Origin of the sequence: Acinetobacter portensis (assembly GCF_009372215.1) — a bacterium.
Lineage (GTDB): Bacteria > Pseudomonadota > Gammaproteobacteria > Pseudomonadales > Moraxellaceae > Acinetobacter > Acinetobacter portensis.
Genome location: NZ_LWRV01000042.1, coordinates 1 through 52,109, shown reverse-complemented (window position 1 = coordinate 52,109; position 52,109 = coordinate 1). Strand labels below are relative to the sequence as shown.

At 36.7% G+C, this 52,109-nt stretch carries 50 protein-coding genes and 1 pseudogene; 27 read left to right on the top strand and 24 right to left on the bottom strand.

Annotated features, from left to right (window positions below; all coding sequences use genetic code 11):
• Nucleotides 1-43 precede the first annotated feature (43 nt).
• On the bottom strand, nt 44-343 hold the full coding sequence (locus A6M14_RS04550) for a nuclear transport factor 2 family protein (protein ID WP_152873828.1): 300 nt from the start codon (nt 341-343) through the stop codon (nt 44-46).
• Between the two features lie 149 nt (nt 344-492).
• On the opposite strand from A6M14_RS04550, the gene A6M14_RS04545 reads away from it, so the two are divergent.
• A complete protein-coding gene (locus tag A6M14_RS04545) occupies nt 493-1,230 on the top strand; it encodes a hypothetical protein (RefSeq protein ID WP_152873827.1) in 738 nt (245 codons plus the stop codon).
• Nucleotides 1,231-1,515: 285 nt separating this feature from the next.
• On the opposite strand, the gene parE is transcribed toward A6M14_RS04545, so the two are convergent.
• Entirely contained in the window at nt 1,516-3,396 is a 1,881-nt protein-coding gene (gene parE / locus A6M14_RS04540) for a DNA topoisomerase IV subunit B (RefSeq protein WP_163121746.1), read from the bottom strand.
• Between the two features lie 15 nt (nt 3,397-3,411).
• Nucleotides 3,412-3,984, bottom strand: coding sequence for a YqiA/YcfP family alpha/beta fold hydrolase (locus tag A6M14_RS04535; protein ID WP_152873826.1), 573 nt, complete (start codon nt 3,982-3,984; stop codon nt 3,412-3,414).
• A 238-nt stretch (nt 3,985-4,222) separates the two neighbouring features.
• Here A6M14_RS04535 and A6M14_RS04530 point away from each other — a divergent pair, with 238 nt between their 5' ends.
• Nucleotides 4,223-5,554, top strand: a complete 1,332-nt coding sequence (locus A6M14_RS04530) for an alpha/beta fold hydrolase (RefSeq protein WP_152873825.1) — start codon at nt 4,223-4,225, stop codon at nt 5,552-5,554.
• An 85-nt stretch (nt 5,555-5,639) separates the two neighbouring features.
• On the opposite strand, the gene A6M14_RS04525 is transcribed toward A6M14_RS04530, so the two are convergent.
• Entirely contained in the window at nt 5,640-6,140 is a 501-nt protein-coding gene (locus tag A6M14_RS04525; RefSeq protein WP_152873824.1) for a disulfide bond formation protein B, read from the bottom strand.
• 19 nt (nt 6,141-6,159) lie between these two features.
• Nucleotides 6,160-7,737 (bottom strand): glutamate--cysteine ligase, encoded by a 1,578-nt coding sequence (gene gshA, locus A6M14_RS04520; RefSeq protein ID WP_152873823.1) that lies wholly within the window; start codon nt 7,735-7,737, stop codon nt 6,160-6,162.
• 210 nt (nt 7,738-7,947) lie between these two features.
• Here gshA and A6M14_RS04515 point away from each other — a divergent pair, with 210 nt between their 5' ends.
• From A6M14_RS04515 to A6M14_RS04490, 6 genes are all read left to right on the top strand, one after another.
• Nucleotides 7,948-8,487: a DUF924 family protein gene (locus A6M14_RS04515; protein ID WP_152873822.1), complete on the top strand. Its 540-nt coding sequence runs from the start codon at nt 7,948-7,950 to the stop codon at nt 8,485-8,487.
• Between the two features lie 43 nt (nt 8,488-8,530).
• A complete protein-coding gene (locus A6M14_RS04510; protein WP_152873821.1) occupies nt 8,531-9,094 on the top strand; it encodes a CC0125/CC1285 family lipoprotein in 564 nt (187 codons plus the stop codon).
• Between the two features lie 14 nt (nt 9,095-9,108).
• Nucleotides 9,109-10,416: a DUF445 domain-containing protein gene (locus tag A6M14_RS04505; RefSeq protein WP_152873820.1), complete on the top strand. Its 1,308-nt coding sequence runs from the start codon at nt 9,109-9,111 to the stop codon at nt 10,414-10,416.
• A 99-nt stretch (nt 10,417-10,515) separates the two neighbouring features.
• A complete protein-coding gene (locus A6M14_RS04500) occupies nt 10,516-11,670 on the top strand; it encodes a methionine aminotransferase (RefSeq protein WP_152873819.1) in 1,155 nt (384 codons plus the stop codon).
• 112 nt (nt 11,671-11,782) lie between these two features.
• Nucleotides 11,783-13,153, top strand: a complete 1,371-nt coding sequence (locus A6M14_RS04495) for an MATE family efflux transporter (protein ID WP_152873818.1) — start codon at nt 11,783-11,785, stop codon at nt 13,151-13,153.
• Nucleotides 13,154-13,284: 131 nt separating this feature from the next.
• Entirely contained in the window at nt 13,285-14,661 is a 1,377-nt protein-coding gene (locus A6M14_RS04490; protein WP_152873817.1) for an LLM class flavin-dependent oxidoreductase, read from the top strand.
• Nucleotides 14,662-14,716: 55 nt separating this feature from the next.
• Here A6M14_RS04490 and A6M14_RS04485 read toward each other — a convergent pair whose 3' ends face one another.
• Entirely contained in the window at nt 14,717-15,556 is an 840-nt protein-coding gene (locus A6M14_RS04485) for an SDR family NAD(P)-dependent oxidoreductase (RefSeq protein WP_152873816.1), read from the bottom strand.
• 193 nt (nt 15,557-15,749) lie between these two features.
• On the bottom strand, nt 15,750-18,161 hold the full coding sequence (locus tag A6M14_RS04480) for an autotransporter outer membrane beta-barrel domain-containing protein (protein ID WP_152873815.1): 2,412 nt from the start codon (nt 18,159-18,161) through the stop codon (nt 15,750-15,752).
• A 457-nt stretch (nt 18,162-18,618) separates the two neighbouring features.
• Here A6M14_RS04480 and A6M14_RS04475 point away from each other — a divergent pair, with 457 nt between their 5' ends.
• The 3 genes from A6M14_RS04475 to phoR all read left to right on the top strand — a co-directional run bounded on the left by A6M14_RS04475 (nt 18,619) and on the right by phoR (nt 21,616).
• The gene (locus A6M14_RS04475) at nt 18,619-19,302 is read left to right on the top strand and encodes a TetR/AcrR family transcriptional regulator (RefSeq protein ID WP_152873814.1); all 684 of its coding nucleotides are present in this window, start codon (nt 18,619-18,621) and stop codon (nt 19,300-19,302) included.
• Between the two features lie 235 nt (nt 19,303-19,537).
• Entirely contained in the window at nt 19,538-20,248 is a 711-nt protein-coding gene (gene phoB, locus A6M14_RS04470; protein ID WP_163121770.1) for a phosphate regulon transcriptional regulator PhoB, read from the top strand.
• Between the two features lie 9 nt (nt 20,249-20,257).
• Entirely contained in the window at nt 20,258-21,616 is a 1,359-nt protein-coding gene (phoR, locus tag A6M14_RS04465) for a phosphate regulon sensor histidine kinase PhoR (protein ID WP_152873813.1), read from the top strand.
• Between the two features lie 55 nt (nt 21,617-21,671).
• Here phoR and asd read toward each other — a convergent pair whose 3' ends face one another.
• The 5 genes and pseudogenes from asd to A6M14_RS04440 all read right to left on the bottom strand — a co-directional run bounded on the left by asd (nt 21,672) and on the right by A6M14_RS04440 (nt 27,128).
• Nucleotides 21,672-22,523, bottom strand: a complete 852-nt coding sequence (gene asd, locus A6M14_RS04460; RefSeq protein ID WP_152873812.1) for an archaetidylserine decarboxylase — start codon at nt 22,521-22,523, stop codon at nt 21,672-21,674.
• A complete protein-coding gene (locus A6M14_RS04455; RefSeq protein WP_152873829.1) occupies nt 22,520-23,362 on the bottom strand; it encodes a sulfurtransferase in 843 nt (280 codons plus the stop codon). The genes asd and A6M14_RS04455 overlap by 4 nt, the downstream gene beginning before the upstream one ends.
• Before the next feature lie 169 nt (nt 23,363-23,531).
• Nucleotides 23,532-24,734, bottom strand: coding sequence for a nicotinate phosphoribosyltransferase (gene pncB / locus A6M14_RS04450; RefSeq protein ID WP_152873811.1), 1,203 nt, complete (start codon nt 24,732-24,734; stop codon nt 23,532-23,534).
• 192 nt (nt 24,735-24,926) lie between these two features.
• A pseudogene (locus A6M14_RS04445) lies at nt 24,927-25,424 on the bottom strand (ankyrin repeat domain-containing protein).
• Nucleotides 25,425-25,610: 186 nt separating this feature from the next.
• The gene (locus tag A6M14_RS04440) at nt 25,611-27,128 is read right to left on the bottom strand and encodes a catalase (protein WP_152873810.1); all 1,518 of its coding nucleotides are present in this window, start codon (nt 27,126-27,128) and stop codon (nt 25,611-25,613) included.
• Between the two features lie 235 nt (nt 27,129-27,363).
• On the opposite strand from A6M14_RS04440, the gene dtd reads away from it, so the two are divergent.
• Nucleotides 27,364-27,804 carry a D-aminoacyl-tRNA deacylase gene (gene dtd, locus A6M14_RS04435; protein ID WP_152873809.1) on the top strand — a complete coding sequence of 147 codons (441 nt, stop codon included), beginning with the start codon at nt 27,364-27,366 and terminating at the stop codon, nt 27,802-27,804.
• 129 nt (nt 27,805-27,933) lie between these two features.
• Here the strand turns inward: dtd and A6M14_RS04430 are convergent, their stop codons facing one another.
• The 3 genes from A6M14_RS04430 to serB all read right to left on the bottom strand — a co-directional run bounded on the left by A6M14_RS04430 (nt 27,934) and on the right by serB (nt 30,534).
• On the bottom strand, nt 27,934-28,413 hold the full coding sequence (locus A6M14_RS04430) for an SCP-2 sterol transfer family protein (RefSeq protein WP_152873808.1): 480 nt from the start codon (nt 28,411-28,413) through the stop codon (nt 27,934-27,936).
• A 152-nt stretch (nt 28,414-28,565) separates the two neighbouring features.
• On the bottom strand, nt 28,566-28,904 hold the full coding sequence (gene aciT / locus A6M14_RS04425; protein ID WP_152873807.1) for a ciprofloxacin tolerance protein AciT: 339 nt from the start codon (nt 28,902-28,904) through the stop codon (nt 28,566-28,568).
• Between the two features lie 409 nt (nt 28,905-29,313).
• Nucleotides 29,314-30,534: a phosphoserine phosphatase SerB gene (serB, locus tag A6M14_RS04420; RefSeq protein WP_152873806.1), complete on the bottom strand. Its 1,221-nt coding sequence runs from the start codon at nt 30,532-30,534 to the stop codon at nt 29,314-29,316.
• Between the two features lie 77 nt (nt 30,535-30,611).
• On the opposite strand from serB, the gene A6M14_RS04415 reads away from it, so the two are divergent.
• A complete protein-coding gene (locus A6M14_RS04415) occupies nt 30,612-31,865 on the top strand; it encodes a hypothetical protein (RefSeq protein ID WP_152873805.1) in 1,254 nt (417 codons plus the stop codon).
• 59 nt (nt 31,866-31,924) lie between these two features.
• Here the strand turns inward: A6M14_RS04415 and A6M14_RS04410 are convergent, their stop codons facing one another.
• Together A6M14_RS04410 and pncA are read right to left on the bottom strand one after the other, a co-directional pair.
• On the bottom strand, nt 31,925-32,869 hold the full coding sequence (locus A6M14_RS04410) for a bile acid:sodium symporter family protein (protein ID WP_152873804.1): 945 nt from the start codon (nt 32,867-32,869) through the stop codon (nt 31,925-31,927).
• 83 nt (nt 32,870-32,952) lie between these two features.
• Entirely contained in the window at nt 32,953-33,585 is a 633-nt protein-coding gene (pncA, locus tag A6M14_RS04405) for a bifunctional nicotinamidase/pyrazinamidase (protein ID WP_152873803.1), read from the bottom strand.
• A 531-nt stretch (nt 33,586-34,116) separates the two neighbouring features.
• Here pncA and dapA point away from each other — a divergent pair.
• From dapA to purC, 3 genes are read left to right on the top strand one after another with little or no spacing between them, the layout of a single operon-like run.
• Complete coding sequence (dapA, locus tag A6M14_RS04400) at nt 34,117-35,016, top strand: 4-hydroxy-tetrahydrodipicolinate synthase (protein WP_152873802.1); 900 nt, start codon at nt 34,117-34,119, stop codon at nt 35,014-35,016.
• A 14-nt stretch (nt 35,017-35,030) separates the two neighbouring features.
• Entirely contained in the window at nt 35,031-35,633 is a 603-nt protein-coding gene (locus tag A6M14_RS04395) for a lipoprotein-34 precursor (NlpB) (RefSeq protein WP_152873801.1), read from the top strand.
• Nucleotides 35,634-35,670: 37 nt separating this feature from the next.
• Nucleotides 35,671-36,390: a phosphoribosylaminoimidazolesuccinocarboxamide synthase gene (gene purC / locus A6M14_RS04390; RefSeq protein WP_152873800.1), complete on the top strand. Its 720-nt coding sequence runs from the start codon at nt 35,671-35,673 to the stop codon at nt 36,388-36,390.
• A 73-nt stretch (nt 36,391-36,463) separates the two neighbouring features.
• Here purC and A6M14_RS04385 read toward each other — a convergent pair whose 3' ends face one another.
• Nucleotides 36,464-38,788 (bottom strand): TonB-dependent receptor, encoded by a 2,325-nt coding sequence (locus A6M14_RS04385; RefSeq protein WP_152873799.1) that lies wholly within the window; start codon nt 38,786-38,788, stop codon nt 36,464-36,466.
• A 396-nt stretch (nt 38,789-39,184) separates the two neighbouring features.
• Nucleotides 39,185-40,459: a replication-associated recombination protein A gene (locus A6M14_RS04380; protein ID WP_152873798.1), complete on the bottom strand. Its 1,275-nt coding sequence runs from the start codon at nt 40,457-40,459 to the stop codon at nt 39,185-39,187.
• Nucleotides 40,460-40,559: 100 nt separating this feature from the next.
• On the opposite strand from A6M14_RS04380, the gene A6M14_RS04375 reads away from it, so the two are divergent.
• A complete protein-coding gene (locus tag A6M14_RS04375; RefSeq protein WP_152873797.1) occupies nt 40,560-41,021 on the top strand; it encodes a 2-thiouracil desulfurase family protein in 462 nt (153 codons plus the stop codon).
• A gap of 25 nt (nt 41,022-41,046) precedes the next feature.
• Here A6M14_RS04375 and A6M14_RS04370 read toward each other — a convergent pair whose 3' ends face one another.
• On the bottom strand, nt 41,047-41,499 hold the full coding sequence (locus tag A6M14_RS04370) for a YcgN family cysteine cluster protein (protein WP_152873796.1): 453 nt from the start codon (nt 41,497-41,499) through the stop codon (nt 41,047-41,049).
• A 184-nt stretch (nt 41,500-41,683) separates the two neighbouring features.
• Between A6M14_RS04370 and A6M14_RS04365 the strand changes: the two genes are divergently transcribed.
• The 9 genes from A6M14_RS04365 to A6M14_RS04325 all read left to right on the top strand — a co-directional run bounded on the left by A6M14_RS04365 (nt 41,684) and on the right by A6M14_RS04325 (nt 47,551).
• Nucleotides 41,684-41,842, top strand: coding sequence for a DUF1328 domain-containing protein (locus A6M14_RS04365; protein ID WP_004656956.1), 159 nt, complete (start codon nt 41,684-41,686; stop codon nt 41,840-41,842).
• Between the two features lie 175 nt (nt 41,843-42,017).
• The gene (locus tag A6M14_RS04360) at nt 42,018-42,758 is read left to right on the top strand and encodes a dienelactone hydrolase family protein (RefSeq protein ID WP_152873795.1); all 741 of its coding nucleotides are present in this window, start codon (nt 42,018-42,020) and stop codon (nt 42,756-42,758) included.
• Nucleotides 42,759-42,822: 64 nt separating this feature from the next.
• Nucleotides 42,823-43,188, top strand: a complete 366-nt coding sequence (locus tag A6M14_RS04355; protein WP_152873794.1) for an HIT family protein — start codon at nt 42,823-42,825, stop codon at nt 43,186-43,188.
• Between the two features lie 174 nt (nt 43,189-43,362).
• Nucleotides 43,363-44,397, top strand: a complete 1,035-nt coding sequence (gene mutY, locus A6M14_RS04350) for an A/G-specific adenine glycosylase (RefSeq protein WP_152873793.1) — start codon at nt 43,363-43,365, stop codon at nt 44,395-44,397.
• A 53-nt stretch (nt 44,398-44,450) separates the two neighbouring features.
• Nucleotides 44,451-44,990, top strand: a complete 540-nt coding sequence (locus A6M14_RS04345; RefSeq protein ID WP_188110856.1) for a peptidoglycan DD-metalloendopeptidase family protein — start codon at nt 44,451-44,453, stop codon at nt 44,988-44,990.
• Nucleotides 44,991-45,009: 19 nt separating this feature from the next.
• Entirely contained in the window at nt 45,010-45,255 is a 246-nt protein-coding gene (locus tag A6M14_RS04340; protein WP_152873792.1) for a hypothetical protein, read from the top strand.
• Between the two features lie 40 nt (nt 45,256-45,295).
• Nucleotides 45,296-45,871 (top strand): DNA-3-methyladenine glycosylase I, encoded by a 576-nt coding sequence (locus tag A6M14_RS04335; protein ID WP_152873791.1) that lies wholly within the window; start codon nt 45,296-45,298, stop codon nt 45,869-45,871.
• A gap of 234 nt (nt 45,872-46,105) precedes the next feature.
• A complete protein-coding gene (locus A6M14_RS04330; protein WP_152873790.1) occupies nt 46,106-46,810 on the top strand; it encodes a BamJ family beta-barrel-assembly machinery protein in 705 nt (234 codons plus the stop codon).
• A 48-nt stretch (nt 46,811-46,858) separates the two neighbouring features.
• Nucleotides 46,859-47,551 carry a BamJ family beta-barrel-assembly machinery protein gene (locus A6M14_RS04325; protein WP_152873789.1) on the top strand — a complete coding sequence of 231 codons (693 nt, stop codon included), beginning with the start codon at nt 46,859-46,861 and terminating at the stop codon, nt 47,549-47,551.
• Nucleotides 47,552-47,600: 49 nt separating this feature from the next.
• On the opposite strand, the gene murJ is transcribed toward A6M14_RS04325, so the two are convergent.
• Nucleotides 47,601-49,142 (bottom strand): murein biosynthesis integral membrane protein MurJ, encoded by a 1,542-nt coding sequence (gene murJ / locus A6M14_RS04320; protein ID WP_152873788.1) that lies wholly within the window; start codon nt 49,140-49,142, stop codon nt 47,601-47,603.
• 87 nt (nt 49,143-49,229) lie between these two features.
• Nucleotides 49,230-49,802: a 1,6-anhydro-N-acetylmuramyl-L-alanine amidase AmpD gene (gene ampD / locus A6M14_RS04315; protein WP_152873787.1), complete on the bottom strand. Its 573-nt coding sequence runs from the start codon at nt 49,800-49,802 to the stop codon at nt 49,230-49,232.
• Between the two features lie 170 nt (nt 49,803-49,972).
• Here ampD and nadC point away from each other — a divergent pair, with 170 nt between their 5' ends.
• Nucleotides 49,973-50,818 carry a carboxylating nicotinate-nucleotide diphosphorylase gene (gene nadC, locus A6M14_RS04310; RefSeq protein ID WP_152873786.1) on the top strand — a complete coding sequence of 282 codons (846 nt, stop codon included), beginning with the start codon at nt 49,973-49,975 and terminating at the stop codon, nt 50,816-50,818.
• 2 nt (nt 50,819-50,820) lie between these two features.
• Here nadC and A6M14_RS14075 read toward each other — a convergent pair whose 3' ends face one another.
• Together A6M14_RS14075 and rph are read right to left on the bottom strand one after the other, a co-directional pair.
• Nucleotides 50,821-50,997, bottom strand: coding sequence for a hypothetical protein (locus A6M14_RS14075; protein ID WP_171500237.1), 177 nt, complete (start codon nt 50,995-50,997; stop codon nt 50,821-50,823).
• Nucleotides 50,998-51,191: 194 nt separating this feature from the next.
• A complete protein-coding gene (gene rph / locus A6M14_RS04305) occupies nt 51,192-51,908 on the bottom strand; it encodes a ribonuclease PH (RefSeq protein WP_152873785.1) in 717 nt (238 codons plus the stop codon).
• Nucleotides 51,909-52,109: the final 201 nt, after the last annotated feature.

Below are 52,109 nucleotides of genomic sequence, written 5' to 3'. Positions count from 1 at the left end.
CGATTAAATTTTACTTTCTCGCTATTTTTTTGAACAGAAAATGTCAACAGACCCTATTATCTTCTACCTTAATAAATTTTTCTTTACCCGTCACAATAATGGTATTTCCCTGTTGAAAGGTACTTAAAATATCAAAATATTCAACTTTTAAAGTGGTAAAGTTTGCTTGGAAAAACTGTTTTACACCTTCTTTTTCTTCAAAGCGTAATGAAGGTAATTTTTGCGTTCCATGATGAATCCAAACCGAATCATCGGATACGGTTGCTACCGCTTCTTCTACATTTTGTGAACCAAATGCTGCATACATTTTATCGAGTGTTACTTGTTCTGCTGTTTTAGTCATTTTATTTACCTAAATTTTGTTTTTTGATGTTGAAATGAGCATAGACCTTTTCCACATTAACAATCACTATCATGTGTGATAGTTTTAATTTTTGATGATATTTAACTTTGTATTTTCACCATTATTTTTTCTAAAAATTGGATGCCTAAATGAATAATAAAATGATTTGTGCTGCTGTTTTACTTGGCTTAAATTCTTATGCTTATGCAGATCTAACGACTAATGAAGAAATTCAGGATGGTTGTTCTAAGGTGAAGCAATATGCACAATTAGGTAAAAAACATTACGATCAAAAACAATATTCAAAAGCCTTAAATCAGTTTAAAGACCAAGCTGCATGGACTTCATTTTGTTTATTGAATGATGAAGTGAGTGGAATTAAGCTTTCTGAACGAGATATTGAAATTGCAAATAATAATGTGGGTTTAAGCTATGCAAAATTAAATAAACCACAATGGGCAAAGGCATGGTTTTTACGTGATGAAGATACTAAATCGAGCCAATTTAATTTAAGTAAGTTACCCGTACCTAAAGCATCGAATGATTTATCTGGTACTTATGTAAGCCGAAGTGGTTTTGGTCAATGGGATACGATTCACGTTAAGAAAAATAAAAACAAATATGAAATTGATTATGAAGGCTATTATTTTGGTGTTTATGGCTTAATTTATGGCCCTAATATGGGTGAGTTTGGAACTTCAATGTCTTCATCTGCTAAAAAAGCAACTTATGTTTATGAGGATTGTAAAATTAACCTAAATTTTGCATTTAATACGAAGCTTGGACAACACATTCAAGTTTCTGAAAACACTGGTGAAGGTGGCTGTGGTTTTGGACGCAATGTTTCTGCAGGTGGAACGTATATAAAAGTTGAAACACTCAAATAGACTTTATAAAACTACTTTCCCGCTATCGATACTTAAATAATAAACTCTTTCATAAATTATTTTTTAGTTCTATCAAAGTCATAATAGAAGTTCCCTCTCCTTATAGGAGAGGGCTAGGGAGAGGTTTTTATAACAAAAGCCCTCATCCTCTTACGGAATATATTCCTCATCCAAAGGGATGAAAAAATAGCCCTTAATCAAAGAACAAATATTGAAAAATGACTATGAGTGAAAACCACAAAATAAAAAAGCCCATGATTTACATGGGCTTTTCTTTCATCGATTTTATACAACCAAATCGGCTAAATTACCTTTTTGCTCAAGCCAATCTTTACGGTCACCTGAACGTTTTTTCGCAAGTAATTTATCCAACAACCCTGCTGTAAATTGCATATCGTCTAAATCAAGCTGAACTAAACGACGTGTATCTGGATCTAAAGTTGTTTCACGAAGCTGACTTGCGTTCATCTCACCCAAACCTTTAAATCGAGTGATTTGAGGATTCTTGGTTTTACACTTCTTCAAAATACCTTCAAGTTCAGCATCATCTAAAGCGTAATGAACTTCTTTTGCATCATCAATTCGGTATAACGGTGGCATTGCAACAAATAAATGCCCTTCTTCCACCAACGTTGTAAAATGCTTCACAAACAAAGCACATAACAATGTCGCAATGTGTAGACCATCCGAATCGGCATCGGCAAGAATACAAATTTTACCGTAACGAAGTTCTGAAAGATCATCACTGCCTGGGTCTACACCAATGGCAATCGCAATATTATGAACCTCTTGAGATGCCAAAACTTCATCTGATGAAACTTCCCAAGTATTTAGAATTTTGCCTCGAATTGGCATAATTGCTTGGAAGTTTTTATCACGTGCTTGTTTAGCCGAACCACCCGCAGAATCACCTTCCACAATAAAAAGTTCAGATTCTTCCAAAGTATGTCCCACACAATCTGACAATTTACCCGGAAGTGTTGGACCAGAAACAATCTTCTTACGTTCTACTTTTTTCGCTGCTTTTAAACGACGACCTGCTTTGCTAATCATCATTTCAGCCAATTGCATCGCAACGTCTGAATTTTGATTAAGCCACAATGCAAAAGCATCTTTCGCAATATTTTGAACAATGCCTGAAGCTTCACGACTTGAAAGACGTTCTTTGGTTTGCCCTGAAAATTGTGGTTCTTGAAATTTTAACGACAAAATGTAGTTCACACTGTCCCAAACATCTTCTGCAGAGAGTTTGAGGTTTCGTGGCAATAAATTACGTAACTCACAAAATTCACGCATTGCATCGGTTACACCTGAACGAAGTCCGTTCACGTGTGTACCGCCTTGCGCTGTTGGAATTAAGTTCACATAACTTTCTTGAATGCTTTCTCCACCTTCAACATTCCAACAAATAGCAAATTCAGCACTTGCACGATCTGCTTCGCCCATAGTCACAAATGCAGGATGTGGAACAATCTCACGATCTTCCAATTCATCCATCAAATAATCGACTAAACCATTTTCAAACTGCCAAACAATTTTTTCATCGTTAATTTGGTCTACATAGGTAATTTGCAAACCTGCAGCCAATACCGCTTTTGCTTTTAAATTATGTTTAAGCGCTTTTAATGCAAATTTTGGTGAATCGAAATATTTAACTTCAGGCCAAAAATGAACGGTTGTTCCGCTTGCACGTTTTGGTGCTTTGCCTTCTAAAACTTCAAGTGGCGCAACAGGTTCACCCTGTTCAAACGCCATTTTATAAAGGTTACCTTGGCGTTTTACTTCAACTTCTACACGTGTAGATAAGGCGTTTACCACCGAAATACCGACACCATGTAAACCACCTGAAAATTGGTAGTTATCTGTACTGAATTTACCGCCTGCATGAAGCTTAGTCAGAATAATTTCAATACCGCTTTGTCCATATTCAGGATGAATATCGACAGGCATACCACGACCATTATCATCTACAGACAATGAACCATCTTTATAGACAGTTACCGTAATTTGATTGGCATGACCTGCAAGTGCCTCATCGACAGCATTATCAATAACCTCTTGCGCCAAATGGTTTGGACGAGTGGTATCTGTATACATGCCGGGACGACGGCGTACTGGATCTAAACCAGATAGAACTTCAAGTGATTGAGCCGTATATTGAGACACGTTGTACTATTTCCTTTATTTTATGCTGTCCGATAAAAACCGCAGTGCCATTGGGATTTTAGTTTTAAAATCATCCATTGCATGATTTCCATTGGATTCGCTAATGAGCAAAGACCGCTTATAATAGCGTTCTGCTTCACGATAATCCAAAACTTCATCGCCTTGTTGTAATAACACCATTATTTTGTCTGCATCTTGCACAAACGGTACAGCAAGTTGTTCTAAATCGTTCAATTGAGCATGATCTAAAGTCCATGTATCACAAACTTTGTACGGAATCTGCTCATCCCCAAATAAGTCTTTAAACAATTGCCATGGTCGCATAGCTGGGTTAATCAAAACAGCAGGCACTGCAAACTTTGCGACCAACTGCGTCGCGTAGAATCCACCTAAGCTACTTCCAACCAATGCAACATGATCTAATTTTTTGATTAAATTTTCCATATCTCTCATGACATCCAACGGTGGCATGTTTAAATCTGGAAGATGCATCTTAATATTCTGTTGTTGTTCTACATAATCTTTTAACCACTGTCCTTTCATTGACATTGGCGCACTTTGAAAACCATGTAAGTAAATAAGATTCATCAATTTTTTGCTTGTTTCATAAAATCAATTTAAACTATTTTAGGTGATATTGATCACCAATGTTTAAATTTGTATTTTAAATATAATTGTCAGACAAAATAGCTAAAAAATAGCGATCTCGCCCTGTATTTTTAAAGTTGTTCTTCATCAGCAACTTCACGAATTGTACAAATTTATACCGCGATCACGATTAAAAATAAAGAGTTAATAAAATGATCACCTCAAGAGGTGCAAAAGTATGACAAGTTTAACACCGCTACATGAAACATATTGTAAATGGGATCGTACGCCTCCAAGTCAAGCAGATGTACTAGAAGGTCTTGCTCAAGTAGTAAGTACGCCCTTTAACAATGTTGCTCGTGAACTGATTCAAACTATTCAACACGAAGTTATTTCCAGTGTTTTTGGAATAAGTCGTAAAAAATCGACAAAACTGAAAAACAATTCAAATATTCAAAAATTTTATCAATATTCTTTCGACACTATTCAAAATTACGGCAGTCAATTTGTTGCGCCTGGTTTACGTCAAATTATTACCAAATTTCCAAATTTGCATGCATCTCCTCTCACACCTAAACAACATTATTTTGTGGGTGCTTTAAATGGCGTGTGTGGAGATTATTTGTTAAAGCAACACAACCCAATTGGCTTGCCCATGGTCATTTATGATCATTATGGAAGCGTGCAAAAAGGTGAATTGAATGGACATGTCGTTTTGTTTATTCATGGCTTATGCATGAACCATTTAGATTGGTCGAATCATCAATTTGGTGGAATTGGTGAAAAGCTTCTAGCCCAACGTGATCACAACACCATGTTGTATTTAAATTACAACACAGGTCGTCGTATTTCATCGAACGGACGTAGCTTAGCAAATACCCTTGAGGACTTAATTAAGCGCAACCCTAAAATTACCAGCCTAAGTTTAATTGGACATAGTATGGGTGGATTAGTCGCACGTAGCGCTCTTTTTTACGCAAAGCAAAATTTATATCAATGGTTACATTTGACTGAAAATTTAGTGTGTATTGCTTCACCGCACCACGGCGCTGCATTGGAGCGTTTTAGCTTTAACATACAAAATAAACTCGGCAGATTTCCTGTCGCAAAGCTTTTCGGTCATTTATTTAATATTCGTAGCAATGGCATTTTAGATTTGCGTCATGGCAGCATTCGAGATGATGACTGGGAATATAACGATGCTCGAGTTGGCTTTGTAGATGATCATCGAAAACCTGCACCACTACCTTCTCATATTCACGCCTATTTAATTGCAGGTTCAATTGAACGTGAGAAAAAAAACAAAAACTCGCGTCATCTTTTTGGTGATTATTTGGTGAGTATACAAAGTGCTTTAGGTGAGCATCCTAACTCTCGTTCACAATTGAATGTGCCAGATTCTCATAAAGCCATTTTCTATGGTTTAAGCCATTTTAGAATTCATCATAATTCGAGTGTTGCTGAACAAATTGCGCTTTGGTTTTATCCATTTAACCAAGATGTTTCAGATGAACAGGTACATGAATATTTTATTCATCTAGATCATTATGATGGCATTGCACTTACTTAAATTTGCTTATCTAAAATAACGAAACAAAAAAAAGCCAGTTCAAACTGGCTTTTTTTATTTTAAATGAGCATCTTAAATTTTAAGTTTACGCAGGATATTTTCTAAATAACTGCCACAAACTAATTAGCGCTAAAACAGCAAAGAAAGTCAGCGACCATACAGGTAAAGACTGCCCTAATAATGTCCAATCGATAGCTGCACACTCACCAGAACCACTTAAAACTTGTTCTAAAACAGATTTTAATGGCAAAACATCTACTAGGTAGTCTAAACCTGGTCCGCAACTTGGTACTTGATCGGGGGGTAAATTTTGTAGCCACACATGACGTGTAGCAACACCTGCCGACCACAAAATACCAATCGTTCCAAGTAATGCATAAACACGCTTCATGATATTTGAAGCAGGATTATGAATAAACGCAATAAGTGAAACCAAACCTAAAGCTATTAAGCCTACGCGCTGAAATACGCATAATGGGCAAGGTTCAAGCCCTTGCACATGTTCTAAATACAAAGCGAATGCCATACCAATGACACTTGCTAAAAATAAAAAACCACTCACGAAGCGATAACGACTCCAATTCATGGTAAACCCTCTTTAATTTTTATCGGAATTGAGCAAGATATTCTGCAAAAGTTTGCGTAGTCTCTTGTTCAAGTTGCTCTTGCTTTTCCAAAGATGCTTTTGCAACGTCTTCAAAATAAGCTGTTCTTTCTTTACTTAGCTGATGCTTTTCATAAGCTTCTGCATGTTGTAATGCTAGGTAGCTACCAAAACTCCAAGTTCCACCTTGTGCTACAGTATCTGCAATCATTTTAGAAGATAATGTTTCATCTACTTCATCTATTCGAGTTTTCATTAGATTTAAAGCTTCTGAATAGATTTCGGTTTGATAACTATCATCTAATAATTCAGCTAAAGGTTGCATACCGTTTAAATATTTACGGCTCCAATCTTCAATGAAATACGCCTGTCCATTTTCCCAAATTGTAGCATTTGGTGCACGACCACGATTCACCACTTCCGCTTGGTTTTTTTCAATCACATCTTGTTCTTGTTCAAGTAATTCTGGGCTGTCTGTTAACAAACAATGCAACGCCAATACTTCTAAGAAACCTGCTGTGTTTTCATCAACACCAATTGGACTGTATGGGTTCACATCTACTGCACGCAATTCAACATAAGCAATACCACGGTTTGCCAATGCCTCAGATGGTGTTTCGCCATCTTTAGGAACTTGTTTAGGGCGAACCAAACTGTAGTATTCATTTTCAATTTGAAGCACATGATCATTAATTTGTAGCGGTTCACCATCGGCATCATTTAAACCTAAACGGCTAAATGGTTCATATGATGTTTTCACAGCTTTTTGTAAACCATTTAAATAATCTGGCAAATTGTTGTAGTGAATACCCAACTGTTTTTGCGCAGAATTTTGATAGCCAAAACGTCCCATGCGTAATGCAGTTGCAAATGGCAAATACAGCGTACCTTTCAATAAGGGTAACAATTGATGTTCACGCCCAGTCATAAAACACTTACAAACCGATGGACTCGCCCCAACCAAGAACATAACTAAAGGTGTTAAACGAATAAAATTACGAATTAAACCCAAATAACGATGACTACGATAATCTTGCGCACTTAATGCTTTTAGTTTTTCATCTGTTTCATGATTTTGCAGTGCTTCAAACAACTGATCTGGAAATGAAAGATTATAGTGAACACCCGAGATGGTCTGCATACGACGACCATAACGTACACCTAAACCACGACGATATAAGGTTTTAAACAAACCAATATTTGATGTTCCGTATTGCGCCAAACGAATGTTTTCATCGGCATCATCTAACATACATGGCATTGAAAGTGGCCAAAGCTTTTCATCATTTTCTAAATGACGATGTGCAACCGCGTGAATATCTCTTAAATAATCTAATGTTTCTTGAATGCTTTCTTTTGGAGGCGTAATAAACTCCATTAAAGCTTCAGAGTAATCTGTCGTAATATGCGGATGCGTCAATGCAGAACCCAACGCTTTAGGATGTGATCCTTGGGAGAGGAATCCGTTACTTTGCATACGTAAAGTTTCACGTTCTATGCCACGTAACATTCCTTTGAACAGCGAAGAATCCACCCAAGTCGGTAATTGTTCTTGAGAGGTCGATTCAGGTTGACTCATTTCTATCTCGCTTTTGGAAGAAACTACATAAATAAAATCATAAGTTTATATCAATATACTAGGTTTGAGTTACTGCTCCACACAAGCTGTCTAGTTTTTACTCGAAACGGATTATATATTTTGGGCAAATTTTTATCACAAACTTAGCCTTTTAGACATAGAAAAATTGTGTTTCTATAAACAAATAAACGATAAAGAGATATAAAAGTAATGAATTATCAAGAGATTCTAAATTTTTGGTTTAGTGAAAAAACACAACCGCTATGGTTTGCAAAAAGTGATGAATTTGATCAGTTGATACTCAAAAACTTTAAAAGCATTCATCAACAAGCGGCTCAAGCAGAATTATGGCAATGGCGTGAAACGGCAGAAGGTCGTTTAGCTGAAATTATTGTACTTGACCAATTTTCACGAAATTTATTTAGAGATTTACCACAAGCCTTTGCGCAAGATTCATTAGCCTTAGCATTGGCTCAAGAAGCAATTCATTTAGGTTTAGACCAAAAATTACCTGAAGATTATCGTAAATTTTTATACATGCCATTCATGCACAGCGAATCAAAAATCATACATGAACAAGCATTAAAACTCTTTCAAGATTTAGGAAATCCGATTAATTTAGACTTTGAAACTAAACATAAAGTGATTATCGATCAATTTAGACGTTATCCGCATCGCAACGCCATTTTAGGTCGTGAATCTACTGCAGAAGAAATTGAGTTTTTAACACAACCCAATAGCAGTTTTTAATACTCTCCCCTTGCTATCTAGCTACACTCTTAGGAGGTTTAGCATGAAGAAAATACTCACGGGCTTAGCAATGGCTGCTACGCTTACCATGACGGGTTGTGCAACATTACCAAGCAAACCACGTACGTTTGATCAATTAGGTCAATTTAGCCAAACGCCACTTAATGCAAAAACCTATCGCATTAGTTTCGTTGCCGACACAAATATGAGCTATGGCACAGCCGAAGAAATTACTTTAGTCAAAGCAGCACAAACCACGCTTAAAAATGGTTTCCGCTTCTTTAAAGTGATGGATGATCCAAGTAACCGTTCGCAAAAACCACCTCGTCAAGCCGTGGTTTATCCAACACCGCCAATGTACGGTCCATATGGTTATTACCGTCGTCATCCTGCTTTTTGGCCTGACCCATTCTATGACACGCCACAAGTGGTGAATGTAGAACCAGCTCAAGTTTCTTATACAATTGAATGCTTTAAAGATCAAAAATCTGCCCCTCAAGATGCTTTTGATGCTACTTTGATTCTAAAATCTTTAGGCAATAAATACGGCTTGAGTGCAACAGGTGAAGTATTACAACCGCAAGCTGCAACCACGCCTAGCAAATAAATAACGGAAACTTTATGGCAGAACCAAACAGCGAAATATCGCCAAACTTACAACGTAGTAAACGTTTTGCAGCTCTGGCACTTGTTATTGCTGTGCTAATTTGGCTTGCATTAATGGTTGCCGCAAAACTTCTGCCTGAATATGTTTGGCTCATTCATATTCTGATGCTTTCGGCAGAAGCAGGCGTTGTGGGTGGATTAGCCGATTGGTATGCCATTACCGTTTTGTTTCGTAATCCTTTTGGGAAAATGCCCATTCCTAAATTTTTACGTGACCACACAGAAATTATTCCTCGAAATAAAGCCCGTATTGCAGAATCTATGGGACGCTTTGTTCAGGAAAACTTTTTATCGCCTCAAGTGGTAGAAAAAAGTTTAGCGAATACAGACCTTTCTTTAGCATTTGGGCAATGGCTTGCAACCCCTCAAAACAACTTACAAATCACGCAACTTATTCAACAATCTGCACCCAAAATTTTTGAGTTTATTGGGCAAGATCAAATTGGGAAGTTCATTCAAACCAACAGCGTTCAATGGGTGAAAAATACCGAAATTAATCATCTTGCAAGTGAAATGCTTCGTGCAGTTTTGGAAAATGATTTCCATCAAGATGTTTTACAACGCGGTTTAGATGTTGCTCACGAATGGATGCTGAAAAATCCTGAAAAAATACAGGAAATAAGCAAACGATTATTTAAGGAAATGGGGGTTTGGAAACTCGCTAAAGGTGCAAGTTGGATTGGCATCGATGTTCAACAGCGTTCAATCGATTCACTTATAGAACGAATTGAGGCAATGCTATCGGACCCTGAACACCCTTGGCGCAACCATATAGAAGAGTTTGGTCAACAGCTGATGCTTGAGCTTGCAGATAAAAATAGTCATGCGAGCACCAAACTAAACGACACTAAAAATGCATTATTAGAAAGCCCTCAAGTTCTTAATTTTATAAGTGGTGCCGTGGTTATTTTATGTAATGCAATTAAAGATGACTTAGAAAAACCAAATTCGGGCATTGCACAAAATATTCGTATTGCTATTCAGCAAGTGGGTGAAAGTATCATTTCAAACCAAGCTGTTCGTGAACTTTTAAATGACAAAATGAGTTCCGTTGCCATTAATTTATCTGATCAATATAGTGAAAAAGTCATTCGTTTTATTAGTGAAAAAATTCACGAATGGGACTCTAGTGAAATGATCGATAAAATTGAAAATGAAGTCGGTGGCGATTTACACATGATTCGTGTGAATGGCGTGGTCGTTGGTGCTTTTATTGGTTTGGGTTTAGGTTTAATTCGAGCTTTTGTTGATTATGCATTTTAATGTCAAATGAATGCTGATCTGATCAGCATTTTAGAATAAGAAATTCAATTGATCATGCTATGTTAAGAACTCTAGTTAATTTAAACATTTAGTGCGGTCATGATCGAAATCCAATCCAAACTTCCCTCTCAAGGCGTCACTATTTTTAGCGTGATGTCGGCTTTGGCACAACGCTTAAATGCTTTAAACCTATCTCAAGGATTTCCTGATTTTCCCGCACCATCTGCGTTATTAGAAGAATTAAGCAAAGCCACGTTAGATGGTTTTAATCAATATTCACCAGGCGATGGTCTACTCAATTTACGTGAACAATTGGTTCAACAATTTTTAAAACGAGATGATGTCCATCTTGATCCGATCACTGAAATGACGATTACACCTGGAGCAACCATTGGCATTTTCAGTGCTATTCAAGCGCTTGTTCATGCAGGTGATGAAGTCATTATTTTTGACCCAAGTTATGACAGTTATGCACCAAGTATTCAGCTTGTAGGTGCGACGCCTATTCATATTTCACTCACAGCACCCCACTTTTCAGTCGATTGGAATAAAGTGAAAGATGCTATTTCAGCTAAAACTAAAATGGTGATTGTAAATACGCCACATAACCCAACAGGCGCAATTTGGAGTAAACAAGATTGGCTCAATTTAATCGCGCTTATTCAAGATAAAAATATTATTGTGCTGTCAGATGAAGTGTATGAACACCTTATTTACGATGGTCAAAAACACTATTCAGCACTTTCATTTCCTGAATTGCGTCATCGTAGTTTTGTAGTCGGTTCATTTGGTAAAACCTTTCATGTTACAGGTTGGAAAACAGGTTATTGCGTTGCTGCACCTGAACTGATGACCGTTTTCCGTCAGGTTTACCAATTTGCCAATTTTTGTGGGGTAACACCTGTTCAAGTTGCACTTACCAACTTTATGCAAAAATATCCTGAGCATATTGAACAACTTGCAAGTTTCTACCAAGCAAAACGCGATTTATTCAATTCAGGTTTAAAGCATTCACGTTTTAAATTTACAGCGTCTTCTGGAACATACTTTCAAAACTTAGATTACAGCGATATTCGTCCAGATTTAACCGATGTTGAAATGTGCCAATATCTTGCTGAAAAACACGGTATTGTTGCCATACCTGTGTCTGTATTTTATAAAAATGCACCCAAAGATTTAAAGATGATTCGTTTCTGTTTTGCCAAAAAAGACGAAACGCTTATTCAAGCAGCACAAATATTATCTCAGGTATAAAAATAAGTACTTTAAATGCCTTTGTTACTGAATAACTAAGGCATTTTTTAATGCATTCATGTAGTCTAAAATATATTGAAAATCATAAAAATACAGTGAAACGGACGCATACATGTCGCAACATCAGCAATCATTAGTCACGCAACAAAATTTATGGAAAACCTTTTTGGTTTTCCTTTTGCCCTTAATTGCGACTAATATTTTGCAAAACCTTTCAGGCACCATTAACACCATTTTTGTGGGTCAAATGCTTGGGGTTCATGCCATTGCGGCTGTGTCGGTTTTCTTTCCTATCCTATTTTGTTTAATGGCTTTTGTTATTGGGCTTTCCGCAGGTGCAACGGTTTTAGTTGGACAAGCTTGGGGTGCGCAAAATTTAGAGAAAGTACGCTGTGTCGTGGGTTCAACGCTATTTATGACCCTTATTGGTGGCTCGCTGATTGCTATTTTTGGCGTGTTATATGCAAAACACATCTTAATGGCTTTGGGTATAGATGATGAAGTCATGCATCTATCTCTGCCTTATGTGCAATGGATGCTTGCAGGTAGCCCACTGTTATTTATCTATATTATTTACACTTCAATTTTACGTGGTGTAGGCGATAGTCGAACGCCACTTCTAGCATCGACCATGTCTATTGGTGTTGGAGTGATTACAACACCTGTATTAATTGCAGGATATTTTGGCTTTCCAAAACTTGGCATTATTGCCCCTGCCATTGCGACAAGCTTGGGGATGTTAACGGTATTAATCTTTTTAACCGTCTATTTAAATAAAAAAGATCACCCTTTAAAGCCCGATTGGCAACTGATTAAAAGCATTCGTCATCAACCGAAACTGAGCAAAATTATTTTACGTTTAGGCATTCCAACAGGTGTACAGATGGTTACAACCTCTGTAGCAGGTTTGGTGATTGTAGGTTTAGTCAATCGACATGGTGCAGATGCAACCGCTGCCTATGGTGCAGTCAATCAGGTATTGAATTACATTCAATTCCCTGCACTTTCTATTGCCATTGCTGCTTCTATTTTTGCAGCTCAAGCCATTGGTGCAGGTAAGTCAGACTTACTCGCGAAAGTGACACGTACAGCCCTTGGAATGAATATCATATTCACGGGAACATTGGTCATTTCAGCCTACCTATTTTCTAAATATTTAATGGCTTTATTTATTACAGATCCAAATGTTGTTGCCTTAGGTCAACAGCTTTTATTTATTGTTTTATGGTCAATTTTATTCTTTGGTGCGAGTGCTATTTTTGCTTCAATTATGCGAGCAAGTGGAACTGTGACTATTCCAATGATTATTAATGTTCTCGCAATTGTTTGTATTGAAGTTCCTGCTGCTTATACCTTTAGTAATTGGTGGGGATTAGAAGGCATTTGGTATGGCTATGCACTCGCATTCGTTTGCTTATGCATTATGCAAGGTTTGTATTACCAATTTGTTTGGAAGAAAAAAACGGTCAAAGTTTTAATTTAATAACCGTTAAAACATAGATAAAGATCACAATTCCATATTTTGTATAAGGTATTATTTTTATCTTATTTTTCATCCATTTCTTGAGTTGTTATAACGCTATACATAAATTAAAAAATGTATAGGCTGTTCTCATGGCACAACGACAAATAAAACTTGGCGCATTCATTCCAACAACATCGCAACATGCAGCAGGATGGCGCCATCCTGAATCGCGCCCACAAGATCATCTAAGTATCGACTACGCTATTGAACTCGCTAAAACCGCAGAAAAAGGCTTATTTGATGCCTATTTTCTTGCCGATGGACTTTCAGTAAGTTGGAGTCATGGTGCAAGCAAAGATTCTCATACGCTTGGTTATACAGATAAAGCCGTTGGTTTTGAACCTGTGACTTTATTTGCTGCAATTTCAGCAGTCACAAAAAATATTGGTTTCATTGCGACAGCATCAACCACTTATGAAGATCCATACTTACTTGCTCGAAAATTTGCATCTTTAGATCATATTAGCAAAGGTCGTGCAGCATGGAATGTTGTGACAACAAGTGCAGCATCAACAGCACGAAATTTCAGTTTACAACAACATCCAGACCCTGCTTTACGCTATGAACGTGCCGATGAATTTATTGAAGTTGTTCAAAAACTTTGGGATTCTTGGGAAGATGATGCATTTAAATATGACAAAGAAACAGGTCAATTCTTTGAGGTTTCAAAAAGCCATGAACCACTTCATAGCGGTAAATATTTTAACGTACAAGGTGCTTTAAACGTTCCTCGTCCACCACAAGGCTATCCTGTTATTGTGCAAGCGGGACAATCTGAAGATGGTCGTGAACTTGCAGCAAAACATGCTGAGGTTATTTTTACGTCGCAACAAAGTTTAGCTGATGCTCAAGGCTTTTATCGTGATGTAAAAAGTCGCTTAGTAAAATATGGTCGCCATGCAGATGACTTAAGAATTATGCCAGGTGTTTCAATTTTTGTTGCTCAAACTGAAGAAGAAGCCAAAGCCAAATATGACTTACTCAATAGCTTGATTCTTCCTGACGTAGGACGCGGTTTACTTGCAGGTTTAGCAGGTGGAATTGACTTATCTAAATATGATTTAGATAAGTCAATTCCAAAAATTAGCGATGCAGATTTGACCTTCTCAAGTCGTCAACAACTTATGATTGATATTGCCAAAGAGCATAATTTTACCATTCGTCAGCTTTACGAATATATTGCTTCAGCGCGTGGACATTGGACGCTTATTGGCACACCTGAACAAGTTGTCGATCAACTACAAGAATGGTTTGAAAATGAAGCGGCTGATGGTTTCAATGTGCTTCCTCCATCCACACCTACAGGTTTAAACGATTTTATCGAGTTTATTGTGCCTGAATTACAACGTCGAGGCTTGTTCCGAACAGAATACGAAGGAACAACTTTACGTGAAAACTTAGGTCTTAAACGACCTGAAAATCAATACGTTCTTACGGAACGAAACAAAGCGGCTGAAGCATCTTAATCATCTTTAAAAAATAAAAAGCCTGCATTGCAGGCTTTTTATACTTCAATTTTAGCTATTTTTTAGGCTTACCCGATTTGCTCGCAAAGGCAATGACTTTTTGATAGCCAGCAGGGAGTAAACGCTGTAAAAGATCTAAAGCTTTGGCATCATTACCAATTAATAAACGTCGCTTATCTTTTTTCACTGCTTCTAAAATTTGACGAGCAGCTTCTTCAGGTGGACAACGTAAAAATTTATTAAACGATTTTGCCGATTTTTCAGGATTTATCCCTAAGCTTTTTAAGCTTTCATTGGTTCTTGCAGCATTTGCGATATTAGTACGAATACCACCGGGGTGTACACATAACGCACTCACGCCACAATTTTCCATATCCAATTCTTGACGAAGTGATTCTGTAAAACCACGTACCGCAAATTTAGTGGCGTTATATGCAGATTGCGTTGGCTGTGCGGTTAATCCAAACAAACTAGAAATATTTACGATGTGGCCATCGCCTGTTTGCTTAATGAGTGGTAAGAATTCTTTGGTGCCGTAAACAACGCCCCAAAAGTTAATATTGACAATCCATTCAAGTTCTTCATAAGAAGCACCTTCAACAGTAGATGCCAAAGCTACGCCTGCATTATTAAAAATCATGTTTACAGAACCATGATCTTTTACAGTTTCTTCTGCCCATTCTTGAACAGCAAAACGGTCTGACACATCTAGTTTTTTGATGGTAACGCGCACATCGGTTTCTTTCAGTTTTTCAACAGTTTCAATTAATCCTTGCTCATTCACATCACTTAAAGATAAATGACATCCCTCTTTGGCAAGTAAAACTGCAAGTTGTTGACCTATACCTGAGCCTGCACCTGTAATTGCTGCAACTTTATTTTGAAAATTATTCATCGTTTTCCCTTTTCCAACACTGTCGCAATACAGACTTCATTTTGAATCTTGATTAAACTTTAAAATAGCACGTATTGAATCATAGTTAATATTCAATCTATTACTCTAATGTTTAAATAGAAACACTCTTAAATAAAAAAGAGGAAACTCACTTGGAATTTCCTCTTCATTTATTCACTAAAAATTTCAGTCATTAAAAGTTATAACGAACACCAAGATTTGCATGAATAGGTGTTTCAACTTTAGAACCTTTTACATAATTCATTTCTGAAAAGGCGCTAAAGGTTTTATTGATCTGAGCATTTAAACCTAGACCAAGTTTTGCTACGTCACCAGAAAAATTCGTTTCAAACTTATTGGTATCGTTCACCCATACATTATTGTTATCCATAAATTCATGGCTCCAAGCCGCTTTAATATATGGCGATAATGTACTGTTATTCGCTACAGTAAAATCTTTACCTAAATGAATACCAACTTCAGATGCTAAAGATTTTTGTGCGCCAATATCAGCTTTCATATCATTGTTTAAGTTCAGTGTTTTCGCTTGAGTTTGAACATATGAAAGACGAACAAACGGTTCTACCCATGTATTATGTTTAAGGCGAGTATTAAAACCACCTTCTACCGCACCACCCCAAGCATTTTGGTTGTAGTCACCTGTAATAGATTGACCATTTGTTGAATGCGCACTTAAATCATTCGCGAAGCGGTTATATTTCAAAGTACCATCTAAATATAAGCCTGAATCATGGAAATACGTTCCATATACACCAAAACTATAGCTATCGATGTTACTAGTACCACCGCGGTCATGTTTTACATCTGCTTTACCATAGCTTGCAAAACCACCCACAAATGCAACACCGTCTTTGTTTACAGCAATTTGCTTATCGATACCAACTTCTGTACCTATTTGTTCTAAATCAAAATGCGTATTACCTGTTGCTACATTTGTTTTTGAACCTGTTGCGCGTGTCCAAACACCTGCAGCGCCTTCATTGTTTTTTAACGTACCTTTACGAAAGCGTAAATTATTAAGTTCATTGTTAAATGCAAAAATAGCCGCACTACCTAAACTTAAAACAGCATCTACACCTGGTGTTGTAATTTCATTGCCATTTTCATCTTGCTTTGTGGTTAAGTACCAAGTTTGACCATTGGCATCTTCACGGTTTTTTAGTTCGTACATGTAAGTACCACCATCTACCGCATTAATATTTAGACCACTAATATTGGCAAGTTCAAATTCAGAACCTTTGCTTACATCTGTAATTAAGTCTAAATTTTTATCAAAAGGAGATGTAATTTCCGCGCCTGAATCTGCTACAGAAACTTGATGCTGACCACTACCTTTTTGAATTGTTAAGTAATCACCACGACCATCTTGAATAGATGTGTTGAAATGGAAATGTTGATTTCCTGAAAGCTCATCAATGTTCAGATGAGCATATGTAGCTTCACCCGTTGTTTCGTTTGTACCTGTTTTAAATACAATACGACCATTACCATCTAGCTGACCAATGTGAGACCCCAAATCATCTTGTTTACCCGCTAAAATAAATACACTCGATGAAGCATCATTTAAAGTAACCGATTCGACAACAGCTTCTTTACCCGATGCTGCGGCAACAATTTGTAGCTGACCTTGATCATAAATTTGAGTTGAACCTAATAACTTACCTTCTGCTGCAATCCATGAAATTGCATGATCATGAATTTCAACATCTTTCGCAGTTGCATTTGCTCGAATGTTTTGAACACCGTTATTATATAATTTAACGCCCGTTGCTGTACCCGTCGCTAAAACATCTTGAACACCACCATTTACAATAGTGTTATTTGCCTGACCATTATCCCAAATAGATTGATTACCACTATTGATAATTGTTCCATTTGCGATAGACCCTTCAAGAACATATTGCTCACCACTATTAATTACAGTGTCATTAGCCGTTGATGCAGACATCACATTTTGTCGACCACCATTAATCACTGAGCCGAAAGATTGACCTCTCGATTGTAGGTATTCAGCACCACCTTTATTGATGATAGTCCCATAAGATTGAGCATCAAGATAAACGAATAATTTGCCGTCAGCATTTACAGTGTTATTTAAAGATTGACTTGGATCTTCTGGGTGTTTATCTGAGTTAACATAAACTGTTCCCCCATTAATATGAGAATTTTCTAATGTTCCGCCAGCATGTACACGGATTAATGCACCCTCATTAACCGTTATATTTGAACCTATAGCAGGGATTGATTCATTATATGAACCTGTTGCAATTTGAGGAAGCTTACCGATTGTCACCTCAGAACCACTATTCATTGTTGAATCTTGGAAGTACCCTAAAATACTTAATTGAGAACCACTGTCTAAAACTAAATTTGTAGCTGTTCCAGCATAAGGGTTTGTTCCACCACTAGCACCAATCTCAATACAATCCTGTTCATCTAATGTACGATCTTCTAGCGTTCCCCCTCCCCAATAAGACGCGGTCACACCAGCCTGACAAAATGCAGCTGCTGAAGTTGACATTGAAGTTGTAATTGCTAAAGAAGATAGGATCGACAAAGTCAGAATGTTAATTTTTGCTTTCACAATATTTTCCAAATGGTAAAAAATTAAGCAAACACTAAACTTGACAATTCTTTACTTCAACTTAATAAATGATTCAAAATCAATCCGACAAACAACATTGACTTAATAAAAAAAAGGATAAAAGCACTCAATCATAGTGTTACAACACCTTAATCACATACAAAATATATGTATTTAATACTTTATTAAAAACAATTACTAAACAATCATTAACAATCTAGTTACACCGAGGTTGCATTATGTGTGCATTATGAATTCACACTTTTATTTTTAAATTGCTAAATATTTAACAAATGGTAAAACTTTACATTACAATCTTTTAATATTATTTTATTTATATTGACTATTTTTAAGACAAAATCGCATGTAATTTCAGCTCAATATTTAAGCTATTTTTCTAATATTATGGCAAAACGAAGTTCGTAATTTTTATGATCATGAACTCAGTATTTTTTATATGACAAACCTTATTTTTATTGATGCACAACTTATGACAGAACAAAAAACTGCAAAAGAAAGACAATTTAAGGGCGTATCTCTTTCAGAACGCAAAGCAATTCGGTTGGAAAAACTTATAGCAGCAGGAATTCAAGTTTACGGAACACGTGGGTTTTTCGCTGCAACGGTAAAAGATATTTGTTTGGAAGCAAAATTAACCGAACGTTATTTTTATGAATCTTTTAAAAAAAGTGAGCAACTATTTCAAACTATTTTTTTAAAATTGGTAGAAGAATTACGCCAAAATGTATTAGAAGCTACAGAGCAAAATGCTGAAAATCCTAAAAAAATGATTGAAGCAGGCTTAATGGCTTTACTCAATACTTTGCATGAAAATCCGAAGATGGCACGTATTATTTATATCGATGGACTGCTCGTTCAAGAATTAAATAACCAAGCTACTCTTCAAGAAACTTTGGCACGATTCGATCGTATGATTCATCATATTCTCATGATTGCAAAACCAAATAGTCACCGAACAGAATATGAAATTTCATTGGTTGCTTCAGGTTTAAATGGTTATGTGACTCAAATTGCAATTCGTTGGGTAATGAACAATTTCCAACAATCCAAAGAAGACGTTTTATCTGCATGTTACTGGCCATTTTTAGCATTATTCAATCAAGATCCAGATGAAAAATAGTTTTTCCAATATTTTGTAACTTTAATTTTTATAAACTTAATATCTCGCCAAATGCTGAACTGATACCAACTTGAGGTCTAAAAACTGTCATAAAATCATCAAGAGAATGTCACAATTTGGTTTTAGAATTGTCATAATTTCCATTTTGCAATGATACTGTCATAATTAATCTTTGTAATAAGCCTGTCATAAATACAAAAACGGACAACCGTTTATATTAATAGGGTATTGCGCTGTGAAAGATGACTACATTTTAATTGTTGATGATGAGCTCCCAATTCGGGAAATGATCCATACCGCTTTAGATATGGCAGGTTTTAATTGTTTACAAGCTGAAGATGCGCGCCAAGCACATCAAATGATTGTCGATCAACGTCCTTCTTTGGTCTTATTGGATTGGATGATGCCTGGTGGCGTAAGCGGCGTCGATTTATGCCGTCGCTTGAAAAAAGATGAAAACTTATCTGAAATTCCAGTCATTATGCTTACTGCGCGCGGAGAAGAAGACCATAAAGTTCAAGGTCTAGATGCTGGTGCAGATGATTACATGACTAAACCCTTTTCTACACGTGAATTGGTTTCTCGTATAAAAGCAGTTTTGCGTCGTTCAAATGCTTTAAGCGGTGAAAAATCAATTGATGCAAATGGTTTATTATTAGATCCAGTCAGTCAACGTGTCAGCTTTGGTGCTAACATTTTAGAAATGGGACCTACTGAATACCGTTTATTGGCATTTTTCATGACCCATCCTGAACGTGCATATACACGTGCACAATTACTTGACCAAGTATGGGGTGGAAACGTATATATTGAAGACCGTACAATTGACGTTCATATTCGTCGATTACGCAAAGTTTTAGAACCTTTTGGTGCAGATCGTTATGTCCAAACTGTTCGTGGAACTGGCTACCGTTTTTCTACTCGAGCAGATGTTGCATTAGGTTAATTAGCATTTATGTATGAACCATACCCCGTTCCTGAGCTTGCAAGAGAACATAAAAAGTTTCGCTATAGCAGCTTATGGGCCTTTTCCAAGCAAGACTTAAGACTCCTCACATTTTTGATTGTGATTGCGGCATTTATTGGATTAGGCGTTGGGTATTTTTGGAGTTGCATCCTCTGTGCATTTGCCATTTTCTGCATCATACAATTACGTTCACTTTATTTAGTCAACGATTGGATTTCCAACCGACCTTATGATGTTCCGCCTAATTTAGGGGGAATTTGGGGTGCTTTACTCTTTAATGTTTACAGAGCACAACGCCAAGAACGAATTGTTCAAGCAGAAATGGTTGGACTCATTGATCGAGCACAATCATCGCTTGTTGCCTTAGCAGAAGCCGTTGTTCTTATTGATGATAACAATCAAATTGAATGGTGGAATCCTGCTGCTGAACATCTTCTAGGCTTTCAGACACATGATCGTGGTCGTAATATTTTAAGTATTTTACGTCAGCCAAATTTCATTGAATATTTCAACCATATAGATGAATCACCTGATGGTTTGAAAATGAAATCTACGGTCTATGAAGAACATTATGTTCAAGTCAAAATGACGCGTTTTGGTGGTGAAAGCCGTCTTTTAGTTGCCTATGACGTAACGCGCATGCATAACTTAGAACAAATGCGTAAAGACTTTGTAGATAACATTTCACATGAACTCCGCACACCATTAACCGTGCTCAGTGGTTACATTGAAACGTTTACAGATCAAGAAGATATTAACCCTCGTTGGAAACGTGCATTCGATCAAATGCAATCGCAAACACGTCGCATGAATGCTTTGGTCAATGATTTGCTTTTATTGTCACGCTTAGAAAATGAAAAAAGTATCGCCAAAAATCAAATCATTGAAATGCCGAGTTTAATGAATCAATTGTTTGATGATGCACAAGCTTACAATGTCGATTATGGTCACACGCTGAATTTAGATATCGACAGCCACTGCGAAATTATTGGTTCAGATATGGAACTTGCGAGTGCTTTTAGTAACCTGATTACCAATGCCATTAAATACACACCAAAAGGTGGAACCATTACCATTGGTTGGCATGATGATGGCACGCACGGCTACTTCACTGTAGAAGATACAGGGATTGGTATTGACCCGAAACACTTGCCACGCTTAACCGAACGTTTTTACCGTGTAGACAGTGCACGTAGCCGAGCAACAGGCGGAACAGGCTTGGGCTTAGCCATTGTGAAGCACGTTCTTATGCAACATAACGCATATTTAGATGTTGAATCTAAAGAAAATCAGGGCTCAATTTTTAAGGCGGTTTTCCCTAAAGAACGTTTATACCATTCAAGTTAATATATAAAAAAAGCACCGAAAGGTGCTTTTTTAGTTTCATCATTCAAAATAAAACTTACAGGGTATGACCCAAAGCTTTACCCATTTCAACAGCAGAGTTTGCTTTAAACTCGGCATCCCACTGCATTTTATTTTCTTCAAATAAAACCACAGCAGTTGAACCTAAATAGAAACGACCTAATTCTGCACCCTTTTCCAAGAACAGATTATGTTGATTCACTTCTAAACGACCTGATGGTTTTACTTTTCCTGTCGCCACAATTTCAATGCCAGCAACAATCATCGCACCAACAAGAACAACCGCCATACGACCAAGTTCAGTATCAAATAAGCACACCATACGTTCGTTACGTGCAAATAAACCTGGAATATTTTCCGCAGTCGTTTGGTTTACAGAGAACAATTCACCCGGAACATACAAAGTTTCAGTTAATGTACCTGCAAAAGGCATATGTACACGGTGATAATCTTTTGGTGAAAGATAAACTGTTGCAAACTGACCATTTTTAAATGGTTCTGCAAGTAATGGATCTGCAATTAAGTTTTCAGTTGTAAAACTTTGACCTTTGGCTTGAAAAATCTCACCCGCTTCAATTTTGCCTAATTGTGAAATTGCACCGTCAGCAGGTGAAACAATACTCGTTGCATCATTGTCAATTTCACGTACGCCATCTTTTAAAGAACGTGTGAAAAACTCATTAAATGATTTAAATTTCAATGCATTTTGTTGCTCTGCAATCGACATATCAATGCCATATTGCGCTTTAAAAGCACTAATAACAGTGTTTTTAATAATAGGCGTTTCACTTGCCGCAAGTTTACCTACAACACGAGATAATTGGTGCTGTGGCACAACACGTTGTGCTTGAATGAAAAGTTGTTTTTTTAAACGTGATGTGAGGCTCAAGACGGCGACTCTCCAGTAATAATAGGACTAGCGAGGCAGTTGCCCCATTCACTCCACGCCCCATCATACGCTTGAACTTTCCAACCCAATAAACGGCTTAAAATATATGCCAGACCTGAACGGTGATGCGATTGGCAATACACCACGACAGGTTCATTTAAATTGAAGCCTAACTGTTCCAAACGTTGTTGCGTGTTTTGTAATGGACGCAATTTTAAATGATTTTCACGGTTTAGGGCAGTACTCCATTCAAAATGTCTTGCTCCTGGAATGTGACCGCCACGTCGTGCAGCTAATCTGAGGCCTGTATATTCATCTTCTGTACGGCAATCCCAAACCTGAATCTCTTTGTTTTTCACCTTTTCAAGCAATTCATCATATTGAATACGATATGTTTCATCTAATTTAACTTGGACTAAATTTGTTACAGTTTCAAAGCTTTCTACTTCTGCTGAAGTGGGTAAACCCGCACCCAACCATGCATGAATACCACCATTTAACAGGCTTGTATTATGAAAACCTAAACAATGTAAGTTCCAAATTAAACGCCCTGCCCATGCACCACCTTCATCATCATAAGCAACTACATGATGATCGGGTGAAATATTCAAATATTCAATGAGCTCTTCTAAGCCTTCCACTTCTGGCAATAAACCTGATGTATTGTCTTCTTGACGTACTAAAAGCTTTGGTTTCAAATGAATTGCATGCGGAATATGTAATTGTTCATAAACCGAACTTCGGCTTAAATCGACAATACGTAAATTGGTATTTCCTAGATGAGGAACCAAGTCCTCAACTTCAATTAATAGTTTGAAATCAAAGTTAAATTTAGCCATCTTTTGCATTTTATATTTAGTCCAATATCTTAAATATTAGCATACTTACTTTTTAGTAATCTGTGGATTTATAGTATTCATTTAGCATAATTTTAGATAAGTAAACTCATTTTTTAATCAAAAAAAATGCCAAACATCATGTTCAGCATTTTCTAAATTTAGTTCAATTCTATGCTTCGGTAATATCAAAAACTTGACGTAAATATGCCAAGAAAGTGTCATTATCCGTCATAGTTTTGCCCGGACTATCCGAAATTTTTGCTACAGATTGTCCATTACATTCCACAAGTTTCAACACGATATTTAAAGGTGTTTGTCCCATATCGTTTGTTAAATTTGTGCCAATCCCAAAGCTCACTTGGAAGCGATCTTTAAAGTAGTTATGCAATGACCATGCTTTTTCTAAATTCAAACCATCACTAAACGTGAGCATTTTGGTTTTACTATCAATTTTTAAATTTTTATAGTGTTCATAAGCTTTGTCACCCCATTCATACGGGTCGCCACTGTCATGACGTAAACCATCAAACAGTTTTGCAAAGTACAAATCAAAATCTTGTAAGAAAGCATCCATTCCCACAACATCTGTCAGTGCGATTCCTAAATCGCCACGGTATTCTTGCACCCAAGTTTCCAGCGCAGATTTTTGGAAATTACGTAAACGAACATCTAAAGCTTGAAAGGCTTGTAGGAATTCATGCGCCATTGTACCAATAGGTGTGATGTTCAAATCCTTTGCAATTAATACATTACTTGTACCACGGAAAATGTAGGGTGCAGCTTTGTGGAATTCTTCAATAACGTGTTTTTGCCATTCAAAGCTATATCTTCGACGTGTGCCAAAATCTGAAACTAAAAATGGTGGATCATTTGGATTTTGTTCTGCTTCATATTTTTTAAGTAATTCAACTTTCGCTAAAAGACGACGTTCACCTTCGGCAAGAACTTCATCTGAACGAATACGTTTGAAGTAAAGCTCATTGACTATAGCAAGAACGAAAATTTCAAACATCATCGCTTGAACCATTGGGCCTTCTACCCAAATATCCAAACGCCCTTCTTCGTCTATTCCCGCTTTAATAAAACGGCGTTTTAATTGGAAGAGTTCTAAATAATCGACAAAGTCACTTTTTATAAAACGTAAACTTCTTAAATACAGAAGCTCATCTTCTTTAAATTTTAATTGGCAAAGATGATCTAATTGTTCATTCAAATCATCTAAAATTTCCGTTAATGGATATTCCGTATCTTGCAAATTACGGCATCGGAAATGATAGACACTATGCGTCTGTGGGAATTTATGCAGAACCACTTGAAGCATTGTAAATTTGTACAAATCTGTATCAAGCAAAGATTGAATGATTGGAGCCATATCTTTATGTATTTCGCTGTGCTTATTGCATTAAAGCATATTTTTTAAATAAAAATTGAAAGTTTTAAGAAGAGTTGAATGGTTTTAGACAAAATAAAAAGACCCAATATAGATTGAGTCTTTATTATTCATTCATTTTATATAACTTTGTTAGATAAAAATGAGCAATAGATTCTGAATCAAAGGCTTCATTTAATCCTTAAGTTGCTTAAATTTTTTATCTTGTCCAATCACTTTGGCAAATTCTTCAACGGTTTTTTGACCTGTTTTTTTTGCATTCACATCGCAATCTGTTTTACGAAGTTGTTTCACAATCGACCATTCTAGTTTGAACATTGCACCCATTAATGCAGTATTACCTTTATTATCACGTGCGCAACGATCTGCACCATGCGCAATTAATGTCGTAACAATATTTTGATGACCATAATATGCAGCCATCATTAACGGTGTATAACCATCTGCATTACGCGTATCTACAGGAAAACCATATTTTTAAAACTCGTTGATGACGTCTTCATTACCCGTTCTTGCAGCAGCAAAGAAAAGAGCTATCAATTCCTGTTGTGAGTTCATCTGATCGTTTGCAACAGTTTTAACGGGGGAGATATTCTTCGCGACAGTCACGTTTGCGAATGCGGAACCAAGCACGAGAATACTAGCTAAAACGATATGTTGCATAACTTTCATGATGAACTCCAACAGAAATCGAACTTACTTCATAATATGAAAATTTGATATTGGTAAAAAAGAGTGCCTGTAAAACTCCCCTAGGGTGCAGGAAAGGAATTGAGTTCTACAGGACTTTCTTGAGGTGACTTCCTACGCCCTAGTCACCAATTCAGCCGATCAATCTATATTGACCATTTAAAAGACTTAGTCTTTTAATTTCGCTGCTTTCGCTTTAACAGTTGCCAAGTTACCGTTCACCGCTTTAGTCATACGCGTACCGTAGTCCGCATCTGCTTTGTAGAAGTAAGACAACATGATGTGCTTAGTTTCTGAATCTTTCACATTGCCAAGATCAGCAGCTAAGTTCATGATTAAATCGTCTTTTTCTTTCGCAGTGTATGAACGGTAAAGATCACCAGCTTGCTTGAAGTTTTGCTCTTTCACGCCAACTTGTTGAACTGTACCTGAAAGTGGAGTTTGAACTGCACGTGCTTTTTCAGTTGCAGCTTTAGGCTCTTTACGACTTGGTTCATAGTTAACATCAGAATCGCGTTCGCTAACGTTCATGTAGCCATCTTGGTTGTTGTTGTTTACATTCACAACTGGACGGTTTACAGGAATTTGCTGATGATTCGCACCTAAACGATACATTTGCGTATCCGAGTAAGAGAACACACGACCTTGTAATAAACGGTCTTCAGATGGCTCGATACCTGGTACTAAATTACCTGGAGCAAAAGCTGATTGCTCAGTTTCATTAAAGAAGTTTTTAGGCATACGGTTAAGTGTTAACGTACCTACTTTCGTTTCTTTAACTAAGTCTGTTGGCCAGATTTTAGTTGGATCTAGCGGATCAAAATCAAAGCTATTTAAATCTTTAGGATCCAATACTTGGATATAAAGATCCCATTTCGGGAAATTACCTTTGTTGATGTTGTTGTAAAGATCGTTCGTTAAGTGGTTGAAGTCTTTACCTTGTTGCTCAGCCGCTTCTTTCACGTTAAGACCTTTCACGCCCTGTTTAGAGCGGAAGTTGAACTTCACGTATTTATATTCGCCTTTGTCGTTGTACAACTTGTATGCGTGAACACCAAAACCATCTTGCTCGCGATAGCTCGTTGGAACACCTTGCTGACCATAAACGTAAGTCAACATGTTCACAGCCCATGGTTGGCTAGACAAGAAGTCAAAAACGCGGTTTGCATCTTGAACGTTATTAATTGGGCTTGGTTTCATTGCGTGAATGAAATCTGGGAACTTAATCGCATCACGAATAAAGAATACTGGAGATTGGTTACCTACTAAGTCCCAGTTACCTTCTTGTGTATAGAATTTGATTGCAAAACCATGTGGGTCACGTAAAGTTTCAGGTGAACCTTTACCGTGAATTACAGTTGAGAAACGTAAGAATACAGGGGTTTTTGTACCTGCTTTAAAAAGTGAAGCGACAGTTAAGTCTGATAAATCTTTAGTTGCAACAAATTCACCGTAAGCACCCGTACCACGTGCGTGAACAACACGCTCAGGAATACGCTCGCGACCAAAACGTTGTAATTTTTGTACCAATTGAACGTCTTGTAGCAAAGTGCCACCATTTGGACCTGCGGTGATTGAGTTTTGGTTATCACCCACTGGAGCACCGTTATCTTTTGTTAATGGTGCAGCTTGTGTCGCTGCAGTTGCTGCTGTAAGCATTGCAACTAATAAAGAACGCTTAAACATGATGTTTTCTCTCAATTCATACCTTTCCTGCACGAGCTAAGTTACATTTTTCATTTAAATTGGTAAAAGGGTTAATTTTTATAGTTTTAATCGTTTTATTAGATCAACACTTTTAAACTTATCTAAACTCAATATTTATTAAATACTTACACAACCACAAACTCACCACATCATATTGAGTAGAGATATTTGCTACAATTCATTTGAATTAAAAAACATCATAAATGGTTGTGTTATGCGTGCTTTATTGCAACGAGTTCTTGAAGCAAAAGTAGTTGTAGATGGTGAAACAACTGGAGAAATTGAAAAAGGAATTTTAGTTTTTCTAGGTTTAGGCAAGGAAGATGACTTTGAAAAAGGTAAAAAGCTGATTGATAAAATTTTAAAATATCGTTTTTTTGATGATGAACAAGGCAAAATGGGATGGAATATTTCCCAAGCCAATGGTGGTTTATTGCTTGTTTCACAATTTACTTTAATGGCACAAACACAAAAAGGCTTACGTCCTGACTTTGGTCCTGCAATGCCGCCCAGTGAAGCCAAAGCACTTTATGAACAACTAGTTGAATATGCAAAATCTCAGTTTAGCCATGTTCAAACAGGTATTTTTGCTGCAGACATGAAAGTTCATTTGGTCAATGATGGACCTGTAACATTTAACTTAGAAATTGAATAATTGAAATCTTATACATATAAAAAAGCCCTCGATTGAGGGCTTTTCTTGGTCAAATCTATCACTCATACTTATAGCCTCTTTGTATTTCTCCCAAAGGGAGAAAGAAAAGGCTCGATGAAAGATTTTTGATTATTTACCTGTCTTCTCTTTGATGAATTGACGCGCAAAAGACAACTTTTCTGTCACAGGTTTTGGCAATTTTGGCGGAATAAGTTTAGCAACACGGTTAAACCACACCAACAAACTGAAATCACCATCCATTTTAATTGTGCCATTTTGCATACCTGTCATAAATACAGATGGATCGCCTTTAACCAACGTCTTTACACCTTGTTCACTGTCTGCAAATTGCAAAGTAAAATCTGCAGGTTCTGCACTTCCTGAAACTGTATCGATTTGTCCATTATTTACAATAATTTGACGCGCAACACCCAAGTCTGTACCAATTTGAATACGGAACTGACGATCATGAATCAATTCAATAAATTTAGGACTTGTACGAGCCAATTGCTTCATACGTAATACTAAACCTGCAACCATAAGATCAAGCGGGTCTGTACTCACATCAACAAGTGGTAATTTTACGACAGGTAGTGAAGGAAATTTCATGACATCGAAGCCTATTGTAATTGTATAAAATTGAACTACGACATCCTACCATAGCTTATTTTTTTTGCAGTATTGCTTTGCATAATAATCATAAATTTCAAACAAAAAAAATGCACATCAATGTGCATTTTTCGAAAAAGATCAGTCTTCTCTTAATGGCTAGAATATTGTTGCTGATCGTCTTCATATACTGGAGTATGTTCAATATAACGACGCTTTGCCATTGCTGCACGTTCCGCTCGACGATCTTCAATTAACAGCAATAATGTCATCATCACCATTGCAAATGAAATCGCAGCTAGATAACTGTAAGTTACTGGGAATTCAAAGACTGTTTGCACACTTAAACGTACAATCTCGAGTAATCCCCAAAAAACCATTCCAGCCATCATAAAGCTCAACCAGCGGCGATAAGGCGAGAAGAAAACAGCAATCAAAGCAACTGCTAATAAGCTGATGCCGACAATGCTTGCTAAATTCGCTGTTGCCATAAAAACCTCCGTTAATGTTAGATTCTAGCTTTTTAAATAAAGCATCGTTCTAACGCGAATACCTTTAATTAGATTAATGGGCTATATGTATTTAAACGCTATGAAAAGCATTATGAGCAGTTTTTTGCATAAAAAAAGACTTGTTATCTGGTTATGCGACATACATTGTCGCAATATTATATTGTAATTACATTTTTTTTGATTTTAACTTTTCGGGAAGTAAAGCCTGTCCTTTCTTCGCGTGTCATTACAAAAAAAACATCTGCATTTTTTAACTAAAAAATTTTTTTACCGATGGTATTTATCGTTATTTTTTTCTTGCATTCATCCACGGCTTTAGTCTCATTATTTATGCCTTTATAAATAAAAAATACGGCAAATTTGCCGTATTTTTTTAAAAACTCAACCATTATCCACGGTTTAAATCTTTATCATGTACACCAAGTAAATACAGTACACCATCTAAACCAACGCTAGAAATGGCTTGATTTGCATTTTGGCGAACTAGAGGTTTCGCACGGAATGCAACACCTAAACCCGCAATTGAAAGCATTGGTAAATCGTTTGCACCATCCCCTACTGCAATGGCTTGCTCAAGTGAAATACCCATTTCTTCAGCAATTTGAGTTAAAAGTAAGGCCTTACGTGCACCATCTACAATGTGACCTTTAACTTCACCTGTCACCTTGCCATCTTGAATATCTAAGATGTTTGCATGTACTTCATCTATACCTAATTTTGCTTGTAAATATTCTGCAAAATATTGGAATCCACCAGATAAAATTGCGGTGCGATAACCCAATGCTTTCAGTGTTGAAATTAAACGTTCAGCACCTTCTGTAACGGTTAAGCGTTCTGCAATACTTGCAAGTACAGATGCATCCATACCTTTTAAAAGAGCAACACGTGCGCGGAAACTGCTTTGGAAATCAAGTTCACCTTGCATTGCTCGTTCTGTAATTTCAGCAACCTGCTCACCCACGCCTGCTTCTTTTGCAAGTTCATCAATCACTTCTTGCTCAATTAACGTTGAGTCCATATCAAAACAAACTAAACGACGATTACGGCGATAAGCATTATCTTCCTGAACTGCAACATCGACATTTAGTTCACTTGATAGTTTTAGGCATGCTGCACGCATTGCTGCAGCATCTAGCATTTGTCCTTTTAAGCCAAACTCTACGCAAGCACGTTTAGGCTCAGTAGATTCACCTGTTAAAGTTGGTCTGCCAGACAAACGTGTTACTGTTTCAATGTTAAAGCCTTGACTAGATACAATTTGAGTCACTGCTTGTAAGTGCGAAGCTTTTAATTCAGGTGCTAGCGCTGTTACGATGTAACGCGTACGACCACCTTCACTTACCCATTGATCATAATCTGTTGCCAAGATTGGTTTAAAGCGAACAGTTAAACCAATTTCATGTGCTAAAATTAAAATCTCTTTCATGGCTAATGCTGTCGCAGTCTGATCTTCAGAGGCAACAACAATACCTAATGTGAGCTGGTTGTGGATGACGGCTTGGCCAACATCTAGAATTTGTAAGGAATGAGCGGACAACACCTGCATTAATCGAGTAAACTGATTAGGTTGGTCAGGTCCTAAAAATGATATAAGAATGATTTCTCGCATGAATTGACTCGGGTCTGAGCTACAACTATTGTAAGAATCATAATCGAATTTAAGTAGAATTACTTTGGAAGTTTACGTTGAATGCGCCTAGACAAGGGCTATTTGCTAGCCTACTGATTGTAAGCTTTACGTTGCATACCTTTTTATTGGTACTTGCAACGACACATCAATTAAATGAAAACCGCACCAATCAAGGTCAATTGATGACAACGCAATTGGTTACGGACAGCTTATCTGAGCTAGATCCTGCCAATACCGTGTCTCTTGCTTTATTGGCGAATCGTTATGCAACCAACCCAAATATTGCATCTATTCGTATTTTAGATACCAATAATCAGGTGCTTGCAACTGGTGGTATGTCAAAAACGCGTCAGGGCGAAATTTTTGTTAGAGATGCGTTACAAAATGAAAAGAAAGTCGGAACAATTGAAATTACGCTAATTAAACCAAGTATTGGTGAAATTTTACGTACTCAATGGATGGCTATTCTATTTTCATTATTCATTCATGGCTTGTTGTGGCTTGCTTACCGTGCAATTGCACGACCTAGCCGTACAGAATATTTGGCAAATATAAATAATGAAGCACGTTTAAAACACGAACTTCAAATGTTGACTCAAGCATTAGAACAAGAAAAGCATCATTCTGCGGTAACTTTGGCACAATCTCAGCATCTTGCTAAAGCTCAACCAAAAATCAAAGAATTGAACAGTGAAGTCCCAAATCAAAACACTATTGCTTTGAATATTCAGTTCTACGACCCGAAACAACTGCTCGACTCAATTACAGATAAAGTTTCTACACCTTACTTTAATTTGTGCCAAATCTTTTTAACAAAAAGTATTGAGCTTTGTGTTCAATATTACAAATTGAATGTTTCTGACATTACAACTGTACAGACGTTCAGTCGAAATGGTGCAACCCTGACAATTTCATCTGAAAAGCCAAATGCTCCAGAATGTTTGGCTATGATTGGCACCGTTTTCCAGTTGCTTTCAGAAGTACTTTATAAACGTTACCGCGAAGACAAACGCTTTGTACTTCAAACACGCAGTGCCGTAGCCACTTCTGTTGAAGCGATGCAACTTAACTCAGTTCAAGCAGCAGAACGTTTGGTGAATCAACTTTCAGCAAAAGAAAGCGCGATTTATTTACCTAATGAATTTTTGAAAGAGCTATCGGAACATTACGAATTGGTTAATCTGCCTAATCCAACCAATGTTCTAACTCGCCATGCATTTATGATTAATGGTATGGATAGTGAACATGCGGAATTAGCGCAAACCATTCGTACTGAAATTTTAAAAGCAAAACAATCTCGTGCATCTTAAAATGCAGTGTTGAAATAAAAAGCCTGACTTAATGTCAGGCTTTTTTAATCCAAATTTTTTTATTTTTCAGTTTTATCTGCTTTTGCCGCCCAATACGTTGCAAGTGCAGAACCCGAAATATTGTGCCATAAACTAAAAATAGCACTTGGAACAGCAGTAATTGGTGATAAAGCAAAATGTACCGCAGCCAATGCCACCCCCAAACCTGAATTTTGCATACCCACTTCAATAGAAATGGCTTTGCAATCTGCATAGGGTAATTTGAACATTCGCCCTGCCCAATACCCTAAAAGCAAACCCAAACCGTTATGTAAGATGACAACGCCCAAAATCATTAAACCTGATTCTAAAATTTGTGCCTTACTTCCTGCAATAATCGCAGCAACAATTGCCACAATGGCAACTACAGAAATTAAAGGCATGACTTGAATATAGTGATCGACCTTATTTTTCAAAATAGCACGTGCAAGCAAACCTAAAACAATTGGAAATAAAACCACTTGTAGAATAGATTTCAACATCGACATTGCATTGATATCAATCCACTGACTTGCCAAAACATAAAAAATTGCAGGCGTAAGAATTGGCGCAAGAATCGTTGAAACTGAAGTACATGCAACGGAGAGTGCAGTATTTCCTTTCGCCATAAAGGTAATCACATTCGATGCTGTTCCACCAGGGCAACACCCTACCAAAATAACACCAATGGCAATTTCTGTTGGTAATTTAAAAAGCTGACACAATAAGAATGCCAAAGCAGGCATCACTAAAAATTGCGCAAAAACACCAAGCGTAACTGCTTTTGGGTTGTGTAAAACACCTTTAAAATCGCCCAACGTCATGGTCATGCCCATACCAAACATAATGATGCCAAGCATCCATGTAATATAGGTTTTTAACCAAACAAATGTTTCTGGACTATAAAGTGCAAGTCCTGAAAAAAGAATGACCCAAATGGCAAAGGTCTTTTGGATGAACTGTGTAAATTTAAGAAGAATAGACATCTGCCTACTCCTATATCATTGATTTGAGTGGGCAAAAATAAAGGGAATAACTTTGTATTATTCCCATGAAATATATGGTGTATTTAAGCACATTGTTCGATTAAATCTTTCATATAAATACGTTTCACACCTGCTGCCGACATCTCTTGCCATGCATATTGTAAAGAACCATTTAAATCTATGCCTTTAGTTGCATCTTCAATCACAAAAGTATTAAAACCTAACTTTGCAGCATCCATAGCTGTCCATGCCACACAAAAATCTGTGGCAATTCCCACAATAAATACAGTATCAATAGTGCGCGCTTTTAAATAACCCGCCAAACCTGTTGTTGTTTTTTGGTCAGCTTCCATAAATGCCGAATAACTATCAATATGACTATGGAAACCTTTTCGAATAATTAATTGAGCGGTTGGTAATTTTAAGTTTGGATGTAATTCGGCATCATGTGTTCCTTGTACACAATGTGCAGGCCACAAAACTTGCGTACCATAATCTAACTCTACAGTATCAAAAGCCTGTTTATTTTCATGATTTTGGGCAAAAGAAATATGATTTTCAGGATGCCAATCTTGTGTGATGACAATATTTTCAAAATACGTTGCGATATGATTAATGTTTGGAATAATCTGATCTGCATTTGCAACAGCTAAGTTGCCACCTGGCGTAAAACCATTTTGAACATCCACAACAATTAAGGCTGTATTTTTTTGCATTTATATCGAAATCCTTTTAAACCTTGAAAATAGTTAATCATATTTTCCATTGAAATAACCATAAAAAAAAGCGAATGTATTTTGAGCTTTTTACATTGGATGGAAGAATTTACATCTGAAATAGGAAAAAATAATGAAAGTGATATTTATAAATGAATGATGCCAACATCAAATCTATTCAGCATCTATAAAATATTTTGAATGATCTATTTCATCATTTAAAAGTAAAAAACACTGAAAACATCACAAATACTGCGTTTTATAACGATTTTACAACACAGATTATCCCCCATAGAAAGCACCTTATTTTAAAATCAACTTCATCATTTCTATAAAGTTTTATTATTTTTAAAAACTTTGTTATTGCTTTGACTAAAGGATATTGTTCTGACACACTGAATCAGTCATAATTTGCATAAGCATTATTCAATGATGACTTATTGAATTTTGACTCAAATCAAAATACTGCAACCATCCACCTTCTCTGTTTTTCTACATAACGTGGATGGGAAAATAGGATATTTTTAAAAAATGACTCAGCAAGCACAGACCATTCAAGGCTCAATTGTCGCAATTGTCACCCCAATGTTAGAAGATGGCAGCGTAGATTGGAAAGGTCTAGAAAAGCTCGTTGAGTGGCACATAGAACAAGGCACGAACAGCATTGTTGCAGTTGGTACAACTGGTGAAGCATCAACATTAAGTATGGCTGAACATACACAAGTGATTAAAGAAATCATTCGTGTAGCAAACAAACGCATTCCGATTATTGCTGGTACTGGTGCAAACTCAACACGCGAAGCCATTGAACTTACGCAAGAAGCAAAAGAACTTGGCGCAGACGCAGCCCTGTTGGTAACCCCTTATTACAACAAGCCAACACAAGAAGGTCTATATCAGCATTATAAAGCTATTGCTGAATCAGTAGAGCTACCAATTATCCTTTATAACGTACCAGGTCGTACTGGCGTTGATATGCAGAATGAAACAGTTATTCGTCTTGCAGACATCAAAAACATTGTTGGTATTAAAGATGCCACAGGTGATGTTGCTCGTGGTCAAAAGCTGATTGAAGGCTTAAAAGACAAAGCAATGACGGTTTACTCTGGTGATGATGCAACGGCTTATCAACTTATTGCTTTAGGTGCAAAAGGTAATATTTCTGTTACTGCAAACGTAGCACCTAAAGAAATGAGCGAAGTATGTGCTTCAGCACTTGCTAGTGACTCAACAAAAGCAGAACACTTAAATAGTAAAGTTGCTATTTTACACGACGTTTTATTCTGTGAATCGAACCCAATTCCTGTGAAATGGGCACTTCATGAAATGAAACTTATTGGTACAGGGATTCGTTTACCACTTACCCCACTTGCAGAACAATATCGCACTACGCTTCGTGAAGCACTCACAGCGGCAGGCATCATTAAATAAAAGAGCTTAACATTATGCAAATACGTTTTGGTTTAGTCACTGCGCTTTCAGCTTTAAGTTTGGTTGGTTGTAGTTCATTTGGTATCAGCAATGGTTCTTTAGACTATAAAAAGACAGCAACAATCGAACCTTTACAATATCCTGAAGGTTCAATGGTTAGACCAGCAACGCCTTTGTATCCAGCTCCTATTGTTGATCCTCGTGCAATTGCAAATGCTCCACAATATGAAAATGATCGTGGTAACCGTTTTGCGCTTCCTAGACCAACCACATTTACTCAAGCAACTACGCAAGATGATCAGAGTGAAGGATCTATTGGTCGACCACAGCAAATAACTGATGGTAATCAAAATCCTTTACTCAAAATTGATGGGAATTCTGCTACAATTTGGCAATATACACTTGCCACTTTAAGTAGCCTTAATCACACAATTGTAGGTCAAAGCAAAAATGCGACTGACGTAACAATTAAGATTGATCAAAAATCTTATGTGTTAAGACTTACATCTGCTGGTTCAAGTAATAGCCTCGCTGTGTTCAATACTGACAACACTTTTGCAGACAAACAAATTTCTGCAGAATTGTTAGCCCAGATTTACCAAAATTGGCCAGCCTAGACATTTCTAGGCATTTTTTTTGAAAAAGGTTCCCTCCATGTTAAAACAAACCTTGCTCTATACTGGTAAAGCAAAATCTGTTTATGAAACAGATAATGCAGACCATCTGATTTTAGTCTTTCGTGATGATGCTTCTGCATTCAATGGCGAAAAAATCGAACAACTAGATCGAAAAGGTAAGGTTAATAACCGTTTTAACGCCTTTATCATGGAAAAACTGGCTGCTGCTGGCATTGAGACTCACTTCGAAAAACTTCTTTCTCCTACTGAAGTTTTAGTGAAAAAATTAGACATGATTCCTGTTGAATGTGTAGTTCGTAACTATGCAGCAGGTTCATTATGTCGTCGTTTAGGTGTTGAAGAAGGCAAAGAACTTGTTCCGCCTACTTTCGAATTATTCTTTAAAGATGATGCACTTGGTGACCCAATGGTTAACGAGTCTCAAGCAATCACTTTAGGTTGGGCTACAGCTGAACAGCTTGCGCGTATGAAAGAACTTACTTATCAAGTAAATGATGTTCTTAAAGAATTATTCGCTACAGGCAATATGCTTCTTGTAGATTTCAAACTTGAATTTGGTGTGTTCCACGATCGCATCGTTCTTGGTGATGAATTCTCTCCAGACGGTTGCCGTCTATGGGATAAAGACACGAAGAAAAAACTTGATAAAGACCGCTTCCGTCAAGGTTTAGGTGGTGTTGTTGAGGCTTATGAAGAAGTTGCTGCTCGTATTGGTATCGACCTTTCAGACATCTAATATCGTCTGATCTTCAAAAAAACCGAGCTTAATCGCTCGGTTTTTTATTTACTAAAATTTGAGTTTTTAAATACTACAAACTCATTGTTATGCCTAACTGAAACCCTCGCCCAGGTAAAGGCGCAATGTATTTTAAAGGTGAGTTTTGAGGTCTCGCTTCTTCATTAAGCAAATTTGTTCCATTTAGATAAAACTCAAAATCTGCATTTTTTAATGCCACTTTTTTACTTAAAGATAAGTCTAATAAATGATAAGCGGGTAAAGGAATTTCAGAGTTTACACTCTTTCCTAAGTATTTCGCTTGAGCATAATAAACATTAGATAACCTAAGATGATAATCATCTTTTTCCCACTCTATGCTTGCACCATAACGGTTTGTTGGCATATTGGTTGGATATTCGCCATCATTTGAAGATTGAATAAGATTTTTATTCGTTACTCGATTTTTAACAAAATCACCAAAGGTACTTAGGGTTAAATCACCCCACTTATCAAGTAAAAAGCGATGACTTAGATCAATCTCAAATCCCTCAATTTTCACATCCGTTTGCTTCCAATATTGCAATGGAAGTCGATTACGCATAGCCATACCTGAATGTGACAAATACATATAATCATTAAAATTCATTTGATATAAAGACAAAGCTATTTTGCTTTGCTCGAAAGTTAAATCTGTATTTAATTCAATCGATTTCACTTTCTCTTTCTTTAAATTTTGATTACCTTCTTCTTGAGTCATAATTGAATAATGCGGGTTACTCGCATATAACTCGTTTAATTCGGGTGCTCTTTCAGATTTACTATATTTAGCATGAATATGAACATGATCTCCCAAATAAAAACCACCACCTAAATAGTAATGTGATAAATCAAAATTTCGATCTTCTAATTTTCCATTAGATGCATTACGAGACCCAACAAAAGTATGATCTTGAATCTGATGCTCAACATTTTCTCGACGGTAGCCTGCTTCAAAATATACAGGTTTAAAATTTAATTTTTCTTGAATAAAAAATGCATTCCTTGTGGTTTTTACATTGGGCAGATATCGAGCATGACCTTTTCCATCGACATCTCTGATTCCCCAACTTTGACCGATTTCACCCGATAAATAGCCAAAATCTTTTTGTTTGAATACCAATTCAACGAAATTTTGTTCAAATTTATATAAATTTGCTTCACTCGCACCAATATATTCACCTGATTTATTAACAAAATTTGATGCTTTAAATTGAATATTATCTAAAAAAATGACTGGCTGATTGAACAAACTATCAAGCATAAACTTATTTTGTTCTGTCTTTACACCTACAGGTAATCCATCATCATAATTTTCTTGGAATGACTTATTTTCCAAAGAAAAACCCGGAACGCCATACTCACTTTTCTTATAATCGGCACTAAAACCAATATATCCATTCTTTAAAAAATACGTTGTTCCCACTGCAATATTGTCATTCCTCGCATAACTATTTCCTAATTTTTTATTATAGTTTGGTGTTACATCGTTATTAATATGATCAATTTTATTTTTTTCTGTACCTTCAACATAATCAGGATTTAATGGGTTTTGATACTCCCTCCCACCTGCTCGAGAAATTGGATCGTCCGAATAAAATGAAAAATCACCATCAGCCCAATCAGGATTATTAATTATGATCTGACTCATATATTTTTGTGATGCTTTATTATACGTTTTTTTAATTCTTGCATCTTTTTGACATATATCAGCCAAAGTACTATTTACGCCACCATTTATGAAAATATCACTATCGCAAACTTGCGCTTTGCTTTTACCTGGAATGTTATAAGACTTTATTTCTTGTCTAGAAAATTGAATATTTGTAGCTAAGTTTTTTTGATTATTCAGTTGTAGCTTCAAACCTTTGGCATCAAAACTATTCCAACCATTCTTATAAACCAAATCTATTTCCCGAGATTTTTCATTTAGTTTCTTCAGAATTAGACCACTATCGACTTCTACACTCCCCCCTAAAGATTGATCGCCATATCTGACGCTATTATTAGATTTATTGATTTTGATAGATTCAGTAAATATCGGATCAAATGGAATATTTACGTTGCCGCTAATTGAATTAACACCTTGAATTGACGTCCCATTTTCAAACACACCTACACGATGCCCTTGCAAACTACGGATTACGGGCGCACCTGAATTGGGTCCAAATGAACTGCTTTGAACACCCGATACATGTTTAATTGCATCACCTAAAGTATTCGCTTTTTCAATAAATTGCTTCTCGACTTTATGTTCTGCGCGAATATTTTCTTCAGCAGTCAGTTTAATCGGTTTTAAGTATTGCTTTGAGTCTGTTTCCGCTGCTTCAACCTGTTTTATAAGCAAAAATAGTAAAACTAATAGTCGTGAATTGTTCATATTCTCATCTTTTATATTACGTTATAACATAACATTATACAGTTTTCTTTTATGATGAAAATCCTTCCGAACCAGAAGTTTAAATAGTTCGAATTTATTTTTTGCTATCTCATTGAAACAATAAAAATTAAAGTTAAATTAAATTTCTAATAATAAAGATATTATTTAAAAATTAGAGTTTTTTGAAGTTATTATCGAATAATTGAATGATCATCATCAAAATCGCCATTTTTACTTTCTAAGCGTTTCTTTCTATTATTAATTTCATACTAGGCAGCGTAGAAAATATCTCCGCTTTTCGCTCTACGTTGCCGACCAGTTTACCCTCTGGATGTTATCTCCCCAAGAAACATCCATTTATACCCAACTCTCCCGAGTTGGGTTTTTTTATATATGTTATTGCTGTTGCTGCTGTTGTTGCCAACGACGTTGTTGCAACTTCTCACCTTCAACTTCACGCTTATTACGTGCAGATTCATATAATTTTGTGCCTTTTAATTCAGGCGGCATATATTCCTGCAATACGAAGTGTTCAGGGTAATTATGCGGATATAGATAATCGACACCATATCCTTGTTCTTTCATTAGCTTGGTTGGTGCATTGCGTAAATGTAACGGCACAGGTAAGTTTGCTGTTTTTTCAGCCAAATCCATCGCCTTATTAATAGCTAAATACGTGCTATTACTTTTTGCACTTGTCGCTAAATAAACGGCACATTGTCCCAAAATAATGCGTGATTCAGGCATACCAATAACTTGAACTGAACGGAAACATTCGCCTGCAAGTAATAATGCATTTGGATTCGAATTGCCAATATCTTCAGATGCCGCAATCAACATACGGCGCGCGATAAATACAGGGTCTTCACCACCTTTGAGCATTCGAGCCATCCAATACAGCGCACCATCTGGGTCACTTCCACGAATAGATTTAATAAATGCAGAAACCAAGTCGTAATGCTGTTCGCCTGCTTTGTCATAACGTGCAATATTCTGCTGTGCAACTTTTACAACCACTGCATTGGTGATGATATTTTCTAAATCTGGTTCAAATGTACTTGCAATTAAATCGAGTAAATTTAAAGCTTTTCGAGCATCGCCTGCAGAAAATTGTATAAGTGCATCAAACTCTTCAATTTGGATATAACGATCTTTTAAAAATTGATCTTTTTGAATCGCATTATTAATGAGTGTTTGAATCGCATCTTCATCTAAAGCATTTAAGGTATAAACCTGACAACGAGAAAGTAATGCACTGTTTACTTCAAATGAAGGATTTTCTGTTGTTGCACCAACAAGCGTAATTTTGCCTTTTTCGACAGCATTCAATAATGCATCTTGCTGATTTTTATTAAAACGATGAATTTCATCAATAAATACAACTGGTGGCATTAAATCACCACCATCTGAAATAATTTCTCTTAATTCTTTCACGCCTGTATTTAACGCAGATAAACTCACAAATGGTCGATCTATGGCTTGTGCTAGTAATAAGGCAATTGTGGTTTTCCCAACCCCAGGCGGTCCCCAAAAAATAATAGAGGGTAAATGCCCTTGGTCAATCATTTGACGCAATGGTGCATCTTCACCAAGCAGGTGATCTTGTCCAATAATTTCAGACAAATCTCGTGGACGTAGGCGTTCAGGAAGTGGAATATTGCTATCTGACATCTTGTTATTACTTTACTAAGCTTTCACTTAGTCTACTATGTTATTCATGTCTCTAGGCAATAGTTTTAAAGACAAAATTTACAGATGTGAAGATTGCGATATGAAATATTTAATCAGTGCCTGCTTGGCTAATTTACCTGTTCGTTATGATGGTAAAGGATATTATTTTGAAAAAATTTCTGAGCTTTTACAAAACCAGCAAGCCATTACTGTTTGTCCCGAAATATTAGGTGGATTAGCTACGCCTCGTTTAGCTGCAGAAATTGTAAATGGCACGGCTCAAGATGTTTTAAATGGCATAGCACAAGTAATCGACTCTCAAGGAAATGATGTCACACAAGCATTTATTGATGGTGCACAGAAAGCTTTGGAAATTGCGAAAAAATATCAGGTTTCGATAGTTGTTTTAAAAGAAAATAGTCCGTCTTGCGGCTCGAATTTTATTTATGATGGTACATTTTCAGGCACAAAAATTTCAGGCTTAGGCATTACTGCAAGCTTGTTACGCCAACATGGTTTTCAGGTAATTTCGGAAGATGATTTTTTAAAATCGTTAGATTAGCGTTATTGCATAAATCACTTTTTCATTAACGAACCCAACGTACAATATAGTCTTCAATTTCATCTTCATCGACATCGGCTTCAGATACACAGCGCCCTGCAACCGACTTTCGTGCTTTTATAACGCTTTCTCGTGTACCTGTATTTAAATAATGCCAAGAAGGTAAGCTTTTGCCTTCGCTCATGCGTTGATACGCACATGAAGATGGCAGCCAATGAATATTTTCTAATTTTTCAGGTGTTAGTTGAATACAATCTGGCACGTGTTCAATACGATTTGGATAATCTGAACAATGTCCTGTTTTACAATCTAATAACTTACAAGAAACCTTGGTATACGCCACTTCATTGGTTTCATCATCTTCTAATTTTATTAAACAACATAATCCGCAACCATCGCACAACGCTTCCCATTCAGCAGTATTTAACTCTGCTAATGTATAGTTTTTCCAAAATTGTGGGCGTAACAGTTCAGACATATTCATACATAATAAAAAGAAGAGCTTTGGCATTATATCAGGCTTGAGTGATCAATAAGAGAGATGACTTTCTTTCATTAAAATACTTCAATTTTGTACAAAAAACAAACAAATACATCACATTTATTGTAATTATCATCTTTATACTAAATTCATAATCAAAAAAATTGAAGGGAGAATTCCAATGTTCCGTTGGGCAATTATATTCGCTGTTATCGCGTTAATCGCAAGTTTACTTGGTTTTGGTGGTGTTGCAGGCTTATCTAAAGACTTTGCCGTCATTCTACTTGTTGTTGCGGTCATTCTTGCAATTGTTGGCTTTCTCTCTCGCGGAAAAGTTTAAACACATTATTTTTATACCATCAAAAAGAAGGGCTTAGACCCTTCTTTTTTAATTTGTGATAAGCAAATCATAATTTCTCACATTTGTTTCTATTTCATTTATTTCTTTTCAAAACATCTGCAATATTTTTGTGCTTTAATCGAGTTAATCATAATTAAAGCTTCAAGGATTGTGCATGACTTCTGTAATCAAAACACGTGAAATTCAATACACAGCAAAAGATGGTTCTACCTTAATTGGCTACTTTGCTGCTCCTGAATCTACAACGCCTGTTGCAGGTGTAATCGTGTCTCCTGAATGGTGGGGACGCAATGAATATACCGAACAGCGTGCACGTGAATTAGCAGAACATGGTTATGCAGCCTTAGCTATTGATATGTACGGCAACAAAAAAGTAACCACTGAAGCTACTCAAGCAAATGAATGGATGACTGAAACATTCCAAGACCCTGAAACAATTGTGACTCGTGCGTTTGCAGGTTTAGAAACTTTAGCTGCTCAAACAGAAGTAAATCAAGCTAAACTCGGAGCAATTGGCTTTTGCTATGGTGGCAAAGTTATTCTAGATTTAGCTCGTGCAGGTGCTCCACTTCAAGCTGTTGCCACATTCCATGCTAATTTATCACCAAAATCACCTGCTGAAGAAGGCAAAGTACAGGCGGAAATTCTTGTTCTACATGGTGAATTAGACAGTATGGTTTCCTTTGAAGATGTCGCAAATTTCCGTGAAGAAATGCATGCCGTAAAAGTAAATCATGAAGTGATTATTTTTGAAGATGCTAAACATGGCTTTTCAAACCCACTAGCCGATGAAAGAGCCAAAGCCAATGGTGTAGATCTTGGCTACAATGCTGAAGCAGAAAAGCAAAGCCTCGAAGCGATGTATGAATTATTCGCTCATCACTTAAAAGCGTAAGGCTTTAAATTGCCTATTTATTCACGTGAATAGGTAAGTAATAAAATGAAAAGAGGATAATCAAATGACTGAAAATAACTGCATCTATTGTAACTTTGATGAATATGACATCATTGCAAAAAATGATTTCGGCGTGATTTTACCCGAACCAAATGCACTATCTAAAGGACATTGTGTAATTGTTCCTCAACGTCACGTAAGTTCATTTTTTGATGTAACCGATAAAGAGCGCAAAAGCCTTTTAACCTTGCTTGAACTTGCGCGTAATGAGCTTAAGTTACGCCATCAACCCTCTGGTTTTCATGTTGGTTTTAATGATGGTTCTGTCTTTGGCGAAGCATCTGAACACGTCCATATTCACATTATTCCTCGCTATGAAGGACAAGCTTTACAGCTTGATTCCCGCTGGGGTATGAGTGGTCAAATTTAAATAAACTCACTAAAAAAATGATGCTTCGGCATCATTTTTTGTTGTTAAATTTTCAAATAAAGTACAACACTTAATTTTTAAGTACTCCTTTTGAATGAGGTGTATCCATTTATCTCAAAGGTTCATCGTTCAATTCAGTTATACTCAAGCCTTATTTGTTGTTACTTCATTTCAATGCCTGAATTTTCTTTTTCTAATACCCTTCTAAACTGGTTCGATGAACATGGTCGTCATGATTTGCCTTGGCAAATTGCAGATGATCCATACAAAGTTTGGGTATCGGAAATTATGTTGCAACAGACTCAAGTAAAAACAGTTCTGCAATATTTTGATCGTTTTATTGAGCGCTTTCCTACAGTTGAAAATTTAGGTCTTGCATCTTGGGATGATGTTGCTCCCTATTGGGCAGGGTTAGGCTATTACGCACGTGCAAGAAATTTGCATAAAGCAGCAGGAATTGTTACGCAAAAAGGACATTTTCCTCAAAATTTAGAAGAATGGATTGAACTTCCAGGTATAGGACCATCTACAGGTGGCGCGCTGATGTCGCTTGGTTTGCGTCAATATGGCGTCATTATGGATGGCAATGTTAAGCGTGTTTTGTCACGCTTCTTCGCTATTGAAGATGATTTATCCAAACCTGTTCATGAACGTGCCATGTGGCAAATTGCCGAAGATTTATGCCCGACTGAACGCAATCATGATTACACGCAAGCTATTATGGATTTAGGTGCAACAGTCTGTACACCTAAAAAGCCATTGTGTCTGTATTGCCCAATGCAACAACATTGCAAAGCACATCAGCAAGGTTTAGAAACTGAACTCCCTTTTAAGAAACCCAAAAAAGCAGTCCCCGTAAAATCTGCTCAGGTCTTACTTATTCAATGCAACAATCAATGGTTATGGCAACAACGCCCTAATTCAGGTTTGTGGGGCGGTTTATGGTGCTTACCAATTATTGAAAATGAAGTTGAATTTTTAGAAAGAACGCAAAGTTTAGGTTTGAAAAAAGTTATCAAAAAAGAACAGATTTCTCATAGTTTTACGCACTTCACATGGCTATTAGAAGCGGTGTGCTTTGAAATTGATGAAGATTCAAAAGAACATTTAGCAATTGAGTTGGGTGGTGATTGGTATTCATCACAAATTGCTACACAAATGGGCATTCCAACAGCCATGAAAAAATTGATCTCTGCCGTAAATTTATGACATAGTCAGGTGCTAGATAAGACTATTCATAAAATAAAAGACAGGAATTCTTCGTGCTTCGCATTCGTTCTATTTTAATCTTAATTTTTGCTGTTATTTTTATTTCCGCATGTAGCACCGCACCGAAAAAACCAAGCCAACCATTAAACGCTGCCGCGGTTCAAAAACTCAAAAATATGAGTTTGCCAAACAAGCTCCCAATTCCTGTACAAGGTGTTAAAAGCAATAATTTAACAGATACATGGGGCGCATCACGAAGCAGTGGTAGAATACATGAAGGCGTTGATATTATGGCGTCTCGTGGAACGAAAGTGTTTAGTGCAACAGAAGGCTTAATTGCCGACTTACGCAACAACAATTTGGGCGGGAAAGTCATTTGGGTTTTAGGCCCTAATGGTAGCTGGCATTATTATGCACATTTAAATGGTCATAAACGTGGTTTACGCGTAGGTGATTACATCAAAAAAGGTGATCTAATTGGTTATGTCGGCAATACGGGTAATGCTCGCCATACCGCACCACATTTACATTATGGAATTTATTTAGGTGGAAAAGGGCGTGGAGCCGTTAACCCCTATCCATATTTACGTTAATTTTCTTTAGGAATTATTCATGTCAGAAGCGTTGATCAATCGTCTGGTAGAATTTGCTGAATCGGGCAATCAACAAAAAATTGTGGTGGCAGGACAGAGTCATCAGGGTTGGGTCATGGAAATTACCGAAGAAGCTTTACTAATTAGTACAGGCTATTCAGACAAAGTTGGCAAAGATAATTGGATTTCTTTTGAAGATATTCAACAAGCTGAATTGTTCTATTGGGACAACAAAAATGACCAATGGGCTGAATTTAAAATTTAATCTATTGTTTTAATTCTTATAAAAATAAAGGAGCATTTCCATGACGTCTTTAACAGTGAAACGCTGTGGTTGGTGCTCTAACGATCCTATTTATATCAATTATCATGATCAAGAATGGGGTCGCCCTGTTCAAGATGAACAACATCTTTTTGAAATGCTCTGTTTAGAAGGTCAACAAGCAGGTTTGTCTTGGATTACCGTACTCAAAAAACGTGAATGTTATCGTGAACATTTCTTTCAATACTCTATTGCTGATATTGCAAACTTCAGTGATGCCGATTTAGAAATAAAAGTTCAAGATGCGGGCTTAATTCGTCATATCGGTAAATTAAAAGCTATTCGAGATAATGCCATTACATGGCAAAATCTTAAAAAAGATAATGTAGATGTCGTCGCTTGGTTGTGGGATTTCGTTCAACAAAAAACCATTATTAATGATGTCCCTGATTATAAAAAAGCACCTGCTCAAACAGATTTAAGCATTTTAATGTCTAAACAACTCAAGAAAAAAGGTTTTAAATTTGTAGGACCTACAACCTGTTATGCATTCATGCAAGCGGTTGGCATGATCAATGATCACGAAGATGATTGTGCGTTTAAATATTCAGAAACCTGATCATTAAACTTAAATTCACCTAAAATTAAAATGCTATCAATCTAAATAGGCTCTCCTAAGTCTAGTATTTATTGTATAAAAAATGTTTTATATATTCAGACTGTTATAGAATATTTCATGTGATAAGAATATATTAATAGCAAAGATGCACGTGACTCAAATGCCCGTGTTTTACCCAAAAGTCTGCTAAAATAATGGCAACTTTTAAACTATAAAATGAATTTGAGAAAACTTATGAGTAAAGCCTTACCCATCGCTGTAGCTGTAATTCTAGGCGGTGCTGCACTTGTTCCTGTTTACTACGCAACTCAAGCTCCAGCAACGCAAACGGCAAAATCATCTGCAAATGCTTCTGGTATTGAGAAAATTAGCTATGCTTTAGGTTTTGAAGTTGCACACCAAACTCCTCCAGAGCTTGATATTAATAGCTTTGTAACAGGTATTCGTGATGCACATGCTCGTAAGCAACCTGCATATACAGAAGAAGAACTTCAAAAAGCATTTGAGCAATATCAGCAAGAAATGCAACAAAAACAAGTGACTGAAACTCAAAAAGTTCAAAGCTCAAATGATACTTTCTTGAGTGATAATGCTAAAAAATCTGGCGTAAAAACAACAGCTTCTGGTTTGCAGTATAAAATCACGCAAGAAGGCACAGGTAAAGCACCTACAGGCTCTCAAACAGTTAAAGTACACTACACAGGTAAACTTGTAGATGGCAAAGTATTTGATAGCTCTGTAGAACGTGGTGAACCAATTGAGTTCCCGCTTAACCAAGTTATTCCTGGTTGGACTGAAGGTCTACAACTAATGAAAGAAGGCGGAAAAGCAACATTATATATTCCTTCTAACTTAGCATATGGCGAACAAGGTGTTCCGGGTACAATTCCACCAAACAGCACGTTAATTTTTGATGTTGAGCTTATCCAAGTTAAATAATTTTTAAATAAGGAGAGCTTTGCTCTCCTTATTTTTTAAGGAAATATAATGAAAATTCAAATGACATTATTGTGCTTAGCATTGTGTAGTACTGGTCTTTCTGCAAAAATAGTAAATAATAAAAGCAGTTATGAAGATAAAGTTGGCTACAGCTTTGGTTATATTATGGGTCGTGGTAATGCAGATGCACTCAAAAATATGGATTTAGATGCATTTTTAGATGGTTTAAAAGCAGCATCAAAAGGCCAATCATCGGCTTTAACAGATGAAGAAATGTCGAAAGTTTTAACGCAATTCAAAAAAAATGCTGAAGCAAAACAGCTTATAGAACATAAAAACTTAGCGGATAAAAATGAAAAAATAGGTGCTGAATTTCTTGCTGAAAATGCGAAAAAACCTAATATTAAAGTCACTAAATCTGGCTTACAGTATGAAGTGATTAAACAAGGTTCAGGTAAAACACCTAAAGCATCTTCAAAAGTAAAAGTAAATTATGAAGGTCGTTTATTGAATAATACGGTTTTTGACAGTTCAATTGCACGCCAACAACCTGCTGAATTTATGGTGAGCCAAGTCATTACAGGTTGGACAGAAGGTCTACAGTTAATGAAAGAAGGTTCAACATATCGTTTTTATATTCCAGCTAAATTGGCTTATGGTCAAATTGGTTCAGGCGATGCTATAGAGCCAAATAGTACTTTAATTTTTGATGTTGAACTTTTAGAAGTTTCTCCACAATAAACTAAAAATAAAAAAGACCGCATTTGCGGTCTTTTTTATTCTTGAAATTTTATGGTTTTAAATGACGTGGTCTAAAGCCTGCTGCAATTAATACAATGCCATAAGCGACTGCACCAACAATACAAAGCCCAATAAGCTCGACTACACGCATCCATTGAGTCGCATCACCGTTGTACCACGTTAAGCCGTACCATAAAGCGGCAATCATGGCTGCATTGGCAATCGCAAACTGAAGCATCAGCTTTTTCCAATGTGCGCCAAATCTGAAAATATCACGCTTATGTAAATAGAAATACAGCATACCCGCATTGACCAAAGCAGAACCTGAAGATGCTAATGCAAGCGCCATATGTTCTGCCTGCCAATCGATCAATTTAAAGAATCCAATAAATATCACGTTTAAAATGGCATTGGCAGCAACCGACATTAAGCCGACACGTACAGGTGTTTTGGTATCTTGGCGTGCATAGAAGCCTGGTGCAAAAACCTTAATTAACATAAATGAAATAACCCCTGCACTCATACATTGTAGTGCAAGTGCAGTCATATACGTATCTTCTACCGTAAATGCGCCACGTTGGAATAATGCTTGAATAATTGGCGTTGAAAGCATGAATAAAGCAATACTTGCAGGCACACCAACCAATACAATCACTTTTGCTGCCCAATCCATCATGCCACGGAATTTACCTTGGTCTTGTTCTGCAATACGTTCTGACAATGACGGTAAAATCACAGTACCAATAGCAACACCAATTAAACCTAATGGCAGTTCTGTCATACGTTCTGCGCTGTATAACCAAGACACTGAACCATCTTGCATATACGATGCCCAAATTGTATTGAGCAATAAATTGATTTGAGTAACAGATACACCAAAAAGTGCAGGAAGCATCAATTTCATGATGCGATCTACGCCTTCATGCTTAAAGTCGATTTTTGGTGGAATCAGTAATTTTTTACGCCACAATTCAGGAATCTGAATGGCTAATTGTAAAAATCCTGCGGCTACCACAGACCAACCTAAAGCCATGATTGGCGTATCCATATATGGCGTGAACCATAATGCGCCGGCAATCATTGCAACGTTCAGTAATACAGGTGCAAATGCAGGTGTAGTAAATGATCCATAGCTGTTCAAAATACTACTCGCAAAAGCAGTAAGTGACATGAATAATAAATACGGAATAGTTAGGCGGAACATATCCGTTGCCAAAGCAAATTTGGCAGGATCATCGTGGAAACCCGGTGCATAGACATAAATAATGACAGGTGCCGCAATCATGGCAAATAAAGTCAATAAAGACATGACTGTTGCTAAACAACCAAATACGCGACTAATCAGTATTTGAACTTCTGCATGTGTGCGACTTGTTTTATATTCCGTTAATACAGGAATGAAAGCCTGTGAGAACGCTCCTTCTGCAAATAATCGCCTAAAGAAGTTAGGAATACGAAAAGCCACGACAAAAGTATCGAAGTCTTTGCCTGCACCAAATACATTTAGCAAAACGATGTCTCGTACTAAACCCAGTACACGAGATAACATCGTCATTGCACTTACAATCACGGTCGATCGCCAAAGCGCCATCGGAACCACCTAGTCTAAAATCAAGTCGCTATTGTAATGAAACTCTCTGTGAAGTTTCATTGTTTAATCATTCTACAATTTAACAATTTATAGGTTTTTTAGTTGCTTTAGTTGCTTTCTAAATTTTACCCAGTCAAAAAATGGCCCTGGATCTGTTTTTCGACCCGGTGCAATATCTGAATGTCCTGCAATATGTTGTTTAATTTTTGGATAGGCTTTTTGCAATGTTGCCACCACATTGGCTAAAGCTTCGTATTGTTCTTCTTCAAAAGGTAGATCATCACTTCCTTCTAATTCAATTCCAATAGAATAATCATTACATTCTTTTTGCGCTAAATAACTTGAACGACCTGCATGCCAAGCACGATCTTTAAAGTTTACAAATTGAATGATTTTTCCCGATCTTAAAATTAAAAGATGAGCTGAAACCTGCATGCCTTCAATCGTCTGAAAATAAGGATGCACCGACCAATCTAATTTATTTTGAAAAAAATCTTCGATATATCCACCACCAAATTGCGATGGTGGCAAACTAATATTATGGACAACAACCAACTCAATGTCTGTATTTTCAGGACGCTGATTAAAATTTGGCGAAGGAATGTGTTGAGCGCCTTTAAGCTGTCCATCAACGACCTGAAACGACGATCCTTGTTGCATAAATCTGTCCTGAAATTTTTTAAAATAAATTTGGCTACTCTTCCATCCTAAAACTTTCACTTCCAAATCTCAAACTTAGTGATGTAACTTGGTTAAAAAATGCGTTTTTTTATTGAACAATGCTAATATAGCGCACAATTTTTATGGGTTCTCACTATACGGATATTGCCATGAGCATCTCACAAGCTTTATTAGAACAGTCTATTCAAATCAATATTCAACAAGCATTACAAGAAGATATTGGTGATGGTGATATTACCGCTTTACTGACACATGAAGACGAGCAAGCGACTGCGACAATCATTAGCCGTGAAGATATGGTGCTTGCAGGTCAGCCTTGGGTGAATGCTTTAATTCAAGCTTATGATTCTAATGTTCAAGTGACTTGGCTTAAAAATGATGGTGATGTTGTTGCTGCAAATGAAGCCTTTTTAAAGCTTTCAGGTTCCGCTCGTAGCTTACTGACCGTAGAGCGCCCTGCCCTGAATTTTGTGCAAACACTTTCTGCTGTAGCCACAAAAACAGCTGAATATGTAAAGCATTTAGATGGACTACATACAAAATTACTCGATACACGCAAAACCGTTCCAGGATTACGCATTGCACAAAAATATGCGGTGGCTATTGGTGGTGGTCAAAATCATCGCTTAGGTTTATTCGATGCATTTTTAATTAAAGAAAATCACATTATGGCAGCGGGTGGCATTGCCCAAGCTATTGCAAAAGCGCACGTGATTGCCCCCAACAAACCTGTTGAAGTTGAAGTTGAAACGTGGGATGAATTGAATCAAGCACTTGAAGCAGGTGCAGATATTGTCATGCTTGATAATTTTAGTCAGCAACAAATGATTGATGCCGTAAAACACGTTGCAGGTCGTTGTAAATTAGAGGCCTCAGGCAATATCACCATTGATAATTTACGTGAAGTTGCAACAACTGGCGTGGACTATATTTCGATGGGTGTTTTAACCAAAGATGTAAAAGCGGTTGATTTATCGATGCGTTTTAATGCTTAAATCTAAGTATTAAAATCATTGTTTTGAGTATTTTGCGGCGATGATTTTTCTTTAGAAAGATCACTCTGCAAATGTTCAGTTTTCCATACAGAATGTACATCTAACTTCTCATTTTCCCGCGGTGCACAAATACTGATGAGGAATACGCCAATCATTGAAGCAATAAAAATAACATTCATTTCTTTGCCCTTTTTCAAGCAATTACACGATGCCTCTTATGCTAAGTACTCAATGTGATGAAAAAAATGACTCATGTTATAACATTGTATGAAAAACGCCCTGTTCGTGTTTTTTATATTTTTTCCTGTAATTTCTAGGCATAAAAAAAGCGCCATTTTCACGGCGCTTTTTTATAAAACTTAGGTTTTAAAACTTACCAACCCAAAGCTTCTTGCTGTTTTTTAACAAGCTCTTGAATACCTTTTTCAGCCATTTCTAACATTGCATTTGATTGTGCACGTGTAAATGGTTTTTCTTCCGCAGTCCCTTGAATTTCAATAAACTCACCTGCTTGAGTCATCACAACGTTCAAGTCAGTTTGGCAGTTAGAATCTTCTTCATAGCATAAATCTAGAAGTACTTCATCTTTAAAGATACCAACAGAAACAGCAGCAACTAAACCTTTTAATGGATCTTGCTTAATTTTCTTTTTCTCAAGCAATACATTCATAGCATCAATAAGTGCAACCGCTGCACCCGTAATAGATGCTGTACGTGTACCGCCATCGGCTTGAATTACATCACAGTCAATTGTAATTGTATTTTCGCCAAGCTTTTTAAGATCGACCATTGCACGCAAGCTACGACCAATTAAACGTTGAATTTCTTGTGTACGACCACTTTGTTTACCACGAGCCGCTTCACGATCGCTGCGAGTATGTGTAGAACGTGGCAACATACCATATTCAGCAGTTACCCAACCTTGTCCCTGACCTTTTAAGAAACGAGGAACAGAATGATCAATACTTGCTGTACAAAGGACTTTTGTATGACCGAATTCAACCAGTACAGAACCTTCTGCATAACGAGTGTAGTTACGAGTGATTTTAACATCACGCAATTGATCTAAAGTACGTTGGTCAATACGCATAATTTGTCCTTATTTTTAACTCAAATATATTGCGGCTAAGTATAGCAGAAGCGAATACAAAGGTTTTGTTACAGCTGTTGAGTAAACCATCTAAATCTTAAGAAATTAAAACTAAGTTGTTTTGAAATGATTCAAAAATAACTTTCATATTTGTGTACTTTTTTTTGCTAAACTAAACATTATAGCCAAATCCTAAAAACT

Coding starts and splice junctions, on each gene's coding strand:
- A6M14_RS04550 (WP_152873828.1), bottom strand. CDS start 343: ATGACTAAAACAGCAGAACAAGTAACACTCGATAAAATGTATGCAGCA.
- A6M14_RS04545 (WP_152873827.1), top strand. CDS start 493: ATGAATAATAAAATGATTTGTGCTGCTGTTTTACTTGGCTTAAATTCT.
- A6M14_RS04535 (WP_152873826.1), bottom strand. CDS start 3,984: ATGAATCTTATTTACTTACATGGTTTTCAAAGTGCGCCAATGTCAATG.
- A6M14_RS04530 (WP_152873825.1), top strand. CDS start 4,223: ATGACAAGTTTAACACCGCTACATGAAACATATTGTAAATGGGATCGT.
- A6M14_RS04525 (WP_152873824.1), bottom strand. CDS start 6,140: ATGAATTGGAGTCGTTATCGCTTCGTGAGTGGTTTTTTATTTTTAGCA.
- gshA (WP_152873823.1), bottom strand. CDS start 7,737: ATGAGTCAACCTGAATCGACCTCTCAAGAACAATTACCGACTTGGGTG.
- A6M14_RS04515 (WP_152873822.1), top strand. CDS start 7,948: ATGAATTATCAAGAGATTCTAAATTTTTGGTTTAGTGAAAAAACACAA.
- A6M14_RS04510 (WP_152873821.1), top strand. CDS start 8,531: ATGAAGAAAATACTCACGGGCTTAGCAATGGCTGCTACGCTTACCATG.
- A6M14_RS04505 (WP_152873820.1), top strand. CDS start 9,109: ATGGCAGAACCAAACAGCGAAATATCGCCAAACTTACAACGTAGTAAA.
- A6M14_RS04500 (WP_152873819.1), top strand. CDS start 10,516: ATGATCGAAATCCAATCCAAACTTCCCTCTCAAGGCGTCACTATTTTT.
- A6M14_RS04495 (WP_152873818.1), top strand. CDS start 11,783: ATGTCGCAACATCAGCAATCATTAGTCACGCAACAAAATTTATGGAAA.
- A6M14_RS04490 (WP_152873817.1), top strand. CDS start 13,285: ATGGCACAACGACAAATAAAACTTGGCGCATTCATTCCAACAACATCG.
- A6M14_RS04485 (WP_152873816.1), bottom strand. CDS start 15,556: ATGAATAATTTTCAAAATAAAGTTGCAGCAATTACAGGTGCAGGCTCA.
- A6M14_RS04475 (WP_152873814.1), top strand. CDS start 18,619: ATGACAAACCTTATTTTTATTGATGCACAACTTATGACAGAACAAAAA.
- phoR (WP_152873813.1), top strand. CDS start 20,258: ATGTATGAACCATACCCCGTTCCTGAGCTTGCAAGAGAACATAAAAAG.
- A6M14_RS04455 (WP_152873829.1), bottom strand. CDS start 23,362: ATGGCTAAATTTAACTTTGATTTCAAACTATTAATTGAAGTTGAGGAC.
- pncB (WP_152873811.1), bottom strand. CDS start 24,734: ATGGCTCCAATCATTCAATCTTTGCTTGATACAGATTTGTACAAATTT.
- A6M14_RS04440 (WP_152873810.1), bottom strand. CDS start 27,128: ATGTTTAAGCGTTCTTTATTAGTTGCAATGCTTACAGCAGCAACTGCA.
- dtd (WP_152873809.1), top strand. CDS start 27,364: ATGCGTGCTTTATTGCAACGAGTTCTTGAAGCAAAAGTAGTTGTAGAT.
- A6M14_RS04430 (WP_152873808.1), bottom strand. CDS start 28,413: ATGAAATTTCCTTCACTACCTGTCGTAAAATTACCACTTGTTGATGTG.
- aciT (WP_152873807.1), bottom strand. CDS start 28,904: ATGGCAACAGCGAATTTAGCAAGCATTGTCGGCATCAGCTTATTAGCA.
- serB (WP_152873806.1), bottom strand. CDS start 30,534: ATGCGAGAAATCATTCTTATATCATTTTTAGGACCTGACCAACCTAAT.
- A6M14_RS04410 (WP_152873804.1), bottom strand. CDS start 32,869: ATGTCTATTCTTCTTAAATTTACACAGTTCATCCAAAAGACCTTTGCC.
- pncA (WP_152873803.1), bottom strand. CDS start 33,585: ATGCAAAAAAATACAGCCTTAATTGTTGTGGATGTTCAAAATGGTTTT.
- dapA (WP_152873802.1), top strand. CDS start 34,117: ATGACTCAGCAAGCACAGACCATTCAAGGCTCAATTGTCGCAATTGTC.
- A6M14_RS04395 (WP_152873801.1), top strand. CDS start 35,031: ATGCAAATACGTTTTGGTTTAGTCACTGCGCTTTCAGCTTTAAGTTTG.
- purC (WP_152873800.1), top strand. CDS start 35,671: ATGTTAAAACAAACCTTGCTCTATACTGGTAAAGCAAAATCTGTTTAT.
- A6M14_RS04385 (WP_152873799.1), bottom strand. CDS start 38,788: ATGAACAATTCACGACTATTAGTTTTACTATTTTTGCTTATAAAACAG.
- A6M14_RS04380 (WP_152873798.1), bottom strand. CDS start 40,459: ATGTCAGATAGCAATATTCCACTTCCTGAACGCCTACGTCCACGAGAT.
- A6M14_RS04375 (WP_152873797.1), top strand. CDS start 40,560: ATGAAATATTTAATCAGTGCCTGCTTGGCTAATTTACCTGTTCGTTAT.
- A6M14_RS04370 (WP_152873796.1), bottom strand. CDS start 41,499: ATGTCTGAACTGTTACGCCCACAATTTTGGAAAAACTATACATTAGCA.
- A6M14_RS04365 (WP_004656956.1), top strand. CDS start 41,684: ATGTTCCGTTGGGCAATTATATTCGCTGTTATCGCGTTAATCGCAAGT.
- A6M14_RS04360 (WP_152873795.1), top strand. CDS start 42,018: ATGACTTCTGTAATCAAAACACGTGAAATTCAATACACAGCAAAAGAT.
- A6M14_RS04355 (WP_152873794.1), top strand. CDS start 42,823: ATGACTGAAAATAACTGCATCTATTGTAACTTTGATGAATATGACATC.
- mutY (WP_152873793.1), top strand. CDS start 43,363: ATGCCTGAATTTTCTTTTTCTAATACCCTTCTAAACTGGTTCGATGAA.
- A6M14_RS04340 (WP_152873792.1), top strand. CDS start 45,010: ATGTCAGAAGCGTTGATCAATCGTCTGGTAGAATTTGCTGAATCGGGC.
- A6M14_RS04335 (WP_152873791.1), top strand. CDS start 45,296: ATGACGTCTTTAACAGTGAAACGCTGTGGTTGGTGCTCTAACGATCCT.
- A6M14_RS04330 (WP_152873790.1), top strand. CDS start 46,106: ATGAGTAAAGCCTTACCCATCGCTGTAGCTGTAATTCTAGGCGGTGCT.
- A6M14_RS04325 (WP_152873789.1), top strand. CDS start 46,859: ATGAAAATTCAAATGACATTATTGTGCTTAGCATTGTGTAGTACTGGT.
- murJ (WP_152873788.1), bottom strand. CDS start 49,142: ATGGCGCTTTGGCGATCGACCGTGATTGTAAGTGCAATGACGATGTTA.
- ampD (WP_152873787.1), bottom strand. CDS start 49,802: ATGCAACAAGGATCGTCGTTTCAGGTCGTTGATGGACAGCTTAAAGGC.
- nadC (WP_152873786.1), top strand. CDS start 49,973: ATGAGCATCTCACAAGCTTTATTAGAACAGTCTATTCAAATCAATATT.
- A6M14_RS14075 (WP_171500237.1), bottom strand. CDS start 50,997: ATGAATGTTATTTTTATTGCTTCAATGATTGGCGTATTCCTCATCAGT.
- rph (WP_152873785.1), bottom strand. CDS start 51,908: ATGCGTATTGACCAACGTACTTTAGATCAATTGCGTGATGTTAAAATC.